At 54.8% G+C, this 57,671-nt stretch carries 48 protein-coding genes (1 of these 48 running past the window's edge); 20 read left to right on the top strand and 28 right to left on the bottom strand.

The window, feature by feature from the left end; all coding sequences use genetic code 11:
- The 15 genes from DDA898_RS06675 to DDA898_RS06605 form a co-directional block, all read right to left on the bottom strand.
- Positions 1 to 65: the 5' portion of an O-antigen ligase family protein gene (locus tag DDA898_RS06675; protein WP_038910629.1), read on the bottom strand. 1,162 nt of this gene lie to the left of the window's left edge; 65 of the gene's 1,227 nt are visible here — the first part of the coding sequence; it begins with the start codon at positions 63 to 65; its stop codon lies off the left edge, out of view.
- Between the two features lie 140 nt (positions 66 to 205).
- Complete coding sequence (locus tag DDA898_RS23080; RefSeq protein ID WP_152490671.1) at positions 206 to 1,762, bottom strand: hypothetical protein; 1,557 nt, start codon at positions 1,760 to 1,762, stop codon at positions 206 to 208.
- Between the two features lie 199 nt (positions 1,763 to 1,961).
- Positions 1,962 to 2,756 (bottom strand): glycosyltransferase family 2 protein, encoded by a 795-nt coding sequence (locus DDA898_RS06665; protein ID WP_050570214.1) that lies wholly within the window; start codon positions 2,754 to 2,756, stop codon positions 1,962 to 1,964.
- A 62-nt stretch (positions 2,757 to 2,818) separates the two neighbouring features.
- Complete coding sequence (locus DDA898_RS06660; protein WP_038910626.1) at positions 2,819 to 3,691, bottom strand: glycosyltransferase; 873 nt, start codon at positions 3,689 to 3,691, stop codon at positions 2,819 to 2,821.
- An 84-nt stretch (positions 3,692 to 3,775) separates the two neighbouring features.
- Complete coding sequence (locus DDA898_RS06655; protein ID WP_050570213.1) at positions 3,776 to 4,642, bottom strand: glycosyltransferase family 2 protein; 867 nt, start codon at positions 4,640 to 4,642, stop codon at positions 3,776 to 3,778.
- A gap of 7 nt (positions 4,643 to 4,649) precedes the next feature.
- Positions 4,650 to 6,086, bottom strand: coding sequence for an MOP flippase family protein (locus tag DDA898_RS06650; RefSeq protein WP_038900688.1), 1,437 nt, complete (start codon positions 6,084 to 6,086; stop codon positions 4,650 to 4,652).
- Positions 6,087 to 6,396: 310 nt separating this feature from the next.
- Entirely contained in the window at positions 6,397 to 7,257 is an 861-nt protein-coding gene (rfbD, locus tag DDA898_RS06645) for a dTDP-4-dehydrorhamnose reductase (protein ID WP_038910625.1), read from the bottom strand.
- Positions 7,254 to 7,790: a dTDP-4-dehydrorhamnose 3,5-epimerase gene (gene rfbC / locus DDA898_RS06640; RefSeq protein ID WP_038910624.1), complete on the bottom strand. Its 537-nt coding sequence runs from the start codon at positions 7,788 to 7,790 to the stop codon at positions 7,254 to 7,256. Before rfbC ends, rfbD begins: the two co-directional genes overlap by 4 nt.
- 1 nt (position 7,791) lies before the next feature.
- On the bottom strand, positions 7,792 to 8,661 hold the full coding sequence (rfbA, locus tag DDA898_RS06635; protein WP_038900685.1) for a glucose-1-phosphate thymidylyltransferase RfbA: 870 nt from the start codon (positions 8,659 to 8,661) through the stop codon (positions 7,792 to 7,794).
- Positions 8,662 to 8,686: 25 nt separating this feature from the next.
- Positions 8,687 to 9,751: a dTDP-glucose 4,6-dehydratase gene (gene rffG / locus DDA898_RS06630; RefSeq protein ID WP_038910623.1), complete on the bottom strand. Its 1,065-nt coding sequence runs from the start codon at positions 9,749 to 9,751 to the stop codon at positions 8,687 to 8,689.
- A 93-nt stretch (positions 9,752 to 9,844) separates the two neighbouring features.
- Positions 9,845 to 10,756 carry a glycosyltransferase family 2 protein gene (locus DDA898_RS06625; protein WP_038900684.1) on the bottom strand — a complete coding sequence of 304 codons (912 nt, stop codon included), beginning with the start codon at positions 10,754 to 10,756 and terminating at the stop codon, positions 9,845 to 9,847.
- A gap of 215 nt (positions 10,757 to 10,971) precedes the next feature.
- The gene (gene wbaP, locus DDA898_RS06620; RefSeq protein ID WP_038910622.1) at positions 10,972 to 12,387 is read right to left on the bottom strand and encodes an undecaprenyl-phosphate galactose phosphotransferase WbaP; all 1,416 of its coding nucleotides are present in this window, start codon (positions 12,385 to 12,387) and stop codon (positions 10,972 to 10,974) included.
- Between the two features lie 500 nt (positions 12,388 to 12,887).
- Complete coding sequence (wzc, locus tag DDA898_RS06615; protein ID WP_038910621.1) at positions 12,888 to 15,068, bottom strand: tyrosine-protein kinase Wzc; 2,181 nt, start codon at positions 15,066 to 15,068, stop codon at positions 12,888 to 12,890.
- Between the two features lie 16 nt (positions 15,069 to 15,084).
- A complete protein-coding gene (locus DDA898_RS06610) occupies positions 15,085 to 15,519 on the bottom strand; it encodes an arsenate reductase/protein-tyrosine-phosphatase family protein (RefSeq protein WP_038900681.1) in 435 nt (144 codons plus the stop codon).
- Positions 15,520 to 15,538: 19 nt separating this feature from the next.
- Entirely contained in the window at positions 15,539 to 16,675 is a 1,137-nt protein-coding gene (locus DDA898_RS06605) for a polysaccharide export protein (RefSeq protein WP_038900680.1), read from the bottom strand.
- A gap of 1,393 nt (positions 16,676 to 18,068) precedes the next feature.
- Between DDA898_RS06605 and DDA898_RS06600 the strand changes: the two genes are divergently transcribed.
- Positions 18,069 to 19,658, top strand: a complete 1,590-nt coding sequence (locus DDA898_RS06600; protein WP_013317065.1) for a TerC family protein — start codon at positions 18,069 to 18,071, stop codon at positions 19,656 to 19,658.
- Positions 19,659 to 19,742: 84 nt separating this feature from the next.
- Here the strand turns inward: DDA898_RS06600 and asmA are convergent, their stop codons facing one another.
- The 4 genes from asmA to apbC form a co-directional block, all read right to left on the bottom strand.
- The gene (asmA, locus tag DDA898_RS06595; RefSeq protein ID WP_038910620.1) at positions 19,743 to 21,557 is read right to left on the bottom strand and encodes an outer membrane assembly protein AsmA; all 1,815 of its coding nucleotides are present in this window, start codon (positions 21,555 to 21,557) and stop codon (positions 19,743 to 19,745) included.
- A 32-nt stretch (positions 21,558 to 21,589) separates the two neighbouring features.
- Positions 21,590 to 22,171, bottom strand: coding sequence for a dCTP deaminase (dcd, locus tag DDA898_RS06590; RefSeq protein WP_038900679.1), 582 nt, complete (start codon positions 22,169 to 22,171; stop codon positions 21,590 to 21,592).
- Positions 22,172 to 22,272: 101 nt separating this feature from the next.
- Positions 22,273 to 22,914 (bottom strand): uridine kinase, encoded by a 642-nt coding sequence (udk, locus tag DDA898_RS06585; protein WP_038910618.1) that lies wholly within the window; start codon positions 22,912 to 22,914, stop codon positions 22,273 to 22,275.
- A 284-nt stretch (positions 22,915 to 23,198) separates the two neighbouring features.
- The gene (gene apbC / locus DDA898_RS06580) at positions 23,199 to 24,308 is read right to left on the bottom strand and encodes an iron-sulfur cluster carrier protein ApbC (RefSeq protein WP_038910617.1); all 1,110 of its coding nucleotides are present in this window, start codon (positions 24,306 to 24,308) and stop codon (positions 23,199 to 23,201) included.
- 276 nt (positions 24,309 to 24,584) lie between these two features.
- Between apbC and metG the strand changes: the two genes are divergently transcribed.
- The 4 genes from metG (at position 24,585) to DDA898_RS06555 (ending at position 29,978) form a co-directional block, all read left to right on the top strand.
- The gene (metG, locus tag DDA898_RS06570; RefSeq protein ID WP_038910613.1) at positions 24,585 to 26,618 is read left to right on the top strand and encodes a methionine--tRNA ligase; all 2,034 of its coding nucleotides are present in this window, start codon (positions 24,585 to 24,587) and stop codon (positions 26,616 to 26,618) included.
- A 326-nt stretch (positions 26,619 to 26,944) separates the two neighbouring features.
- Positions 26,945 to 27,376, top strand: a complete 432-nt coding sequence (locus DDA898_RS06565; RefSeq protein ID WP_038910612.1) for a VirK family protein — start codon at positions 26,945 to 26,947, stop codon at positions 27,374 to 27,376.
- A 250-nt stretch (positions 27,377 to 27,626) separates the two neighbouring features.
- Positions 27,627 to 28,703, top strand: a complete 1,077-nt coding sequence (locus tag DDA898_RS06560) for a sugar ABC transporter substrate-binding protein (RefSeq protein WP_038910611.1) — start codon at positions 27,627 to 27,629, stop codon at positions 28,701 to 28,703.
- Positions 28,704 to 28,727: 24 nt separating this feature from the next.
- Positions 28,728 to 29,978, top strand: a complete 1,251-nt coding sequence (locus DDA898_RS06555; protein WP_038910610.1) for an LVIVD repeat-containing protein — start codon at positions 28,728 to 28,730, stop codon at positions 29,976 to 29,978.
- A gap of 68 nt (positions 29,979 to 30,046) precedes the next feature.
- Here the strand turns inward: DDA898_RS06555 and pgl are convergent, their stop codons facing one another.
- Positions 30,047 to 31,042, bottom strand: a complete 996-nt coding sequence (pgl, locus tag DDA898_RS06550; protein WP_038910609.1) for a 6-phosphogluconolactonase — start codon at positions 31,040 to 31,042, stop codon at positions 30,047 to 30,049.
- 197 nt (positions 31,043 to 31,239) lie between these two features.
- On the opposite strand from pgl, the gene DDA898_RS06545 reads away from it, so the two are divergent.
- Both DDA898_RS06545 and DDA898_RS06540 read left to right on the top strand, forming a co-directional pair.
- Positions 31,240 to 32,061 carry a pyridoxal phosphatase gene (locus DDA898_RS06545; RefSeq protein ID WP_038910608.1) on the top strand — a complete coding sequence of 274 codons (822 nt, stop codon included), beginning with the start codon at positions 31,240 to 31,242 and terminating at the stop codon, positions 32,059 to 32,061.
- Positions 32,062 to 32,474: 413 nt separating this feature from the next.
- A complete protein-coding gene (locus tag DDA898_RS06540) occupies positions 32,475 to 34,346 on the top strand; it encodes a S53 family peptidase (RefSeq protein ID WP_201765886.1) in 1,872 nt (623 codons plus the stop codon).
- Between the two features lie 40 nt (positions 34,347 to 34,386).
- Here the strand turns inward: DDA898_RS06540 and modC are convergent, their stop codons facing one another.
- The 4 genes from modC to DDA898_RS22115 form a co-directional block, all read right to left on the bottom strand.
- Positions 34,387 to 35,445, bottom strand: a complete 1,059-nt coding sequence (gene modC, locus DDA898_RS06535) for a molybdenum ABC transporter ATP-binding protein ModC (protein ID WP_038910607.1) — start codon at positions 35,443 to 35,445, stop codon at positions 34,387 to 34,389.
- Positions 35,445 to 36,134, bottom strand: a complete 690-nt coding sequence (gene modB, locus DDA898_RS06530) for a molybdate ABC transporter permease subunit (protein ID WP_038910606.1) — start codon at positions 36,132 to 36,134, stop codon at positions 35,445 to 35,447. The genes modC and modB overlap by 1 nt, the downstream gene beginning before the upstream one ends.
- Positions 36,121 to 36,906, bottom strand: coding sequence for a molybdate ABC transporter substrate-binding protein (gene modA / locus DDA898_RS06525; protein WP_038900669.1), 786 nt, complete (start codon positions 36,904 to 36,906; stop codon positions 36,121 to 36,123). The genes modB and modA overlap by 14 nt, the downstream gene beginning before the upstream one ends.
- A gap of 156 nt (positions 36,907 to 37,062) precedes the next feature.
- A complete protein-coding gene (locus tag DDA898_RS22115) occupies positions 37,063 to 37,212 on the bottom strand; it encodes an AcrZ family multidrug efflux pump-associated protein (RefSeq protein WP_013317050.1) in 150 nt (49 codons plus the stop codon).
- Between the two features lie 197 nt (positions 37,213 to 37,409).
- On the opposite strand from DDA898_RS22115, the gene modE reads away from it, so the two are divergent.
- The 12 genes from modE (at position 37,410) to gpmA (ending at position 52,225) form a co-directional block, all read left to right on the top strand.
- Positions 37,410 to 38,201 (top strand): molybdenum-dependent transcriptional regulator, encoded by a 792-nt coding sequence (modE, locus tag DDA898_RS06515; RefSeq protein WP_013317049.1) that lies wholly within the window; start codon positions 37,410 to 37,412, stop codon positions 38,199 to 38,201.
- Between the two features lie 87 nt (positions 38,202 to 38,288).
- A complete protein-coding gene (gene modF, locus DDA898_RS06510) occupies positions 38,289 to 39,758 on the top strand; it encodes a molybdate ABC transporter ATP-binding protein ModF (protein ID WP_038910605.1) in 1,470 nt (489 codons plus the stop codon).
- Positions 39,759 to 40,004: 246 nt separating this feature from the next.
- Complete coding sequence (gene galE, locus DDA898_RS06505; RefSeq protein ID WP_013317047.1) at positions 40,005 to 41,021, top strand: UDP-glucose 4-epimerase GalE; 1,017 nt, start codon at positions 40,005 to 40,007, stop codon at positions 41,019 to 41,021.
- Between the two features lie 76 nt (positions 41,022 to 41,097).
- Positions 41,098 to 42,150: a galactose-1-phosphate uridylyltransferase gene (gene galT / locus DDA898_RS06500; RefSeq protein ID WP_038910604.1), complete on the top strand. Its 1,053-nt coding sequence runs from the start codon at positions 41,098 to 41,100 to the stop codon at positions 42,148 to 42,150.
- The gene (galK, locus tag DDA898_RS06495; RefSeq protein WP_038900664.1) at positions 42,147 to 43,298 is read left to right on the top strand and encodes a galactokinase; all 1,152 of its coding nucleotides are present in this window, start codon (positions 42,147 to 42,149) and stop codon (positions 43,296 to 43,298) included. Before galT ends, galK begins: the two co-directional genes overlap by 4 nt.
- Complete coding sequence (gene galM, locus DDA898_RS06490) at positions 43,288 to 44,370, top strand: galactose-1-epimerase (RefSeq protein WP_038910603.1); 1,083 nt, start codon at positions 43,288 to 43,290, stop codon at positions 44,368 to 44,370. Before galK ends, galM begins: the two co-directional genes overlap by 11 nt.
- Positions 44,371 to 44,484: 114 nt before the next feature.
- Positions 44,485 to 44,928: a hypothetical protein gene (locus tag DDA898_RS06485; protein ID WP_033111706.1), complete on the top strand. Its 444-nt coding sequence runs from the start codon at positions 44,485 to 44,487 to the stop codon at positions 44,926 to 44,928.
- Between the two features lie 73 nt (positions 44,929 to 45,001).
- Positions 45,002 to 45,412: a copper-binding protein gene (locus DDA898_RS06480; RefSeq protein WP_038900662.1), complete on the top strand. Its 411-nt coding sequence runs from the start codon at positions 45,002 to 45,004 to the stop codon at positions 45,410 to 45,412.
- A 12-nt stretch (positions 45,413 to 45,424) separates the two neighbouring features.
- Positions 45,425 to 46,684, top strand: a complete 1,260-nt coding sequence (locus DDA898_RS06475) for a TolC family protein (protein WP_038910601.1) — start codon at positions 45,425 to 45,427, stop codon at positions 46,682 to 46,684.
- The gene (locus DDA898_RS06470) at positions 46,681 to 48,195 is read left to right on the top strand and encodes an efflux RND transporter periplasmic adaptor subunit (RefSeq protein WP_038910600.1); all 1,515 of its coding nucleotides are present in this window, start codon (positions 46,681 to 46,683) and stop codon (positions 48,193 to 48,195) included. Before DDA898_RS06475 ends, DDA898_RS06470 begins: the two co-directional genes overlap by 4 nt.
- Complete coding sequence (locus tag DDA898_RS06465; RefSeq protein ID WP_038910599.1) at positions 48,192 to 51,329, top strand: efflux RND transporter permease subunit; 3,138 nt, start codon at positions 48,192 to 48,194, stop codon at positions 51,327 to 51,329. Before DDA898_RS06470 ends, DDA898_RS06465 begins: the two co-directional genes overlap by 4 nt.
- A gap of 143 nt (positions 51,330 to 51,472) precedes the next feature.
- Entirely contained in the window at positions 51,473 to 52,225 is a 753-nt protein-coding gene (gene gpmA, locus DDA898_RS06460) for a 2,3-diphosphoglycerate-dependent phosphoglycerate mutase (protein WP_013317038.1), read from the top strand.
- A 74-nt stretch (positions 52,226 to 52,299) separates the two neighbouring features.
- On the opposite strand, the gene aroG is transcribed toward gpmA, so the two are convergent.
- Positions 52,300 to 53,352, bottom strand: coding sequence for a 3-deoxy-7-phosphoheptulonate synthase AroG (gene aroG / locus DDA898_RS06455; RefSeq protein ID WP_038900658.1), 1,053 nt, complete (start codon positions 53,350 to 53,352; stop codon positions 52,300 to 52,302).
- A 272-nt stretch (positions 53,353 to 53,624) separates the two neighbouring features.
- Here aroG and zitB point away from each other — a divergent pair, with 272 nt between their 5' ends.
- The gene (gene zitB / locus DDA898_RS06450) at positions 53,625 to 54,560 is read left to right on the top strand and encodes a CDF family zinc transporter ZitB (protein ID WP_013317035.1); all 936 of its coding nucleotides are present in this window, start codon (positions 53,625 to 53,627) and stop codon (positions 54,558 to 54,560) included.
- A gap of 46 nt (positions 54,561 to 54,606) precedes the next feature.
- On the opposite strand, the gene pnuC is transcribed toward zitB, so the two are convergent.
- The 3 genes from pnuC to DDA898_RS06435 all read right to left on the bottom strand — a co-directional run bounded on the left by pnuC (position 54,607) and on the right by DDA898_RS06435 (position 57,321).
- The gene (gene pnuC / locus DDA898_RS06445) at positions 54,607 to 55,332 is read right to left on the bottom strand and encodes a nicotinamide riboside transporter PnuC (protein ID WP_038910598.1); all 726 of its coding nucleotides are present in this window, start codon (positions 55,330 to 55,332) and stop codon (positions 54,607 to 54,609) included.
- 22 nt (positions 55,333 to 55,354) lie between these two features.
- Complete coding sequence (nadA, locus tag DDA898_RS06440) at positions 55,355 to 56,401, bottom strand: quinolinate synthase NadA (protein WP_038910597.1); 1,047 nt, start codon at positions 56,399 to 56,401, stop codon at positions 55,355 to 55,357.
- A gap of 203 nt (positions 56,402 to 56,604) precedes the next feature.
- On the bottom strand, positions 56,605 to 57,321 hold the full coding sequence (locus DDA898_RS06435) for a DUF554 domain-containing protein (RefSeq protein WP_038902574.1): 717 nt from the start codon (positions 57,319 to 57,321) through the stop codon (positions 56,605 to 56,607).
- Positions 57,322 to 57,671 lie beyond the last annotated feature (350 nt).

The raw sequence follows: 57,671 nt of genomic DNA, 5'->3' as shown, positions 1-57,671 counted from the left end.
ATTGAAAGGAAGAATTTTAATATTAATACCTGTGCATTACGCTGAGAGAGATCTGTCATTTTCATCTTGCCCTTTTATCTTCATTGCTTAGTGAATTTTCATAAAAGAAAAAACCCAAGGAGAAATCGAATCAATTAATAAATTTAGACCCACATTATTAGAAACCACAAAATAAAAAAGCAAAATTTATATAAACTATAAAGGTTCAGATTACAGTATAATTTTCACCATCAAATATCACACTAATTGTTTTTTTCCCTTTCCCAACCTCAGATCCATTAGTTATATTTACACCATATTGCAACTCAATAACCGAATCTGAACGCAGAATATAGGTAGAGTTTATTCTTCCACCAATGATCTTTTTTAATGTGGTAACATTTTTTAAATAGACAATTCCTGGCAAGGCATTGCGAAGGTCAACGATCCCCATTGAGCAGTCAACACCCCCGCCCCACATGTCACCTTTATCAACCTCAGATAATGAAATTGTATTTGTATCTATATAGATATTATCTTTAAAAGAAGACATCTCAGAAGTATCTATCCATTTACCGGATGAGTCTTTGCTAGAATTTGAAAGCAAAAGCGTATTGATTTTCCCTAATATTTTCAAAAATGGTTTTTTTCTTTTGTTAGCCCAAAAGTGACAATCAGAAATACGGAAAAAGCCTGAAATACCATCAGTTGATTTTATAATGATGCACGGAACATCGGTTTCTTTACCAGTTAAACAGAAACTGGCACCAACGATAGAAACATCCTGCACACTATCAAACTCTAAGAACGCGCCTTCTGAGATACCCTTTCTATAAAATAAACCACCAACGATATGGATACTTAAAGCTCTATCAATATCAATAAGGCTTCCATATCCATTCATATGGCACCCAACAATCTCTAACTGTGGAGGGTAATATTTAGCATTATTTTTAAAACGTATACCACACTTAACCCCGACCATATCACAATTAAAAAACTTAAACCCTTCAGCACCCGGAACTGTGTTTGATTCTATATGAAATGCAGTATTCATATCATTAAATTGTAGATCATTAATAACCCATGAAACCGACGCGCTGTTTTTTGTTTGAACATAAACTCCAATTTGCTCACTCATTCTTTCAGGTAAGTTTAGCCCATCAAATTGTGGACCAACCAAGACAACATCACGAACATCCGTTAGATGGAGGGCATATTTCCATTCGTTCTTTCCTTTTCTAAACCTTAATCTACCATTACATTCGAACGAACTACTCGCATATACTCCATCATGGTTTAATGAAGTAAATCGAATGCAAGAAGCATGATCAGATCTTGGCCCTGAGTATATAAACTCGCCATTACCAAATATACGAAAAGCCGCATTCTCAGAACCAACAATACTAAACATATCTTCATCTGAATGCATAGTCATAATTGCATTCGAAGACGTATATATGGATATTTTACAACCTATCCTTATTTCCACGCGCTTATTAAATGAATAATTCCCATTGGGAACTAATAGATTCCCTCCCCCACGTTTATTTATGAATAATAATGCCTGATAAAAAGCTGAACTTGCATCTTCCATTGTGCCGAATTGGAGTATATTTACTGTATCGTGCAATGTATTATTAGAGCGATAAAGAGATGCAATATCTATATGATCTACATGTTGAGTTTTAAGTTCATCGGCCTGGGATTCTAATACTGTTACCCCAGCTAAAGTCCCCCCTACCGCATATAATATTTTCTTTGCCAGCTCTCTTCTTTCCATTCTGATTCTCCTAAAAACATTTATAAAAAATAGGGCTAAGCTCCCAGAATAGAAAATGTCACTCTAGCAAAAACTCATTTTAAGAATTTATATGGTGTTTTTTTTTGAAAAAGTCAAACCATCATGAATAGCTTTAGTCATTACAGAAAAATACGATAACTTCCTTTGTGAAGCAATTAATATTATCTGATGTATAATATTAAAAATATTCTCTCTTACTCTTAGAAAAAAAAGGCACATGAGGCATATCAGAAAACAAAAAAGCATTTCTTATTCTATAGTATCTTCTAATAGGAGAATGAACGGGAATATTAAACACTAAAAACTTAACCATTTTATCGCCAATCGCATGCGACATTTTCGCTGACGTCGCCACATATACCTTATATCCTTTTGATATTGCTCTTAAACACCATTCAGTATCGACATAATCAATAAATAAATCCTCATTCATGAGTCCAACATCATCCAGTACTGATACAGGTAATAACGAGCCGGATGAAATTATCAGAGAAACTTCAAAAGGTTTACTAAAACCCTCTGGACTAATCTTTTTTCTAAAGCCCAACTTACTTACTTTAATAACTTTATAGAAAAAACCATATCTCGAATCTGTAAATACAGGACCGATTGCTGCTAGTTTCCCCTGTCCTACTTCACTGCAGACAAGATTATAGTCACACATAATTTCATTCACGAATGAATTATTTATCTTACTATCCTGATCAAAGAATAAGATCCCCTCCCCTCCCTTTTCTTTCACATATAATATTCCTATATTCTGTGCTTTCGCGATCCCTACATTATTATCAAGACGAAGAACTTTGCATAAATTCGATAATGTAGCGAATTCATCTTCATTTAAAGAACCATTGTCAACAACAATCGGAGTTACTTCTTGATTTTTCAGTTCAGTAATAAGATCGATAACATTATCAATCTTTGGATAGTACGTAACAATAACAGAAAAAATAGATGATTTATCAGTTAACATTTACCCTCCTAAAAAAACAGGAATCATATTAAATTCACTCTAACACAAAAAACGAAATTAAATTATAAGAAATATATTATATAACCTTCATCTTTGAATAAAGATAAACCATCCTTAATACTTTCAATGGATTCCCATCCAAAAAAAAACCATTGGACGAAATGTTTTAATTTTAAATTTCCGTTGATTGTTAATATTATCATATTTAATATCCTTCTTTCTTTATAACCATATATTTTTTTATTTCTTTGGGCCATGTCATTTAAGGCATCTACAAAAGAATAGCTCCTTGACACTCGACTTTCACTTTGCACATGGTCATGATGCATGATGTATTTTGATTCAGGAAAACGGATAAATGGTCCAAATGCATGAGATAACCTCAGCCATGTATCCCAATCTTGTAATCTTTTAACAGATACATCAAATCCACCTATCTCCCGCAGTTTTTCAGTTCTGGTAAAAACTTGATTAGATGCTTCATTAGCAAATAGCAAGTCAGAATAATGAAATTCTTTTTCTTTTTTTAACCTATAATTTAGTGTCATACTATCCTGATACTTATTTTCAAAGTTTGCGCAAATAAAAGAATATTTATCATCCCATTTATCTATAAAAAAAGAGAGCCGATCAGGGGTAAATTCATCATCATCATCAAGACCAGTAATAAATTCACCTGTGGCATTAAATATTCCAATATTTCTTGTTGCACAGGCACCTTTATTTTCATCATTTCTGAAATATTTAATCCGTGCATCTTCAAAAATCAAACTATCGACAAATTTTTCTGTTCCATCCGTAGATGCATCGTCACAAATGAGAATCTCAATGTTAGAATAATCTTGTTTTTGAACGGACATTACCGCTCTTTTCAGCTTATCCAATCGGTTGCAAGTAGTGATATATATACTGACTTTTGGATTATTCTCTATCATCGTATAGCCCTTACATCAACTTATATATTCATTCAGCTTATAAAAATAAAGCCCAACAAACTTCATCCACATCCATCATATACTTCAACACTTTGGATGCCGCCCTTTAACGTAATATCGAAATAGAATCCATGCATATTTAAATTCCATAAGAATGGAGTACTTCACGATCCTTTTGAACAACCAGAAACGCCCAATATATTCAGGATAATGCCTTGCAGTTATTGCAAAGTCATATAATCTCTCTACAACCCTAAATTGCGAAATATTTTCTTTCTGTATTCTCGACAGGGAGTGATAGATTAGAGAAACACACTTCGCCAATAATAAATAAGAGTCAGATTTGATTATTCCTCTCAATCTCAAAAAAAAAGAAGTATCTACCCCATACAAAGAAAAACGCTCATCAAATACATCAGGGTAATGTGATAGCATGGCAAAAACCAATTTCTTACTGATCGTTAGCCCTGAAGAAATGGACATAAGAGAAGATAAATCAACCCATCCGTCATGCTCTACTACGACACCATTTTGAGTTGGATAATAAAAATTCCCATCATCAACACTTAATATCCTGGGGATAATAATGTCAGCATCTGTTTTATAGATATTAAGAATAAAATCCTCATCCAGACGAGAGTCATCATCAAGAATAATAAAATAATCAGAATCTAGATTACTATTGATAAACTCATTATAAAGTTTACTTAAAGGAGCATTCTCAAGACGGGACTCAAGCATTACGTCTTTAAATGAAGAAGTTAAAACTTGAAATACCTCTCCTTCGGCCTTTATCTCCCGAGGACCATTATTCAAAATTTTTAGCGAGACAGCAGAAGAAGACTTACATTGCAATAGTGAATTTAGTGTTTTTGACTCATTTAGCTCTTTATTATATAAAACAACAAGAATTGATATTTTCTTATTATAATATATCTTCCTTTTATTCATACCCACCTCATTTCATTTTCAAATAAAATTTAAATAAACTTGAAATCTCCTTATTTATAACAAACACAGAGAAAATATATAGGATGCCCCCCAAAAAACTAATGATGATTAACTTTATAAAACTATCAACAACATAAAAATAAGGCACATTCAAAAGGATTAATTTAATAAAAGCAACCATCAACAACGTGGAAATAATCAGTTTGTATATTTTTTTGAAAAAATCAGAAAGTCTCCCCCCCATCATGTGCATAACACTCCACATCACAGGGATAAAATTAAGTACATTGGCGATAAAATAGAATTTGGCAAAATTCACGATGCCAAAATTAACCCCCACAACAAAAGCAGAAACCTGAAGAATCATCCCCAAAATGCCTAACTTCATAAGCACATCAGTTCTGCCCTTCGCCATGAAAACGGTTCCAGACGTACTTAATACCGCCTGTATAATTCCTGTCGGTGCAAGCCAGGTTAGAATTGAAGCCGTTAAATGCCATTTTTCCCCGAAAACAAGTTCGACAAATGGCACACTCAAAACAGCCAGGCCAGCCATTAAGGGTAAAGCGATTAATAAAATAAGCTGTAATGTCTTATAATAAGACTCCTTTAGCCTATGATTATCTTCTTGATACTCACTAAATATAGGGAACAGTGCTCGCGAGGCTACAAATGTCATATTCTGAACAGGAAATAACATAATCCTGTACGCCAAAGAATAGGCCCCTAATACTGCGGATGATAAATAGTGACCAATGATCATGCTGTCGGCATTACGGGAAAAATAGTTGATGAAATTAAACAGCGTTAAATTCCCACTAAAACCCAGCAAACTTTTTATTTCCTGCCAGTCAAATAATTTATTCGTTTTGGGTCGCCAGTTTGATTTCAACCACAACTGTATTGTCGACATCAACGCCATAATAATCGCCTGCATAACCAGGCTATATACGCCCCAGTTCATATAAGCGAGGATAATCGCTATCGTCACTGCTGTCGCTGATGAGGATATTTCGATAAACGCGATCTCCCTAAACCGCGACCGCTTTTCCAACAGCGCCAAATGAGCGGAGGAGGTGCTGGCCAGTGGAAAGCTGATTGACAACAGACATAAAACGAAAATTAGCCTGGACTCATGGAATAAATATGAAATAACTGGTGAAGAAATGATAATTATCACGGCAATAGCCATGCCCATTGCCACATTAAGCCAGAAAATGGCGTTGATTGTTTTTTCTTCGAGGTCTTGTCTCTGAATAATCGCTGCCGACGTTCCCAAATCTCTAACCAAAGCCGCAAAGTTCGTTACCACTATTGCCATAGCCATCAATCCATATTCTCCCGGAGGAATAAGTCTGGCCAAAACGACAATATTCAACAACTGAACTGCAACTTTAAATCCCTGGGAAAGTGCAACCCATTTAGTGTTAGATAATAGCCCCATAGCACCTCAACATTGAGATAAGTAGGGCCAACAGGCCCTATCTTTTATACCCTTCATACTTCAAGTTGCAGCTGTGTTGGCTGCCCCCATTCACCCCAGTCACTTACTGATGTAAGCTCCCAGGGATTAAATGAGAGACATCCTGTCTCTCACCGGAGGCCAGCCGTTGGCTGGTCAAATTAATTCGTTCCCAACGAATTTGTCACTCGTTTGCCGCGTTACAAGGCTCATGATGAGCCTTGCCCTAACGGGCCAACGCGTTGCGTTATTCAACACTAACGTGTTGTCCTGCAACTCGAATTATTTTAGGTTATAGTTTTATCAATATATCCGCGAGAGCACTTTGCCAGTCCGATGACTCAATACCTAGTGCCTTTATTTTCTTGCAATTTAAACTCGAATACGCAGGTCTTTTCGCTGGAGTAGGATATTGAACCGTTGTAATAGCATGCACCACAGGAGCCTTTTCCAGTTTTTTCAGCTCAACGGCTTTTGCAAAGATAGCTTCGGAAAACTCATTCCAGGCTACTTCTTTATCGCCACAGAAATGGTAGATGCCGCCTGCACCTGCGGCATTCTGCGTCAGCAAATCAATAATGGCTTGAGCAATATCACCGGCATAGGTCGGACAGCCACGCTGATCTGCTACAACACTCAGCATTTCACGCTCCTTCCCTAACCGCAGCATGGTTCTCACAAAATTATTACCATACTCACTAAATACCCACGCAGTACGAATGATAATAGACTCCGGCATCACGGCCATCACCGCACGTTCACCATCCAGTTTGGTCTGGCCGTATACGCCCAACGGATTGGTCGGATCGGTCTCGACATATGGAACGGTCGCCTTGCCGTCAAATACGTAGTCTGTCGAGACATGCACCAACCGGGCACCAACCAATTTAGCCGCCAGCGCCAGATTTTCCGGGCCAGCTTTATTCACCAGAACGGCCTGTTCCGGTTCGCTTTCTGCTTTGTCCACCGCCGTGTAGGCTGCCGCATTGACGATAACATCCGGCGGATACGCTGCTATCGCCGTTAGCACCTGTTCCCGATTAGTAATATCCAGTTCGTCCGAATCTGTCGTCCATACTTCCCAACCCTCAGGCAGCCGATCCTGAAAGCAGCGGCCCAACTGACCGTTAGCGCCGGTTAACAAGACTTTCATGCCCATAACTCCTTAAAGGCTTTGCCCTTCTTATCCTTTTCCGACAACAGCGGGGAGGCTATCGGCCAGTCGATAGCGATATCCGCATCGTTCCATAACAGGCAACCTTCGTGAGCCGGGTTGTAGTAATCGGTGCACTTGTATTCGAAATCCGCCAGTTCGGAGAGCACCACAAAGCCGTGCGCCAGACCGGGCGGGATCCAGAACTGGGTCTTGTTCTCTTCCGACAGCACAACGCCTTCCCAGAGGCCGTAGCTCGGGGAATCCGGGCGAATATCCACCACGACGTCAAACACCTCGCCGCGCACCACGCGCACCAGTTTCCCTTGCGGATTGAGCGTTTGAAAATGCAGCCCGCGCAACACCCCTTTAGCCGAGCGGGAATGGTTGTCCTGCACAAAGTCCAGGTCGATATCCAACATTTCCTGATAACGATTTTTCTCGAACGTTTCCAGAAAAAAGCCTCTGGCATCGCCGAAGACCTTGGGTTGGATGATTTTGACGCCCTGAATGGCGGTATCATGAACTTGCATATCACATCCCTGCCAGTAGCTGGACCAGATACTGGCCGTAGTGGGTTTTTCCAAGGTAGCGGGCTTCATCCGCCACCTGTTCACGGGTCAGCCAGCCTTTGCGGAAGGCGATTTCCTCCAGACAGGCGACCTTGAAGCCCTGACGCTTCTCAATGGTGCTGATGAACTGGGAAGCCTCCAGCAGGCTGTCGTGGGTGCCGGTGTCCAGCCAGGCAAAGCCGCGCCCCAGCACTTCCACATTCAGGTTGCCCTGCTGCAGATACATCTCATTGAGCGTGGTGATTTCCAGTTCGCCGCGCGCCGAGGGTTTAACCTGCTTGGCCATTTCCACCACGTGACGGTCGTAGAAATACAGCCCGGTCACCGCCCAGTTGGATTTCGGTTTACTGGGCTTTTCCTCCAGTGAAATCGCCTGATTGTTGTCGTCGAACTCCACCACGCCAAAACGCTCGGGGTCCATCACCTGATAACCGAAAACGGTGGCGCCTTCGGTGCGGGCGGCCACGTTCTCCAGCTTCTTACCGAAGCTCTGGCCGAAGAAGATGTTGTCGCCCAGCACCAGCGCGCACTGATCGCCGCTGATAAAGGTTTCGCCGATCAGAAACGCCTGCGCCAGACCGTCCGGCGAAGGCTGCTCGGCGTAAAAGAGATTCACGCCAAAGCGGCTACCGTTGCCCAACAGCCGACGATAGGCGGGCAGATCATCCGGGGTCGAGATAATCAGAATGTCCCGGATCCCGGCCAGCATCAGTACCGAAATCGGATAATAGATCATCGGTTTGTCGTAAATAGGCAACAGCTGCTTCGATACCCCGCGGGTAATCGGATAGAGTCGCGTTCCTGAACCGCCTGCCAGTACAATGCCTTTCATTGAACTTTCCTTAACAAAAATACGATTAAAGGGTTAAACCTAAGCGTTCACCGGTATAGGAGCCATCCTTAACGCTGCGCCACCAGGCCTCGTTCGCCAGATACCATTCCACCGTTTTGCGGATGCCGGATTCGAAGGTTTCCTGCGGTTTCCAGCCCAGTTCACGGTAGATTTTCGACGCGTCGATCGCATAACGCAGATCGTGCCCCGGACGATCGGTCACATGGGTGATCAGCTCGTCATAGTGGCGGATGCCTGCCGGCTTCTCCGGCCGCAGTTCATCCAGTAAGGCGCAGATGGTTTTCACCACCTCAATGTTTTTCCGTTCGTTATGCCCGCCAATGTTGTAGGTTTCCCCGACCTCGCCGGTGGTCACGACGGTGTAGAGCGCCCGGGCATGATCTTCGACGTATAGCCAGTCGCGGATCTGGTTGCCCTGGCCGTAAACCGGCAGCGGTTTGCCGTCCAGCGCGTTGAGAATCATCAGCGGAATCAACTTTTCCGGGAAATGATACGGGCCGTAGTTGTTGGAGCAGTTGGTCACCAGCGTCGGCAGACCGTAAGTCCGCAGCCAGGCACGCACCAGATGATCGCTGGCGGCCTTGGAGGCAGAGTACGGACTGCTCGGCGCGTAAGGCGTGGTTTCCGTAAACAGATCGTCGGTGCCGTGTAGGTCGCCGTACACTTCATCCGTCGAGATATGATGGAAGCGGAATGCCGCCCTGCTCGCCTCCGGCAGCGCCGACCAGTACTGCCGCGCCGCCTCCAGCAGGGTGTAAGTCCCGGTGATATTGGTTTCAATGAAAGCGGAGGGGCCGTCGATGGAACGATCGACATGGCTTTCCGCCGCCAGATGCATTACCGCATCCGGCTGAAAGGTCGCAAACACCCGATCCAGCCCAGCCCGGTCACAGATGTTGACTTTCTCAAACAAAAAGCGGGGGTCGGATGCCACCTCTTTCAACGACGCCAGATTACCGGCATAAGTCAGGCAATCCACCACCATTACCCGGTCCTGAGTATGCTGAATGATATGACGCACCACGGCCGAACCAATGAACCCAGCCCCACCCGTTACCAGAATATTCATGAATAGTGACCTTTCAAAAAAAAATTAAGATATGGATTTACTCATAACCGTCTTAAACATCCCCAAACGATAATGTTGACATCCAGCCGTCGCTTAGTCTCGCCAAAATCGCTTATGCATACTGCAAACCTGAATCACTGATTTAGGCAACTTGCCATACTTTTGACCAAGTTTATAACCCGTAATCTTCATAAAATTATTCAACAAGGCAACAGGAATATATCGGATACCATGTGTTAACAGGTAACGCAGTTCTGAAAAGATAAATTTTAGTCCTTCTCCGCCGGCTCCTCCTACCTTCTCCCTAATCCAGGGTTCATCCGCGTGAAAAACGCCGATATCAAAATAACGCCTGAACTCTTCCATTGGGCTGTAATTATGGGAATGCCTCACCGCTGCATCAGCCACATATGCCACTTTATAACCAGCCAGCACCGCTTTAGCGGTAAAATACATATCTTCGCAAAGGATGGTATCTGACGGAAAACCGCCTAATTTTTTAAACACTGAAACCCGGTAAGCCGAAAACGAATTGGACATAAACACAGTTTTAATACCAAGCCGTGGTGCGTCTTCCATACCGCACACATGACCACGATCCGGATAATTAAAGTAACGAGCATGACGGGCGATAGGGTTGGCATCGTGGTGTGGCAGTTGCCTGCCATACGCACAAGCGATGCTCGGGTCCTCAAAAGCGGCAACAATTTTTTCGATAAAACCAGACTCAGGGATAGCATCCTGAGTTAGGAATACGGCGATATCATAATTATCGATATGCTTCTCCAACGCCAGATTGCGGGTGCCGCCATGATTGAAATCGTTGCTATCAATAATCTCCACCTCAAACCCGGCACGCTTCGCTACCTCAACTGTATCATCCTTACTGCTGGAATCGATGACTTGTACATACAGATTATCACCGCCATATTTTTTGATATTCTCTACCGATGCCTTCCAGATAGCATTTCCATTGTAGGTTGGTATTGACAAAAAATGTCGCATACATATTTCCGTTTGATTAACTGCACTTGATATCAGCGGCAAGAAAACATTTATTATTCTGCCGTTATATTTTCAGTAAAAGTAGCAACAAAGCTAAAAAAGCCTTGTATGATTTCGCTGCGAATAAATTTATTTATTTTTATTTAGAATAGCAGGCCGATATAGCACACTAATTATTAAAATACTATTTTTACAACTCTCTCATTCATCCTTAATTAATACGCGCCATCTTTTTTCAGCACAACACCAACAGTTTTAAACAGGATGGCGACATCATTCCACATGGACCAGTTCTTCACGTACCAGGCATCCAGATAAACACGGGTCGCATAATCTACATCGCTGCGACCACTTACCTGCCACAGACCAGTCATACCCGGCTTGCTCAGCAAATAGTAATCCACCTCGTCAGAATAACGTTCCAGTTCCGCGGCAATAATTGGACGTGGCCCCACCAGGCTCATCTCACCTTTCAGTACGTTAAACAGTTGAGGTAATTCATCAAGACTGGTTTTACGCAGAAAATGACCGATTCGGGTAATGCGTGGGTCGTTTTTCAGTTTAAAGGTGGCATCCCATTCAGCGCGAGCTTCTGGATCGCTTGCCAACAGTTCAGCGAGTACCTCTTTGGAATTGATGACCATAGAGCGGAATTTCAGGCACCGAAAGGGTCTCCCGCCTTTACCAATACGCTCATGACCATAGAGTGCCGGACCTCCATCCTGTCTCACCTTGTAGCGGATATAGGCTAATAAAGGCGAGAGCAGAATAATAATGACGAGGGAGCCGAAGATATCAAACGCACGCTTCAATACACGAGAAGACCATTCAACCTGATTCTGATGCACGCGGAAGATCATCATTTCATGGCTGAAGATAAACGACATGTCGGTACTGTACAGCGGCATGCCCCGCAGAGTGGGGATTACTGAAACATAGCGGTAGCCGTTGATCATAAACTCCCGTAACCAGGCATTACGAATATCACTCTGAGGCGATTCCACGGCGACAATAAACCGCGTTTCTTTGTTCACCTGGCGTTGCAACCATGTAACGTCATATAACATCACTGGTATGCCTTCAATGGTGTCTCCTTGTTTATCTTCCACGTCACTGGAAATAAACCCGATGACGCGTAACCCAAGGTTACGTTCGTTCTTAATCGCCTTAAAGGCTTCCCGTGCATTTTGGCCGCTACCAACAATAATGGCATCAAGCTGCCAGAAACCCAGTTTGTTCAGTACCCGTTTTGCGACTGCCCTCGTTACCGGAACCAGAATCAGCACAAACACCCAGGTTAACAACAAGTATCGTGGGAAATACCACCCGGCAAACGCTACCACCACTATTTCAATCATCGCAAAGATGATCAACGTGCGCAGAGTTTCCTTAAGTTCTATCAGGAAGGTCTTACGATAAGAGTAATGCTGCAATCGTACACAGAACCAACCCACACAGCAAAATGCCAACAGCCAGTGTAATGCTATCCACCCCTCAGCCTGGTTATCTGGAATGCGCAGATCTGCGCGGCTCAATACACCTATAGCTAAATAGAGAGACAGTATAAAGCTCGCCAGATCAGATAGCACCAGCAATACACTGCTCCAGAAGTTTCTCGCGAAGAAAATCATTTCTCCCCCTATCAATCATTGATAACACAGCTATAAACCTGCCAAATAGAATAAGTATTTTTTCATGCCCAAAGCATAAGAAAATACCGCTCTATTAGATAGATATGATGTTGACTCAGAACAAATAATTTAATGCACTTAATGTTTGAATCTCGCTTATGGCAAGGTACTGCATCGTCTACTCTCAGTATTGCGGCAAAAATCGTCCGATCGCCAGAAATAAATACATTTAACGAATTGAGAGATATAAATTAGAACTAACTGTAATTTAAAAAATATCTTACTAAAAACTTATTTAGTTTGCTCCAGGCAATAATACTAAGACCCCACCTCAATAAGTGTAATTGGTACAACCGGTTTAGACTCGGCCAGTGCGGAGAAACCACCCCATCGGCGTTATTCGTCGGGAAACACGTTCAGGCCGAAAAAAATTAATCAGCAATCCCATTCTTTAACTTTTTTCTCCGGATACCCCCGAACTCGAATAATGAGTACTCAGGTCATACGCTCTTCTTTTTATCTGAATCATAAGAATATTGGTATGAATCATAACCATAGCTGTAGTAGCTCAGGGCACGGCGAATTACCGCATTCAGAATCACTCCCTTGATCGGCGTGCCATTTTGCTCAAAGCGTCGGATACTGATTTCCACCTCTTTCGGCGTGTTCGTTTCAAATCTCGCCACCAGCAGCGATGTTCCCGCCTGTCGGCCGATAATCGCCGCGTCGGTTACCGCCAGAATCGGCGGCGTATCCAGCAACACGATATCAAAACTCTGAGCAGCCCATTCCACAAACGCGACAAAGTTCTTGTGCATCAACAACTCCGAAGGGTTGGGGGGGATTTGCCCACGAGGAATAAAGAACATATTGGTCACAGCAGTGCTGCGCGTTGCTTTTTCAGCCTCAATTTGTCCGGAAAGAATATCCGACAACCCGTTATCTGCTGTAACACCCAACATATGATGGGCATAACCTTTGCGCATATCGCAGTCAACAATCAGCACCCGTTGCCCGGCCTGGGCTACCACCGCGCCCAGGTTGGCACTGATAAAGGACTTGCCGATCCCCGGACTGGCACCGGAAATCATCAGCACATTGTTTTTCGCTTCCATCATCGCAAAGTGCAGACTGGTACGCAGGCTGCGGATCGCCTCGATCGCCAGATCGGCCGGGTTGCCCACCGCCAGCAGGGAATCGGAGCGGGTATTGCGTTTACGGTTCTTGCCGGCAAACTCCCGGTCTTTCTTCTGCTGCCATTCCGACAGCGGTACGCTGGCGTACACGTTAATCCCCAGTTCTTCCAGCTGTTCCGGGCTTTCGATACCGCGATGCAACAGGGACTTCAGCAGCACGAATCCAACCGCAACCACACCGCCCAGGAGCACAGCCAGCAGGATCACCAGTATTTTCTTCGGCTTCACTGGTTTTATCTGTACCTCGGCCAGGTCAATGATGCGTACATTACCGACGGTACTGGCCTTGTTAATACTTAATTCCTGCTGTTTATTCATCAACTGGACATACACTTCCTGTCCAACACTCACATCCCGCGTCAACCGCAAAATTTCCTGCTGGGTTTTGGGCATGCCGCTTACGCGCTTGTTCAGGTTGTTACGCTCCTTTTCCAGCGTAACCCGCTTTTCCAGCAATGCCCGGTAAGCAGGGTGCTCGCGGGTATACAGCTTGGAGATCTCGGCTTCACGAAAAGTCAGTTGATTGAGCTGGGACTCCACATCCACCATGGTGTCCAGCACAGATTTTGCCTCCATAGAGAGATCTACTGAATCATTTTGCTGACGAAATTTATTGAGTTTATCCTCAGACTCTTCCAGAGACGCCCGCACGACCGGCAGTTGTCGTTGCAAAAATTCCAGACTTTTTCCTGCCTCTTCAGACTTGCGGTTCACGTTCTGTTCCAGATAGTTCTGGCTGATACTATTGAGGATTTTATTGATCAGAACTGGGTCTTCCCCAGTCAGGGTCAAAACCAATATCCCGGTGTCTTTGCCTTTATCCGCCACGGTTAAACTATCGAGCACATTGTCAATCGCGCTCCGCTCACCCTTTTTCGTCACAGTGAATACCGTGCCCGGCACAGCGTCGACATCGCTCACCAATAGTTCAACGCCATTATGGCTCGCCAGTTGCCCCACCTTACCGTCAAACGCTCCTTCATCTTTGATATCGAGACGGTAAGCGCCGTTTCCCAATATTTCCAGCTTCATTGGTTCATCCAACTGCGACGCTGGCACCGACAGGCGAGGTATCAAGATTCGACCAGGTTTCTTACCAACCAACCGTGCTACCCCTTTGCCAACCACGGGAAAAAACTTCTCCTTGACTTCAATATCTAATGCCAACTCATCTACAGTTTTACCAATCACCATACGCGATTGGATCAGTTCGATCTCTGCGGAGGAGTCCGGCTTGGCATCCGGCAATACACTGGATATATCTTTAAGCAGATTGTCACTGGAATTCTGTTCCACTTGCACCAGCGCATCTGACTGGTAAATCGGCGTCGCCAGCAGCGTATAAAGAATACCCAGCATAGTGAAAATAGTAATAATGCTAATAATCAACCAGCGGTTATCCAGTACGGTTCCCAGTAAACGCCCCAGGTCAACTTCATCCGCCTTGTCCACCTCAGATTTTTTCACGGCAATTCTCTCTGACATCGTAATCCCTGACTGGTTAACGGCTCAGCGCCTGCGCCCACTTATGGGCAGATTGTTCAAGTTGGGTATACACAAACTCAAAGGCTTCCCGGCTCTTGCGGTACGGGTCGGTAATCTCCTGCTGGTTAAGCCAGTGCCCGAACAGCAGCGTTTTCCCGCGCACTTCCGGTGAGAAACGGCACACGGCATCGATGTGCGCCTTTTCCATCACCAGAATCAGGTCGTAATGCCGGCACAGCGATCCGGTCAACTGGCGCGCGACATGCCCGTCCAGCGACAGACCATGTTCGGCGGCCACCAGGCAGGCCGTTTCATCGGCAGGTTTTCCGTCCATCGCCCGCCAGCCGGCGGATGTCACCTTTTTCCCCGGCAATGCCTGCTGTAACAGGCGTTCGCCGGTCGGTGAGCGACAGATATTGCCCTCGCAAATAACAAGAATACTGTTGAACATCGACACGTCCCCCCTACGGCTACGGCCAGGTACGAACGCGCAGGCTGCCTTCGCTCAGGTCGTTAAACCCGCTGATGGTCGGCACCAGTTGCGAAATCAGGCGGTTCCAGCGCGCTACCGGCGCCGAGGTGACATACACCACGTCATACGGTTGTAGCGGGAATTCGGAGCCCATCACCAACGCGGTGGCGTCTTTGGTGTTGAGCTGATAAATGTTGGCCAGCTTCGGCCCTTGCGTACCGCGCAGCGGACGGATAACAAACACGCCGGTGGCGTCGGCCACCATCTGGTTCATCCCTTGCGCGTTGCCCAGCGCCTCGGTCAGCGTCATGCCGCTGCGGTCCATTTTGAGGGTGGACTGTTTGTTCACTTCCCCCATCACGAACACTTTCAGGTCATCGTTACGCGGCACGAACAGGATGTCGCCGGGGTACAACAGGCGGTTCTGGGACAAATCGCCGTTCTGCATCAGCGCCTGCAGGGAAATTCGTTCATCTTTCCCGTTATGCGTCAGCACCAGATTGCGCCAGTCGGCAAACTCGCTCAGCCCGCCGGCATTGTTGATCGCATCCAGAATGGTCAGCGGCACGTTGGAGATAGGTTGCTGACCCGAACGCACCACTTCCCCGGTCACATAGGCTTTTTGCGAGCGGAACGCGGCAATGCTCACTTCCACCTGTGGCGATTCGATGTACTGCGCCAGACGGCGCATGATTTCCTCGCGAACCTCGGTCAGGGTTTTATCTACAACGCGCAACTTGCCGATGTAGGGGTAAAAAATAGTGCCGTCCGAGTGAACCCAGTTACCGGTGTCAGCAGCGGTGCGGTAAGTCCCCGCCGGCGTGGTCAATTCCGGGTGATCCCAGACGGTAACCATCAAGACGTCGCCGATGCCGATACGGTATTCGTAACGTTTCAGTTCCGCATCCAGCGAAGGGTTACTCTGGGCAATCGCCGGTCGCAGGCGCATTTTCTCTATCAGCAACGGGGTGACAGGGTAAATATTGACCAGCTTATTGATGTTGAAATCATCATCCGGTTGTTCTACGACCTCTTTTCCACTGGTAGAAAGGTGCGTACCTGGCACCAGCGTACAGCCAGCCAGGAATGTCGCCGACAACATCAGCGGTATAACTTTCAGTGTTGGTTTTAACATCCTTTATGCCATCGCTTTTTAGTAAAGTGAGAAACAAAGAGCGGTACAGCCCGATCGATAACGCATGGGACGATCCGATAGCGTTCCGCAATGCATTGATCCCTAATGATTTTCTTGAAAAGGTTTTCACCCCGCCCCAAAAATCTAAAGACTTATAACCAAAATCACCTTCACCATCGTTTAAATATTCAAACTGACAATAAGTAAAGCGTCGTTTCAGGTGATAAGCCTCCGACAGGAACGCGATTTGCCGCTTGCCGTCCGGATGGAGACAAGACCAGGCCGTCGCGAGCCATAGGCATGCGTTTTGATTTGGAAAAGGGGAATGGCGTCAGCGCAGGCCGGTTGATGGCGACCCGTTTCGTCAGGCTGCGCGGTTATATTGCCGTTGCTGTGAGCAAAATCGTTGCTGCGGATAAAAAAAGGCGACGCGGGCGCAGGCGAAGCGCCGGTCAGGGGGAATGCCGCGGGTCGTGCCAGCGGTCTGAACGTCAGTGTCGGGTTTAACATCCTTTGCATCGCCTTTCAGTCAAGTGAGTAGCAGATAGCCCACACGTCAGGAATTCACGGTGGATCCGTTGACATCGTTTCCGTCTTCGCCCATCGGCAAACAACAGGCGGAAGGCCTGAATGCCGGTGGCTGAACGGTTTCAACGTCCTGGAGGGCTGGGTCTGAAACGCCGCTTGCGGCTGTCGGGTGAATCGCATCAGGTACGCTACCGCCCTTGGCTCGTAGCTACCAACTCGCTGTCCCGTTTTCGTTTCAGACTCGCCCAGCTATTGCTGTGACTCGTCATAACTGACTCGTAAAAATGGCTTGCAAAAACATTAATGACACTAAAGTTTCGAATTAAATATTTTTAAAGATGTGTCAATATCGCCACACCGGAGAGTAGTAAAAAATATTTGCTTATAACAAGACAAATATCTTCCTGGTGTTTTTTTTCGGAAAAATACTAACATTCCATGCAGTTTCTCTTATGAGCAAAGATATTTTTATCATTAATAAACAAACAGTTATATATATCAGAGACATCTTAATAAATATTTCATTTTCATATAATAATTTTGTTAACGCATTAATGAGCTTATTAAATAGCCAGAGGATGGGCTAATTTCCCGCGCGACACGCTGATTTGGCATATAATGCATCGCCTTAATGAAATAGGTCACTTTTTAACCCATTCGATGGTTTTTGGATTTCTCAAAACGTACTGTAATGTTTTCCATCTTGCTGAAAATCTTGTGATCTCACTCACACAGAAAAGGCGGGTGCCGGCACCCCGCAATTTGATATCAGTCAATCACGATCGGTCGCGTTATGGTTGAGCGACGCAACGCCTGATACGCTATGCGCATACCAACCTGATAAAGAAAAAGGTGAATTCAGCCTATGGAATGGATCGCTGATCCAACAATTTGGGCCGGTCTGGCCACGCTGGTGGTGCTGGAACTGGTATTGGGTATCGACAACCTGGTCTTTATCGCCATTCTGGCGGAGAAGCTACCGGAAAAATCTCGGGATCGGGCGCGGGTCGTCGGGTTATTGCTGGCCTTGCTGATGCGATTTGTACTGCTGTCGTCCATCTCCTGGCTGGTCTCGTTGACCCACCCGTTGTTTACCGTTTACGGACACCCGTTCAGCGCGCGTGACCTGATTATGCTGGTAGGCGGCCTGTTCCTGCTGTTCAAAGCCACAATGGAGCTGAATGAACGGCTGGAAGGCAAAGACCAGGCGCAGCAAACCCAACGCAAGGGCGCGCGTTTCTGGCCGGTGGTCGCACAGATTGTGGTGCTGGACGCCGTGTTCTCGCTGGATTCGGTGATTACCGCGGTCGGTATGACCGAGCACCTGCCGGTGATGATGGCGGCGGTCACCATCGCCATCGGCCTGATGCTGCTGGCCAGCAAGCCCCTGACGCGTTTCGTCAACGCCCACCCGACCATTGTGATCCTGTGCCTGAGCTTCCTGCTGATGATCGGCTTCAGTCTGGTGGCGGATGCTTTCGGCTACCCGGTTCCAAAAGGTTACCTCTACGCTGCCATTGGTTTCTCAGTCATGATCGAGATGCTCAACCAACTGGCGCAGTTCAACCGTCGACGTTTTCTCTCTTCGTCGACCCCGTTACGCCAGCGTACGGCGGAAGCGGTATTGCGCTTGCTGCGCGGCGAGCACGAAGAAGCGGAGCTGGACAAACAGGCCGCCGACCGGGTGGCGGATAACGCCGGCGGCATCGGCCAGCCGGTATTCAACCAGCAGGAGCAGCGCATGATCGAGCGTGTGCTCGGCATGTCGCAGCGTTCAGTCAGCAGCATCATGACCATCCGCCACGATATCGAACACGTGGACGTCAACATCGACCCGGCGGACTTCCACGAACTGATGGAAAAAAATCAGCACACCCGGCTGGTGATGTTCGACAGCCACGTTTCCAGCGAACCGCTGGGCGTGGTGCACCTGATCGATCTGCTGCGTCAGCAGTTGCACGGGCAAGCGCTGAATCTGCGCGCGCTGATCCGCCAGCCGCTGGTGTTCCCGGAACAATTGTCGCTGCTGTCCGCGCTGGAACAGTTCCGTGAGGCACACACGCACTTTGCCTTTGTGGCCGATGAATTCGGCTCGGTCGAAGGGATTGTCACGCTGAGCGATGTCATGGAAACCATCGCCGGCAATCTGCCGCTGGAAGGGGAAGAGCTGGACGCCCGCCATGACATTCAGGAAAACGAAGACGGCACCCTGACCGCCAACGGCTATCTGCCGGTCGAGGATTTACTGATGTATATCCCGCTGCAGCTAAATGAAAAGCGCGAATATCATACGCTGGCCGGCTTGCTGATGGAGTATGCGCAGAAAATTCCGCAGGAGGGCGATGAGGTGCGCATCGACAATACCCTGTTCCGGGTGCTGACCGTGGAAAGCCACCGCATCGTGAAGGTCCTGATTATCCCGGAACCCGATCCACAGCCGGATTATGAGGTGTGAGCCACAGCGCATCAACCCGCACGCGGGCACAACAAAGGCGGCCTCGGCCGCCTTTGTTGTTTCACTGAAAACACCTGATGTCCGTCACATGCCCGTCGCCGGGGTTTTGGAGGCCGGCTGATTTTTCTCGGCCCAGTCATTCAGGCGTTTTTTCATCTCGTCCTGTAGCCGCTTACGCAGCAACTGATCGACCTGCAACTGGTAGTTCAGGTTGCCGAACTCGCCGTACAGACGGAACGGAATAGCGGTATCCTGCAACAGTTGCGTCAGTTGGCTATCCCCTTTCCACCCTTGCGTTACGCGCACATCCATATTGATGTCGCAACGCTGGGCGGGCAAGTCGAACTGACCGACGCCGCTCACCGTCAACACCTCGGACTGCCCGGACAATGACTGCAAATCCAGTTTGCCGGCGTTGAGCGTGGCGTCGCCGCTCATCTGCCGAATGTCGGTGTAGCGGGCGTAGTCGTCCGGCGTCTGGATGCCGCTGTTGCTGCGCGCCGCCGCCTGCTGGATCAACTGCTGAACGTTCAGCCCCGACAGCCGCAACTGGTCGAACTGCACCGACGCCGTTCCGCGCCATTGTGACAGCAGCGCTTGCCGCGACAGGTCGTCGCCGCTCAGCCGCCCTTGCAGGCTGAGTTTGCCCTGCAAGCCGTCAGGCAGGCCGAACAGCGGCAGCAACGTCGACAGCTCCATCGATTTCAGGGTGGGCTGAATGGTGATAGCCGGCGACGCTCCCACATCCATCGAACCCGGCAATGAGAAGCGCCCTTCCCCCACCTGACCGCTGAAGTCGGTGACCCTGACCTTGCCGCGCTGATTGCCGCCTTTCAGGGTAAACTGGTTGACCGTCATACCGTGGTAAACCAACGTATTGGCGGCCACCGACACGCTGGCAATGGAGTTGCGCAACCCCTGATAAGGCTCCGGCGGTTGATCATGCGAAAACACCGGTTTGGCGATTACCGTTTTGTCGCCGCCGTCGCTGGACGAGGCGGCGTGCGTCAGCCCCAGCAACGCATCCAGATCCAGTTTTTCCGATTGCAGATCCAGCACATACTCCGGCGTGACGCCGAAGGTGGTGGATAGCGAACCATTCAGTTGGCTGCTATTGGCGCTCAGGGCAAACTGGCTGATAGTCAGTTTCTCCGGCTGACGCTGATAACTGCCGCGAAGCGTCCCTTTACCGCTGATGCCCTCCGTCGGCAGCCCCGCGCCCTGCAACTGATAACTGACGCTCCCGACATCGGCGCCGATCTGCTGCGGGTAGTTCTGCATATCCAGTATGGCGTTAAGCGAGAACGACAAATCACGCTGGTCGCGGTTGAAACGGCTGGAGAGCGACACCCGCACCTGTCGGGCGCTGTCGCTTTCCATCGTCAGGTTGATGTCGCGGACATTCAGAACCGGCGCGTTTCCGCGCTGAAACACCAGCAGGCTGTCGGCCACTTCAACCCGATTGATATCAAAACGCCACGGGGTTTCCGGCTCCGGCGATGACGTCCCACCCGGCGCAATCGGCACCGGACCGGCCACCCGCGCTTCACTGTCGGACGTCAGGCGAATCACCGCGCCTTTGAGCATCACCTGTTTGACTTCCAGTTGATGCGACAACAGCGGCCAGAGCTTCACGTCCAGCCGCATATTCTCAGCGCTGATCACCGGTGTGGCCGCGCCCGGCGCGCTCACCGACAGATTGCCGGACAAAATGCTCAGTTGCGGCCAGACATGCCAGCGCAAATCGCCATCCAGATTCAACCGGTAGCCGGTGCGCGTCTCAACCTGCCGCACCATATAGGCCCGGAAATCGTTCGGGTTAATCAACACCACCAGCGCCGTCATGCCTGCCGCCAGCACTACCAGCAGAATCACCAGCGTGGTAAACAGTCTTCTCATGCCATCCTCATTCGCTGTCGTTCCCGGCCCAGCTAGTCTTTGTCAATCCGGCTTGCCACCGCGCCCTGCTGGTCCTTGTATTTCGCGTCTTCGCGTCGGTTATACGGACGCGCGGCGGGACCGGAGAGCGGTTCGAAACTCAGCGCGCCGATGATCATACCGGGACGCAGCGCCAGCGGCAGTTTGCCCGAGTTGTAAAACTCCAGCACGATGCACCCCTGCCATCCCGGATCGATGCGGTGAGCGGTCACATGCACCATCAGCCCCAGACGCGCCAGCGAAGAACGACCGTCCAGCCAGCCCACCAGATTATCCGGCAGCGTCACCGACTCCAGCGTCACCGCCAGCGCCAGTTCGCCCGGATGAAGGAAAAACGCATCGCCTTCCGCCAGATTGATTTCATCGCTCATCACCCGATCCAGCGCGGCGCTGACCTCGTCCTTCGGCCCGCTCAGATCAATGAACGGCGCGGTGTGACCGCTAAACACCCGGAACTGATTCCCCAGCCGCACGTCCACCGTGGCGCCGTTAATCCGTTCGATCGGGGGGCGCGGCGTTATCGACAGCCGGCCGTCGTCCAGCCAGGTTTCAATGTCACGGTCGCACAGTCTCATCATCTTCTCCAGTCAGACTCTCGCAGGTGATCAAACTGCCACAGCAGCGCCGGAAATACCATGCCGGTTCCACCTACTTCAGGGTTTTCTCAACGTACAGCCTACTCAAAGAACTGGCTGATCTTCGCCTTCAGAATATCAATGGCGATGCGGTTTTTGCCGCCGCGCGGCACGATGATGTCCGCATATTGTTTGGATGGTTCAATAAATTGCAGGAACATCGGACGCACCGTTTTCTTATACTGCTCCATCACGGAATCCATTGAACGGCCGCGTTCATTGACATCACGGCGCATACGGCGCATCAGGCAGATATCCAGCGGGGTATCGACAAAAATGGAGAAATTCATTTCTTCACGCAGCCGGGCATCGGTCAACAGCAGAATGCCTTCCAGAATAATCACTTTCTTCGGCGCCAGATGCACCGTTTCCTGTAAGCGGGTGTGCTGCACATAGCTGTACTGCGGCAATTCAATCGACTGGCCGGCCTTGAGCGTCTGCAGGTGTTGCAGCAGCAGGCTGTGATCCATCGCGCTGGGGTGGTCGTAGTTGGTTTTGACCCGTTCTTCCATGGTCAAGTGGGATTGATCCTTGTAGTAGCTGTCTTCCGGGATGACGCCAATGTGTTCATCACCCACCTGATCGCGCAATTCGCGGTACAGGGTGCTGGCAATAAGACTTTTTCCGGATGCGGACGCGCCGGCAATCCCGATGATGACACAGTGGCGAGACTTATCAGTCATGGCAATAAAGACCTGATTAACAAAAAAATAAGGAGGGGGACATACCAGACTGTTCGGACGCGGCTTGCGCCGGGTTGCGCCGAAGGGTAGCCATCAGCAGCATGCATGATTCATTGCGGGACACAGCCTGGGGTGTCTGGACGCGGCAATTATAGGGAGTTAGCACGATTCGCGCCAGTATTACGCGGGCTGATTACGAGTGCACACCGCATCTGACCGCCACATGCCGCCAGATGCCGAAGACAACGGATACCGCGCCGAATCACGGTATCCGCCAGAGGATATCACACCGCGCGGAACGCGATCTCCGTCGGGATCACCTCGCCCTGCCAGTACAGCTGGGCCGCCACCTGCCCCGCCAGTTCGCGGTATAGCTGGGTGAATTCGCTGTCCGGCTGGCTAATCACGGTCGGTTCGCCGCGATCCAGGTCTTCACGTAGCGAAATGTGCAGCGGCAACTGGCCCAGCAAGGCGCAGTGGTATTTTTCCGCCAGTTTCTGCGCGCCGCCGGTGCCGAAAATCGGCTCCAGATGCCCGCAGTTACTGCAAATGTGCACGCTCATGTTCTCCACGATGCCCAGCACCGGCACCTTCACCTTCTCGAACATTACGATGCCCTTCATCGCATCCACCAGCGCGATATCCTGCGGGGTGGTCACCACCACCGCGCCGGTGACCGGCACGTTCTGCGCCAGCGTGAGCTGGATGTCGCCGGTGCCCGGCGGCATGTCCAGCACCAGATAATCCAGATCCGGCCACAGCGTGTCCTGCAACAGTTGCAGCAGCGCTTTGCTGGCCATCGGCCCGCGCCACACCATGGCGTTATCGTCGGTAACCAGATAGCCGATAGAATTGGTGGCAAGACCGTGCGCCATGATCGGCGCCATGTGCTGCCCGTCCGGCGAGGTCGGCCGCTCGTTGGCCGCGCCCAACATGGTGGGGATGGACGGCCCGTAGATATCCGCGTCCAGAATACCGACGCTGGCCCCTTCGGCCGCCAGCGCCAGCGCCATGTTCACCGCGGTGCTGGACTTCCCGACGCCGCCCTTGCCGGAACTGACGGCGATAATGTTCTTCACGCCCTTGACGCCGGCCTGATTATTGACGCGGCGCAGCGTGGCGACGTTATGGGTCAACCGCCATTCCACTTCGCGAGCGCCGCACAGGCGCAGCAATTCCTCGCTGACGCTGTCTTTCAGATCCGTCAGGCCGCTCAGCCAGACAAACGGCATGGTCAGTTCAATATGCAACACATCGTCCAGCAACGCGCAATGGTGCAGCGCATTAAGCGTGGTCAGGTTATTTTTCAGCGTCGGGTGCGTAAAGGAGGACAGCACGCCGTTCACCATGGCGCGCAACATCTCGGGGTTTTGCGCAGGGAGTTTATCGTTCATCCCGGCTCCTTGAGTTGAATTAAGGTCGTTATAATCGCGGCCCTAGCATAGCAGAACGCCCGCGCGTGGGTGTATCGCCAATGTCCCGGTACTGAAAAAACGGCGGAACCGCCTCCCGTCCGACGCCACTCAAACTTTGCCTTCCCGCCATTAACGCCGGAAGCGCGGGTTTTGTTGGAGCCCGCTTCGCCCCAAGGTTTACGCATCAAGGCGCGATGGGGTAACATCAGGGCTCCTTCTTAATTCATTCACCAACCAACAAGCAAGTTCCCCACTATGACTCAAGTCGCAAACAAAATTTTGGTAACGTGCGCGCTGCCTTATGCTAACGGTCCGATCCACCTTGGCCACATGCTCGAACACATTCAGGCGGATATCTGGGTCCGTTACCAGCGAATGCGCGGCAATCAGGTCCACTTTATTTGCGCGGACGACGCCCACGGCACGCCGATCATGCTCAAAGCGCAGCAGATGGGCGTGGCGCCGGAGCAGATGATTGCGACGGTGAGTCAGGAACACCAGCAGGATTTCGCCGGGTTCAACATCAGCTACGACAACTATCACTCCACGCACAGCGAGGAGAACCGCGAGTTGTCCGGGTTGATTTATCGTCGGCTGAAGGAAAACGGTTTTATCAAGAACCGCACCATTTCCCAGTTGTTCGACCCGGAAAAAAGCATGTTCCTGCCGGATCGCTTTGTGAAAGGCACCTGCCCGAAATGCAAGGCGCCGGACCAGTATGGCGACAACTGCGAAGTATGCGGCGCCACCTACAGCCCGACCGAATTGATCGAGCCGAAATCCGCGGTGTCCGGCGCCACGCCGGTGATGCGCGAATCCGAGCACTTCTTCTTCGACCTGCCGGCGTTCAGCGACATGCTGCAAAGCTGGACCCGTTCCGGCGCGTTGCAGGAGCAGGTCGCCAACAAGATGCAGGAGTGGTTCGACGCCGGGCTGCAACAGTGGGATATCACCCGCGACGCGCCCTATTTCGGCTTCGAAGTGCCGGACGCGCCGGGCAAATATTTCTACGTCTGGCTGGACGCGCCGATCGGCTACATGGGGTCGTTCAAAAACTTGTGCGACAAACGCAACGACCTCAATTTCGACGAATTCTGGCGTAAAGACTCCAGCGCCGAGCTGTACCATTTCATCGGCAAGGATATCGTCTACTTCCACAGCCTGTTCTGGCCGGCGATGCTGGAAGGCAGCGGTTTCCGCAAGCCGACCAACCTGTTCGTGCACGGCTATGTGACCGTTAACGGCGCCAAGATGTCCAAATCGCGCGGTACCTTCATCAAGGCCGACACCTATCTGAAGCATCTGGACGCCGACTGCCTGCGTTACTACTACGCCGCCAAGCTCTCGTCGCGCATTGATGACATTGACCTCAATCTGGAAGACTTCGTGCAGCGCGTGAACGCCGACATCGTCAACAAAGTGGTCAACCTGGCTTCGCGCAACGCCGGCTTCATCAACAAGCGTTTTGACGGCCAGCTGGCCGGCCAACTGGCGGATCTGGCGCTGTATCAGACCTTTATCGACGCGGCGCAGACCATCGCCGACGCTTACGGCAGCCGTGAATCCGGTAAGGCCATCCGCGAAATTATGGCGCTGGCGGATATCGCTAACCGCTATGTCGACGAACAGGCACCGTGGGTCGTCGCCAAACAGGAAGGCCGCGACGCCGACCTGCAGGCGATTTGCTCGATGGGCATCAACCTGTTCCGCGTGCTGATGACCTACCTGAAACCGGTACTGCCGTCGCTGACTGAACGCGCTGAAGCCTTCCTGCAAACCGAACTGCGCTGGGATAACCTGACGCAGCCGCTGACAAACCATCGGGTCGGCGCGTTCAAGGCGCTGTTCAACCGCATCGACATCGCGCAGGTACAGGGCATGGTCGAGGCCTCCAAAGAGGAAGCCGCGGCGGCAGCCGCCAAACCGGTATCCGGTCCGCTGGCCGACGACCCGATTCAGGACACCATCGACTTCGCCGATTTCGATAAAGTGGACATGCGCGTCGCGTTGATCCAGAAGGCCGAACTGGTGGACGGTTCGGACAAGCTGTTGCGTCTGACGCTGGATCTGGGCGGCCAGACACGCCAGGTGTTCTCCGGCATCCGCGCCGCCTACCCGGATCCGTCCGCGCTGGAAGGTCGTCTGACGGTGATGGTCGCCAATCTGGCGCCGCGTAAAATGCGCTTTGGCGTGTCCGAAGGCATGGTGATGGCCGCTGGTCCCGGCGGGAAAGACATTTTCCTGCTGAGTCCCGACAGCGGCGCCCAACCAGGGATGCAAATCAAGTAAGTCCATTCGCGTCAGGCCGGCTCATCCGGCCTGACACCCTCTTCGTCTGACACCCTCTTCGTCTGACACCCTCTTCGCCTGACGCCCCCGTCGCCCCACGTCGCTCTGCCGCATATCTCACTCCGTTTACACCTCCGACCATGCCGTTATTCGGACAAACAGCATAGCGCTTTCGCCACAGCCGTGATAAACAGTGCCTGGTCGTGATTATCACGCCACGCACTCAGCTGCATGCGTGTTGGCCTGCACCTTCGCGCCATGTGTGCTTCGTGCCGTACGTGATAGTCACGACGCCCGACCCATCATCGATCATGGAGGAATATCGAATGTCCCGTATTACCCCTGTGCTGCTGAGCGCAGCCCTGCTTGTCACCGCGACGCCGGCCGTGGCGTCCAAGTCGCTGAAAAGCGCCGATGACGTAATCACCGCACTGAATAAGGGCCAAAGTGTCAATGTCACCATCGATTTGTCCGCCTGTACGCCGCAGGAAGGTACCCCGGCCAGCAAAACCCGCGGCGGCCTGCACATCAACGCGTATCGTCTGATTGACACCGGTACGCTGTCGTTCAGCGACGAGCACTTCACCGTCGCCAACGACAACACGCCGATTCAGCAGTTCATGCGTTATCAGGTTCTGCCGGACAACACGGTGCGATTCACCACCTTTATGTTTAACCTGCCCAGCCTGCAACAGCGTGGCAACACGCTGAGCTACCTGTGCAAACTGGACCAGGATATCCGCTTCTTCAGGCAATAAGCCCAACCAGATGCGTCCGGCCGGCTGGTCGGACGCGTTTCTTTTCCCCAGCGTCTCCCCAGCTTCCCGCCAGTTTGCTCGCCGTATCTCATTGAACGAAAAGTTATAAGCTAAACCCAAAAGACATAACCCGCCCCCTTTGCACGCCGCAATGTTACCCGTTATGATTCCTCATCACTAAAATAGACATCCAGACATAAAGATATCCATAAAGCTGGCAAACCTGATTTCACAACACCGAGGATTGATCATGAAGAAATTCCCTGTCGCACTGCTGGCCCTAAGCCTGACGGCGTCGTTCTCCACGCTGGCTGCGGAGACGCCGGCCACCGCTGCGCCGGTTCCGGCAGCCATCGCCAACCATCAGGGACCGGTGCGCATCGCCGTGATCCGCAATCTCGGTTCGGACGACAACACCACCCAGTTCGTTTCCGGCGTGTTGGAAGAAGGCAAGAAGCTGGGATTCAAGGTCAGCACCTTCCTGAGCAACGGCGACGACGCCAAATTTCAGGACTTCGTCAATCAGGCCATCAGCCAGAAATATGACGGCATCATTCTGTCGCAGGGCCGCGCGCCCTATTCCACCGAACTGATTCAGCGCATTGTCGACAGCGGCATCAAGGTGGCGGTGTTTGACACCGCGGTGGATCGCACTATTCCGGGCGTCACCGTCACCCAGCAGGACGATGCCTCGCTGACCAAGGAATCGCTGGGCCAGTTGGTGAAGGATTTCAACGGCAAAGCCAACATCATCAAACTGTGGGTGGCCGGTTTCCCGCCGATGGAGCGCCGTCAGGCGGCTTACCAACAGATCCTGAAAGACAATCCGGGCATTAAAGAACTGGAATCCATCGGCGCGGTGTCTTCCGATGTGCAGGGCGATACCGCCAATAAAGTGGGCGCGATTCTGGCGAAATACCCGAAAGGCAAGATTGACGCTATCTGGGGTGCCTGGGACGCCTTCAGTCAGGGCGCGTACAAAGCGCTGAAAGAAAACGGCCGCACCGAAATCAAACTCTACAGCATCGACATCTCCAATCAGGACCTGCAACTGATGCGCGAAGCCAGTAGCCCGTGGAAAGTCAGCGTGGCGGTGGACCCGAAACTGATTGGCAAGGTCAACCTGCGTCTGGTTGCCAACAAGATCGCCGGCGAGCCGACGCCGGCAACCTACGAGTTCCGCGCCGCCAGTATTCCGCAGGCGCTGCTGGTGAGCCAACCGGGTCCGGTCAACGTGGCGGGACTGGCGAAAATCATCCCGGGCTGGGGCCAGACCAGTGACTTTACTGCGCCGTGGTTTGCTACACTGGAAGCCAAAAGCAAATAAAGGTCTGTCATAACGGAGGCTTATATGGCATCAACGCCCCTGCCCATGCCGGAATACAGCCGCAACATGCGGCTGATTGGACACAGCGATCAGGGCGGGCGTCCTGATGGCGTACAGGTCATGGTTCACCGTGGTTACGCCTATATCGGACACATGGTGTCCCAGGGCGTTTCCATCGTTGACGTGCGAGACCCAAAAAAACCTAAACCGGCCGGTTTCATCGCCGCGCCGCCGGGCACCTGGAATATCCATCTGCAAACCCACGATGACCTGCTGCTGGTGGTCAACGCGCGCGATCTGTTCGCCGACGCCCGCTTCGCAGAAGAAAAGGTCTACTACACCCGTTCGGTGGCGGAGACGGTCAGCACCGGCCAGCAGGATAAAGGCTGGAGCGCCGGACTACGGATCTTCGATATTTCCACCCCGGACCAGCCGCGGGAAATCAGCTTTTTACCGCTCGACGGCATCGGCATCCACCGTATCTGGTACGTGGGCGGCCGCTGGGCGTACGTCTCCGCGCTGCTGGATGGCTACAGCGACTACATTTTCCTGACCATCGACCTGGCCGACCCGCGCAAACCGCAAGTCGCCGGGCGTTACTGGCTGCCGGGCATGCACACCGCCGGCGGTGAAACGCCGAACTGGCCGGAAGGCAAACGCTATGCGCTGCATCACGCCATCGTCAGCGGCGATACCGCCTACGGCAGCTGGCGCGACGGCGGCCTGACGTTACTGGACGTCAGCGATCGCACCCAGCCTCGGCTCATCAGCCATCGCAACTGGAGCCCGCCGTTCGGCGGCGGCACCCATACCGCGTTGCCGTTGCCGGACCGTGACCTGCTGATCGTGCTGGATGAAGCGGTGCTGGATAATCAGGAAGACGGCGAAAAACTGATTTGGGTGTTCGATATCCGCGAGCCGTCCAACCCGGTAAGCATCGCCACCTTCCCGCAGCCCAACGAAACCGATTATGTGAAGAAAGGGGCGCACTTCGGCCCGCACAATTTGCATGAAAACCGACCGGGCAGCTTCATCAGCTCGACGTTGATTTTCGCCACTTACCAAAATGCCGGCGTGCGCGCTTACGACATCAGCAACCCATATCGGCCGAAAGAAACCGGCGCGCTGGTGCCCGCCGCGCCCGATCGCATGATCGATAAACGCCCCGGCCGCCCTCAGGTGATCCAGTCCTGCGACGTGTTTGTCGATGCGCAAGGGATTATCTACAGCACCGACTACAACGCCGGGTTGTCAATTATCGAGTACCGCGGCTAACCCGCCGGGAGAATACGCGCTGCGGTAGCGCAGCGCGTGACTTCTCGGTTATCTGCCTGTCTCCGTTATCAATCCAGCGCCAGCACCGACACCCACATCGGTCCCTGACCGACCGGATAGCGAGCCAGCGGCGTCAGGCCGCCGTTATCCGGCTGGATACGATAGACCTCGATATGATGGGATTTCTGACCGGCGGCGATCAGGAACTGGCCGCGGTGGTCGATATTGAAGCCGCGCGGCTGGGTTTCCGTCGGCTGGTGACCAGCCAGCGTCAGCGTGCCGTCCTGCGCCGACACCTGGAAAATACTCAGCAGGCTGGCGGTACGGTCGGTGGTGTACAGGTGGCGGCCATCCGGCGTGATGTGGATATCCGCCGCCCAGCAGGTGCCGGTGAAATCGGCCGGCATGGCATTCAGCGTCTGGATTCGACGGCCTTCGCCCTGAGCGTCCAGTTCGAACACATCCACCGAACTGTTCAGTTCGTTGATGCAGTAAGCAAAACGGTGATTCGGATGGTACGCCATGTGACGCGGACCGGCGCCGGCAGCCGCACGCTGCTCGGCAGGCTGATGAGCGGCCAGGCGGCCATCGCTGCCGACATCGTACAGCCGGATACGGTCTTCTTTCAGGCATGGCGCCCACAGTACGCGGTTAGCCGGGTCGATATTGGTGGAGTGGCAGCCTTCCAGCCCGTCCAGTTGCTGGATCGGCGCCTGCGCCACGCCGTCATCGCCAATCGGGCTGACGCTGACGCAGGCGTTGCTGTAAGACGCGCTAAACAGGAAACGCCCGGTCTGATCGGTAGACAGGTGCGTCGGGCTGCCCGGCAGCGGCGCTACGCCGGCTTCGTTCAGTTTCCCCTGAGCGTCAATACCATAGCTGATCACGCGGAACTCAGGGCGTACGCCGACATACAGGTGGCGCTGATCCGGCGCGATGACCATCGGCTGTACCTGCCCCGGCACGTCCACCACCTGTAACAGACTCAGTTCCCCGCTGGAAGAGAGTTGCCAGACATGGATCTGCTGGCTTTCCGGGCTGGCGATATAAACCACTTGCTGCATTCGATTCTCCTTGTTGGCCTTAATGAGGCGGCAGGCGCGCGCCTCGTTACGCTCAGGCTATGCTCTCGTTTATCGGTGCCGACGCTCACATTGGCGACTTTCGCATGAGAGCCGGCACGGAAAAAGGGCCTGTTGATCCGGGCGGCTGACAGTGTACCATCGGGAAGAAGTGAACCCGATAACCCGATGAGAATACCATGACCTATCGCATCATTGCCCTCGATCTGGACGGCACGCTGTTAACGCAAAAGAAAACCATTCTGCCGGAATCGTTACAAGCGCTGGCGCAGGCCAGACAGGCGGGCATCAAGGTCATCATCGTGACCGGTCGCCACCATTCGGCGATCCATCCGTTCTATCAGGCGCTGGCGCTGGACACTCCGGCGATCTGCTGCAACGGCACCTATCTGTACGACTACCAGACCGGGCAAACCACCGAAGCCAACCCGCTCACACCGGCGCAAGCCAAAAGCGTGTTGCAACGGTTGCAGCAGTTTGCCATCCACGGCCTGATGTACGCGGACGACGCCATGTTCTACCAGCACATTACCGGCCACATTACCCGCACTCAGGTCTGGGCGGAAAATCTGCCCGAATCGCAGCGCCCGGTATTTCGCCAGGTGGACGACCTGCTGGCCGCCACCGAGCACGCCCGTTCGATCTGGAAATTCGCCACCCATCACACCGATACCGCCGCGCTGAACGACTTCGCCCAACTGGTTGAACAGGAACTGGGTCTGGCCTGCGAATGGTCGTGGATGGATCAGGTGGATATCGCCCAGACCGGCAACAGCAAGGGCCGCCTGCTGCAACGTTGGGTAGAATCGCAAGGGTACAGCATGAACGAGGTGGTGGCGTTCGGCGACAATTTCAATGACATCAGCATGTTGTCAACCGTCGGGCTGGGCGTGGCGATGGGCAACAGCGCCGACGACGTGAAAGCGCACGCCGATTTGGTGATTGGTCATAACGAGCAACCCGGCATCGCCGAGGTGATTCGCAGCCGGGTGCTGGCCTGAACCACCCTACATCCCGTCGATGCGGGTCGTATCTATCCACAACAGCGAGCCAGGAACATCCGGCTTGCTGTTGTGTGATAGCTTGTTACTGTGTGGTAGCTTTCTGTCATAACAACTCGCCGCTATGATTTTAGTCTGTCAGGCAAAGCCTTCGGAATCGTCTGTTATTTCCATGGCCGACAGAGCCTAACTACATTAATTCTATAAAAAATAATCAGTTAATCGATAACCCATCTTATGTTTCCTCGCCCCGATGAATGTCATTAAAAATTAATTTCGGTATTTTATTATTTCATTAAATTGTATCTGCACACCCTCCGCTAATCCGGTGCGGCGCAGGATCACGTCCATGAGCTCACGTCAACGCCGTCGTTTTGGTTACGTGCTCAGCATTACGATGACAAGGAGAGGACGTGGTAAAACAGACCGTGTTCGCAGCCCTGCTGATTGCAGCAATGCTTCATTCCACCCATGCTCAACAACCACAGTGGCCTTCCTCCGTTACGGACACCCTGTCATTTGATGTCTTGCTGCCACCGCAGAATAACGATCAACTTGACGCCCTGCTTAAACAACAGCATGACCCGCAATCGCCGCTTTACCACCACTGGCTGAGTCCGAATGAATTCGACCGTCGCTTCGGCCCGTCAGTTCAGGCCGTAGCACGCGTGACCGAAATGCTAAAGCGCCAGAACATGCAGGTTAATCAACAGGGAAACGACCTGCACATCATAGCCAGAGTCGCTGATGCGGCCAGAGTTTTCGGTGTACCCATACACATATCCCGCGCAGGCGTGAAAAGGCTCAGCATGCCGGAGAACTGGGAACCGTCGCTGCCAGACGAATTACGTCAGGTGGGTGCCATTATCATCGGCTTGAACCCCGACCGCTGGCCGAAGCGCCTGAATATCGTCATCGATCCTTCGTCTTCAAAGGCGCATTCCGCGCAACATATCTATTGGTATAACGACCTAAAGCAGGCCTACGGCTATCCGTCTTATCAGACCATGATTAGCCGAAATGGTACGACACGCAGACTGGATGGCAGCGGTACGACGATCGCCATACTGGCTGCCAGCGATGTCCTGGATACCGATATTGATGCCTACTTTTCACTGCAGAATTTTTCCGCTCATGCGGGAACAGCGCACAATCCCCGAGTGTATACGCGCCGGTTTGTATACGGCGCGCAACCAGGCGTTAGCCGGGAAGAAATAAAAGACAAATCAGCGTTCGAAGCGGCGGCAGATGTAGAAATGGCGCTGGGTGGCGCACCCGGCGCTCGATTGATCCTGTATGTGATGCCCAATATGGATGACGACACGATTCTGGCAAGTTATCAGCAAATTGTCAGGGATAACCTGGCTGATATCGTCAGTTCCTCTTTTGGCGACTGCGAATTGTTTTATGTCCCGTCCTACAACAACGGTAGTGACCGGTACATGAAAATACTTCAGCAATACGATGCCGTCTTCCGTCAGGGTAACGCTCAGGGAATCACCTTCGTCGCCGCATCCGGCGATAACGCCGGCCGGGCCTGCCCGGATAAAAACAACGCCACCCAAGGCCGCAAAGGCAGGTTTATCCCCAGCGTAGAATGGCCAGCCATCAGCCCCTGGGTCACCGGGGTTGGCGGAACCAACCTGACAACCACTCACGCCGCCGGCCCGCGGGATGAAACGTACCTGCAAGAAAACAGCTATGCGGACCCCATCAGACGCGCCGATTATTTTGGCAATGGCGCAACGCTGTCGGGAGGGTATTTTGGCGCCGGCGGCGGGCTTAGCACCCTTTATCCACGACCGGATTACCAACGCGCGTTGCTGGGCGGCGGCACGCAGGCGATGCGCGCCGTACCGGATATCGGCATGCATGCCGGCGGGTGTCCACCTGCGGCGATAAAGCCATGTAACGGCGGAAACGACTCACTCAATGGGCATGGCAATACCGACCGTAGCGCTATATACGTCTACAGCATCGGCAATCTGGGGGTTTTGCACGGCACCAGCCTCGCCGCGCCCGAGTTCGCCAGCGCAGTGGCGCTACGGGTGGAATTGCAAGGTCGACAGGGTAATATCAACCACTACATTTACCGTCTCGCAGCAACCGATCCCCAGGCTTTTCATCATGATATTCCTGGATATAACGGTGTGGTCACTCATTATGCCCCGTTACACGGGGTTTATAATTACATGACGGGAACCGGCACACCGGTGGTTGCCGTATTTGCAGGCGTACCTTCCGTCGCCCGAGCCGGTATGCCACAAACACCCGGCAACCCCTGATGCTACGCCACAATCAAACCACACATCTGCACGACGAAACCTAAGCCGTAATCGAAACGCTCTTAACCTGAGCATACAGACGCTGCCCGGAAGTCAGCGCCAGTTCGTCCCGCGCCCAGGGAGTGATACGCGCCCACAGGATCTGCCCGCCGATATCCAGTTTGACTTCAACCTGCTCGCCTACCTCAAGGCATTCCACCACGCTGGCCGACAGCACATTGCGAATGCTGCTCGCCGCCGGGCGCTGCGTTACCAGCGACACATCCGCCGCATTGATGCGGATGCGCAACGTCGAGGCAAGCGGCGCGTCAACGCGCCCGACCCACAGAGGCTGTTCGCCCAGCGACAGCGCGGTCATGGCGTAGTGGGGATGGTGCTCCATCACCGTCACCTTCAGGATGCTGCTCTGTTCTTCTCGCGGCAGCCAGGCCCGCAGCGCGTTGCTGGCCCACACCTCTTCCAGCGAACCCTGGGCCTTGACCTGCCCTTTGTCCAGCACCAGCACCTTGTCCGCCAGTCGCAGTACCTCTTCCAGGCTGTGGCTGACATACAAAATCGGCGTGTTGACCTCGCGGGCCAGCCGCTCCAGATAGGGCAGCAGTTCGCGCTTGCGCGGCACATCCAGCGACGCCAGCGGTTCGTCCATCAGCAGCAATTCCGGCGCGGTCAGCAGCGCGCGGCCAATCGCCACCCGCTGTTTTTCGCCGCCGGACAAGGTGAGCGGATAACGCTTGAGCAAATGCCCGATGCCGAGCAACTGCACGATATCGTCGAACTGCGTCTGCATCTGCGCCGCCATGCCGTAACGCAGATTCCCCAACACCCGGTAGTGCGGGAAGAGCCGCGCATCCTGAAAAACGTAGCCGATGCGGCGTTTTTCCGGCGGCAGAAACACTCCCCGCTCGCGGTCGGACAGCACCCGGTCGTTGAGCTGAATCCGTCCTTTATCCGGCCGGGTCAGGCCCACGATGGCGTTGATCAGCGAGGTTTTGCCGGCGCCGGATACCCCAAACACCGCGGTAATCCCGCTGGCGGGAAGCTGGGTGGCGATGTTGAGCGTCAGGTCGCCCAGTTGCTGAGTAAAATCCAGTTGCAGCATTATCCCCCCAGCCGCTTGCGGCTCCAGCGCGTGAGCCATTCCGACAACAACAATGACACCAGCGACAGCGCGATGGCGATGATGCACAACCGGGCGGCCTGCATTTCCGCGCCCGGCGTTTCAATCAGCGTATACATGGCATTCGGAATGGTGCGGGTTTCCCCCGGAATGTTGGAAACAAAGGTGATGGTGGCGCCGAACTCCCCCAGCGAGCGGGCAAACGCCAGCACGGTGCCGACAATGATGCCGGGCAGCGTCAGCGGCAGCGTGATGGTGAAAAACACCCGCCAGCGACCGGCGCCAAGCGTGCGCGCCGCCAGCTCCAGCCGGGTATCCACCGCCTCCAGCGCCAGCCGGATAGCGCGCACCATCAGCGGGAACGCCACCACCGCCGAGGCCAGCGCCGCGCCATGCCAGCTGAAACTGAAGCTGAAACCGAACCAGTTATAGAGCCAACTGCCGACCACGCCTTTGCGCCCCATGATGATCAGCAACAGATAGCCGATCACCACCGGCGGCAGCACCAGCGGCAGGTGGATCACGCTGTCCAGCAGCGATTTGCCGACAAAACGGCAACGCGCCAGCACCCAGGCGGCCAGAATGCCCACCGGCAAACTACAACTGACCGCCACCAGCGATACCTTAAGGCTCAGCGATACCGCCTGCCATTCGTAATCACTGAGCAGCATTAACCGGCGTGAATCCGTATTGTTTAAACACTACCGCCGCCTGAGGCGTTTTCAGGTAATCAAAGAAGGCTTTAACCGCCGGGGTGTTGTGCCCTTTGACGATAGCCATCGGGTATTCCACCGGTTTGTGGGTATTGTCCGGGAAAATGCCGACCACTTTCACTTTGGTGCTGGCGACCGCGTCCGACCCGTAAACAATCCCCAGCGGCGCTTCTTCACGTTCTACCAGCACCATGGCGGCACGCACGTCATTGGCGCGAGCCATCAGCGGCGACAGCGTGTCCCAGGCATTCAGTTTTTGCAGCGCCTCTTTGGCGTAGATACCGGCCGGCACGTGATCCGGGTCGCCTACCGACAGACGTCCGCCTTTCAGCAGGCCTTTCCAGTCGGTTTTATCGTCGATCTTGAACCCTTTGGTCTCGGCAGACTTGGGCGCAATCACCACCAGTTGATTCCCCAGCAGGGTGTAACGGGTGTCGTTTTCGGTCAGTTGCTTACCCTGGGCATAATCCATCCACTGCTGATCCGCCGAGATAAACAGGTCGGCAGGCGCCCCTTGTTCAATCTGACGCGCCAGCGTCGACGACGAGGCGTAAGACGCCACGATGGAAACCTGTTTTTCTTTTTGGTATTGCGCGGCGATATCCTGCAACGCATTGGTCAGCGAGGCAGCGGCAAACACGGTTACCTTGTCCTGCGCCAGCGCCGTATTCGCGCTCATACCCAGCGTTAACGCGGCGGCGGTCAGCCAGTAAGTCCATTGCTGTTTCATTTTGTCTCCCGAGGTTTTCGTTGTGTAGTTAGTAACATAACGATAAATACCGAATTCTGGCCGCCTTGTCATTGTTCTTTCTTAAGCAAAAAAAGTCTTAAGCAAAAAAAATCCGGCAAATGCCGGATTCATCAGAAAGGGAAATCAGGGAAGGGATTATTTGCGCGCGACTGAAGACTCGCGATGACCGATGGCGGAAAACAGGTTGAAGACTTCGCCCAGTCCATAAATGGCTCCCAGAATCAGCGCCATCATTACCGGCACCATGCACACCGCAAACAGCAGGCTTTTCAGCAATTCCAACATATCGACCTCGTCTTTCACCGTAGCTGGCCGTTGCGCCGCCAGTCTCTCATTGATTCAGGGTAAACTATGCTAACCCCCATAACTGTCGATGAGTTTACCTGAATCGCCGGAATTAGAGCGGCCATTCGTGCGGTTTGCCTGTTTCGCGCAAAACGATGACAATACAAACGATTAGCGACCCAGATACGGATGTGATCATGCAAGCAGAAATTCTCCTTACCCTGAAACTCCAGCAGCGGCTATTCGCCGACCCGCGTCGCATCGCGCTGCTCAAGCAAGTGCAGCAGACCGGCTCCATCAGTCAGGGAGCCCGGCTGGCCGACATCAGCTACAAAAGCGCCTGGGACGCGATTAACGAGATGAATCAGTTGGCGGAGCAAACCATCGTTGAACGCACCACCGGCGGCAAAGGCGGCGGCGGCGCAGTGCTGACACGTTATGGCGAACGGTTGCTGCAATTGTATGACCTGTTGGGACAAATTCAGCAAAAAGCCTTCGATGTACTTCAAGACGATAACCTGCCGCTAGATAGCCTGCTGGCGGCGATCGCCCGTTTTTCGCTGCAAACCAGCGCCCGCAACCAGTTTTTCGGCACCGTACTGGCGCGCGACCAGCAGCAGGTGCAGCAGCATCTATCTATCCTGCTGGCGGATGGTCATACCCGCATTCAGGCCGCGCTGACCCAGCAGAGCGCCGATCGGCTGCAACTGAGCAGCGGTAAAGAGGTGCTGGCGCTAATTAAAGCGCCTTGGGTCGCCGTTACCCCGCAAACCGCAGCGGCACCCGCTCACGACAATGTCCTGCCCGGCCGCATCAGTCATCTGCAGCCCGGCACGGCGCAAAGCGAAGTACTGGTGACGCTGGAAGGCGGCGAAGTGGTGTGCGCCACCCTGCCCAATGATGACGTAACACAACAGGGGCTACAGCCGGAGATGGCGGTTTACGCCAGCTTTAACGCCGACCGGGTGATTATCGCCACGCTGTGTTAACGCGCACACGGCACAACGCACCTTGACAAGCCGGCCGCTTCCCTTTACCCGTAGACGTTGTTCTGTCATTTTGCAAAGGGAATCATCATGTCATTGCTGCACATCCATCAGGCACAGTTCCGGTTAAGCGATACCCGGATGATGCGTCTGGATGAACTCACGATGCACCAGGAGCAGTGCTGGGCGTTCGTCGGCGCCAACGGCAGCGGAAAATCGGCGCTGGCGCGCGCGCTCTCCGGCGAGTTGCCGCTGTTGTCAGGGCAACGCCAATGCGACTTCCAGCGCGTGGCGCGCCTCTCCTTCGAACAACTGCAACAGTTGGTGTCGCTGGAGTGGCAGCGCAACAACACCGATATGCTGAGCGCCGACGAGGACGATACCGGGCGCACCACCGCCGAAGTGATTCAGGACAGCGTGCACGACGCCGAAAGCTGCCGTCAGTTGGCGACGCAATTCGGCATCCTCCCTCTGCTGGACCGGCGCTTCAAATACCTCTCTACCGGCGAAACCCGCAAGACCATGCTGTGTCAGGCGCTGATGGCGCAGCCGGACCTGCTGATTCTCGACGAACCGTTCGACGGGCTGGACGTCGCCTCGCGCGCGCAGTTGACCGACCTGCTGGCGTCGCTGGCGGCGCAGGGGCAAACACTGGTGCTGATTCTCAACCGCTTTGAAGATATTCCGGTGTTTGTCGGCCAGGTCGGCGTGTTGGCGGATTGTACCCTGACCCGGCAAGGCGCACGCGAGGCGATTTTATCCGATGCACTGGTGTCGCAACTGGCGCACAGCGAAACCCTGGCCGATACCGCGCTACCGGAAGCGGAAGACCCGACCCAGCGCCCGACCTTGCCGCCGGATCAGCCCCGCATTCGTCTGCTGCACGGCGTGGTGAGCTACAACGATCGCCGCATTCTGGACGATTTGAGCTGGGAAGTGCTGCCGGGCCAGCACTGGCAAATCGTCGGGCCGAACGGCGCCGGCAAGTCCACCCTGCTTAGCCTGATCACCGGCGACCACCCGCAGGGCTACAGCAACGACCTGACGCTGTTTGGCCGTCGTCGCGGCAGCGGCGAAACCATCTGGGACATCAAGCGCCACATCGGCTACGTCAGCAGCAGCCTGCATCTGGAGTACCGCGTCAGCACCAGCCTGCGCAACGTGATCCTCTCCGGCTTCTTCGACTCCATCGGCATTTATCAGGCGGTATCCGACCGCCAGCGTTTTCTGGTCGCCCAGTGGCTGGCGTTGCTCGGTCTGCCGGACAGCTTGGCCGACGCCCCGTTCCAGTCATTGTCCTGGGGCCAGCAACGGCTGGCGCTGATTGTCCGCGCGCTGGTGAAACATCCGGCGTTACTCATCCTCGATGAGCCGTTGCAGGGATTAGACCCGCTCAACCGTCAGCTTATCCGCCGCTGGCTGGATATTCTGATCGGTCAGGGACAAACCCAACTGCTGTTCGTCTCCCACCATGCGGAAGACGCGCCGGACTGCATCACCCACCGCCTGACTTTCGTACCGGACGGCGACGGCTACCGCTACCTGATAGAAAACCGCTGATCGCTCACAACACGGTTTCGCTTGCGGCGAAACCGTCATTTCGCCCACTTTGTGATAACGTTACCACAAAAAAATACAGAGTATTTTCCCTAGTACCGCATCATACTATATTGATATCCTATAACCTCACCCAGACACATCGATCGAGCTGTATCGCCTTAATTATCGCTATTTAAGGCGTTGATCACCTTTTTCCCGCTACGGTCGTGCTATTTTCCCAACCAGTTTTCTGCAACAGAGGTCATTATGAAAGTATTGGTTACAGGTGGTATCGGTTACATTGGCAGTCATACCTGTGTACAACTGATCGCCGCCGGTCATCAGCCGGTTATTCTCGACAACCTATGCAACAGCAAATCCAGCGTGACAAAGGCCATTGCCCACGTCAGCGGACAGACGCCGGTGTTTTATCAGGGCGATATCCGCGATAGCGGCCTGTTGCAGACTATTTTTGCCGAACATGATATTGGCGCGGTGATCCACTTCGCCGGCCTTAAAGCAGTAGGCGAATCGGTACGCGAACCCATCAGCTACTACGACAACAACGTGTACGGCACACTGACGCTGGTGGAAGCCATGAAACACGCGGGCGTCAAGACGCTGATTTTCAGCTCTTCCGCTACCGTGTATGGCGACCAGCCGCAGATCCCGTATCAGGAAAGTTTCCCCACCGGCACCCCCGCCAGCCCTTACGGCCGCAGCAAACTGATGGTAGAGCAGATCCTGCAGGATTTGCAGCGCGCGGAACCGGACTGGAGCGTGGTGCTGCTGCGCTACTTCAACCCGGTGGGTGCGCATCCGTCGGGCGAAATGGGAGAAGACCCGCAGGGCGTGCCCAATAACCTGATGCCTTACATCGCCCAGGTGGCGGTGGGTCGCCGCGACTCGCTGGCGATTTTCGGCAACGATTATCCGACCGTCGACGGCACCGGCGTACGGGACTATATCCACGTAGTGGATTTGGCCGATGGTCATATCGCCGCCATGAATACCCTGCACGGCAAACCCGGCGTACACATCTATAACCTCGGCGCCGGCGTCGGTTACAGCGTACTTCAGGTAGTAGAAGCCTTCAGCCGCGCCTGCGGCAAGCCGCTGCCGTACCATTTCGCGCCCCGTCGCGACGGCGACCTGCCCGCTTACTGGGCCGACGCGGAAAAAGCCGCCCGCGACTTCAACTGGCGCGTCAGCCGGACGCTGGACGAGATGGCCGCCGATACCTGGCGCTGGCAGTCACGCCATCCGAATGGCTTTTCGGACTGACTGAACCAAATAACCGTTTTTCAGGACGCATCGCTTTTCGATGACGCCGTTTCCCGATGACAGAGTAAGGTATCCCATGGCGTATTTTGACCTCGTTGAACATCCGCACCGTCGCTACAACCCGCTGACCGGTCAGTGGGTACTGGTATCGCCGCACCGCGCCAAACGCCCGTGGCTGGGGCAACAGGAAAGCGTATCGTCCGACCCGTTGCCGTCGCACGATCCCAGCTGTTTCCTCTGCCCCGGCAACACGCGGGCGACCGGGGATACCAACCCCGACTATCAGGACACGTTTGTTTTCACCAACGATTTCGCCGCGCTGATGGCCGATACCCCGGCGGCGCCGGAAAACAGCGACCCGCTGATGCGCTGCCAAAGCGCGCGCGGTACCAGCCGGGTGATCTGCTTTTCGCCGGATCACAGCAAAACCCTGCCGGAGCTGTCGCTCGGCGCGCTGGAACAGGTGGTCGCCACCTGGCAACGGCAGAGCGCCGAACTGGGGCAAACCTACCCGTGGGTGCAGGTGTTTGAAAACAAGGGGGCGGCGATGGGCTGCTCCAACCCGCATCCTCACGGTCAGATCTGGGCCAACGATTTTCTGCCCAACGAGGCGGAACGGGAAGACCGGCAGCAACGCGACTATTTCCAGCAGTACGGCTCGCCGTTGCTGGTGGATTACCTGCAACGCGAATTGCAGGACGGCGCGCGCCATGTGGTGGAAACCGAGCACTGGCTGGCGGTGGTGCCCTATTGGGCGGCCTGGCCGTTTGAAACGTTGCTGCTGCCCAAAGCCCACACCCTGCGCCTGCCGGACATCACCACGGAGCAGCGTCAGGATCTGGCGCTGGCGTTGAAGAAACTCACCAGCCGTTACGACAATCTGTTTCAGACCTCATTCCCGTACTCGATGGGCTGGCACGGCGCGCCGTTTACCGACGGCGACCACCAACACTGGCAGTTGCACGCCCACTTCTATCCGCCGCTGCTGCGTTCCGCCACGGTGCGCAAATTCATGGTGGGCTACGAAATGCTGGCGGAAACCCAGCGCGATTTGACCGCCGAACAAGCCGCAGAGCGGCTGCGGGCGGTCAGCGATATTCATTACCGTGATTCAGGAGTTCAGGCATGACCTTATCAGCACGCACCCAGGCGGTTTTCCAGCAGCAGTTCGGTTACCCGGCAGCCCTTACCGTACAAGCGCCGGGCCGGGTCAACCTGATAGGGGAACACACCGACTACAATGATGGCTTTGTGCTGCCGTGCGCCATCAACTATTCGACCACCATCAGCGCCGCGCCGCGCGATGACCGGCAAATCCGCGTCATCGCGGTGGACTACGACAACCAGCAGGATCAGTTTTCGCTGGACGCGCCGATCGAACATCATCCGCAATGGCAATGGGCGAATTATGTACGCGGCGTCATCAAGCATCTGAAAACCCGCAGCGATGCCTTCGGCGGCGCGGATCTGGTGATCAGCGGCGACGTACCGCAGGGCGCGGGACTGAGTTCATCAGCGTCGCTGGAAGTGGCGGTCGGCAAGGCGATTCAGGCGCTGTACCAGCTACCGCTGGACAATGTGGCGCTGGCGCTCAACGGCCAGGAAGCGGAAAACCAGTTCGTCGGCTGCAACTGCGGCATCATGGATCAGATGATTTCGGCTCAGGGCAAGCGCGGCCATGCGTTGCTGATCGACTGCCGTTCGCTGGAAACTCGCGCGGTGTCGATGCCGGACAACGTGGCGGTGATGATTATCAACTCCAACGTCAAGCGCGGCCTGGTGGACAGCGAATACAACACCCGCCGCCAGCAGTGCGAAGCGGCGGCGCGCCATTTTCAGGTCAAGGCGCTGCGTGATGTCAGCGAAGCCGACTTCGCCGCCCACGTCGCCGGGCTGGATGAGGTGGTGGCCCGTCGCGCCCGCCACATCATCACCGAAAACGCCCGCACGCTGGCGGCGGCCGATGCGCTGACGCGCGGCGATCTGCGCCAGATGGGCGAACTGATGGCCGCTTCTCACGTCTCAATGCGGGATGACTTCGAGATTACCGTACCGCCGATTGATACGCTGGTGGAGATCGTCAAGGCGGTGATCGGCGCCGAAGGCGGCGTGCGCATGACCGGCGGCGGATTTGGTGGCTGTATCGTGGCGCTGATCCCACAACAGCACGTGACGGCGGTGCAAAATGCCGTGATGCGGGAGTATCCGGCGAAAACCGGATTACAGCCCACCTGTTACGTCTGTCAGGCCTCGCCAGGAGCCGGTTATGTCGAATGACCCTGTTGAACCGCGCGCGCCGCAAACGGCGCTCGCTCCGGATGGTCAGCCGTTTCAGCTGACCGTACTGCAAAATCGTCACGGTACGCGGGTAACGTTGATGGATTGGGGAGCCACCTGGCTCTCCTGTCAGTTGCCGCTGCCCGGCGGCACAACCCGTGAAGTACTGCTGGGCTGCGCGCCTGAACAGTACCCGCATCAGGCTGCTTATCTGGGCGCGTCGGTGGGGCGCTACGCTAACCGCATCGCCAACGCCACCCTGCGTCAGGGCGATACGGTCACCCGCCTGCACGCCAATCAGGGCGCGCACCAATTGCATGGCGGACCGGACGGTTTTCATGCCCGGCGCTGGCAAATTCTCAAGCAGAGTGACGATCAGGTCATCTACCAGTTGCATTCGCCGGACGGCGATCAGGGCTTTCCCGGCGCGCTGACCGCACAGGTCAGTTATCAACTGATCGACCAGAACGCGCTGGACATTGAATATCAGGCCGAGGTAGACCAACCCTGCCCGGTGTGCCTGACCAACCATGCCTATTTCAACCTCGACAGCGAACCGAGCGACGTGCGGCATCACCAGTTGCAACTGATGGCGGATTACTACCTGCCGGTAAATCAGGATGGTATTCCCGGCGATACATTGCGGGATGTGGCGGACAGCAGCTTCGACTTTCGCCAGCCCAAGACCCTGATGCAGGATTTTCTGGCCGATGCGGACCAGCAGGCCGTTCGCGGTTACGACCACGCCTTCTTGCTGCACCGCACCGGCGGCTCCACTGAAAGTCCGGCCGCCAGCCTGTGGTCGGCAGACGGCAAGGTCCAGATGCAGGTTTATACCAGCGCGCCGGCGTTGCAACTTTACAGCGGCAACTTTCTGGCCGGTACGCCGTCACGCGACGGCACGCCTTATGCCAACCACGCCGGGCTGGCGCTGGAAAGCGAATTTCTGCCGGACAGCCCCAATCATTCGGACTGGCCGCAACCCGACTGCTGGCTGAAGCCCGGCAAGCGCTATCGCTCGCTCACCCGGTATGCGTTTAGTGTCAATCAGGCTAAAAACCCGACGGATTGATGCCACCAGAGAGCCAGCACTGCTGGCTCTTTACAAATCTGTGCAAATTCCTGCTTGTCCGGCGCGGATTGCGCCTCTTACACTGGCTGCACTTTTTATAAGGACATTCGCCTCATGACCGCTTCGCGCCATCATCCACTCAGCCTGCGACATCTGCGCTATAAAAGCGGATGGGGCTGGATGTTGGCGCTATGCTGGCTACTGCTGAATGCCCAACTGGCGGTGGCCGGCCACCGCTGCGATCTTGCCGTAACCGTCGCGCCGGTGAGTATTCAGCATGATGCTCATCGCATGCAGCCGGACGCCGTCATGCCCGATATGCCGGCCGCTCAGGGCATTCAGACTACCGCTGACGTCAGCCCGCTGTGCGAGAAACATTGTCAGCCCGACACCGCCAGTCAGGATTTACCGTCGTTATCGCTACTGGCGCTGCCTGCCAGCAGCGAACTGCTGCCTGTTCAGCCGCCGGAACCCGTCGCCACCGGCAGCAACCGCTGGTTTACACCGCCGGTCGCCGGCCCGCCCGCCGAAATTCGTTTTTGCCGATTCAGAGAATAGCCTCCGCGATAAACAACCGTCGTGCGCTTTTGCGCAATAACTTGTTATTTATCGTATTTATGGAGCTATTATCATGCGTACACTTTCCGTGGCCGTCGCCACCCTGCTGTATTCCACATTATTTTCCGCCCCACTGCTGGCTGACCAGCACCAGACTCACACCATGACCAGCGACATGAGCGGCATGAACGGCATGTCCCATTCCATGAGCGGCGAGATGAACCATAACGGCATGTCGTCCTCTCCCTCCGAGTCGTCAACGGTCTACCACTCCAGCGGCATCATCAAACAGTGGAACGCTAGCGGCGTCACGCTGGCGCATGCGGCGATTCCCGCCTTGCGCTGGCCGGCGATGACCATGACCTTCCGCCTGCCTGCAAACGATAACCGGGCGCCGCTGCCGCTGGGCAGCACGGCCAGTTTCAGCTTCGTGCAAAGCGCGGACGGCTACACCCTGACTGACATCACACCGCAGCAAAACTGACCGGAGACTACCATGCTCACACGCACGCTCCGCGCTCCGCGCGCGTGGCTGGCGATGTTGTTGTGGCTGCCTGCCGCGTCATTCGCGGCGGCACTGGATCTGGATGGCGCGCTACAGGCGGCGGAACAGTATTCCGCCGACCTGTCAGCCAACCAGCACCGGATGAACGCGCTGCAAAACATGGCCGATTCCGCCACACAACTGCCGGACCCACAGCTGAAATACGGCATCGAAAACGTACCGCTCGGCGGTAATAACAACCAGCGCCTGACGCGCGAAGGCATGACCATGCAACGCGTCGGTATCATGCAGACTTACGTCAGCGCCACCAAGCGCGAACGCAAGGCGCAAACCATTCTGGCGGAAGCCGACACCGTGCGCGGCAACAGCGAAACCCTGCGCGCCCAACTGCAACGCGATACCGCGCAGGCCTGGCTGGAACTGGCGCTTTCCCGCCAGATATTGCAGGAAGTCAACGCGCTGGTGCAGGAAAGCCAACGACAGATTAGCGTTCAGAAAGCCGGCGTAACGGCCGGCGGCGAATCGACCAGGGTGCTGGATGCCCGGCTGACGCTCTCCGCCATGCAAGATCGGCTGGCGGACGCCACCCGTGATGCATCCATCGCGCAAACGCGGCTGACCCGGCTGACCGGCGTCGCCGATGTCACCACGCAAGGGCCGCTGCCTCGTTTCGAAGGCCTGCCCGCAGACCCGGCGGTGCTGTACGCCGCCATCGCCGATCATCCGGAAATCGCCCAGGCCGAGCAGGAAACCCGGCTGGCGCAGGCCAGGGCGGCGCAATCCGCGGTCGCGGCGATCCCGGATATCGGCGTCGAAGTCTATTACGGCCGCCGCGGCAACAACTTCGACGATATGGCCGGCGTCGAGATCAGCATGGATTTGCCGCTGTTCCAGTCCCGGCGGCAGGATAAAGATCACGCCGCCGACGTGGCCCGCAGTATGGAAGCCCGCGACCGGGTCGCACTCGCCCAACGGGAACACCGGGCGCAACTCGACACCCTGCTGGCGCAGTATCAGGCGGCGCAGTCGCGCTGGCATCGTCAAAACGACGAGGTGTTGCCACTGCAGCAACAGCGCATCCGGCTGCTGCAAAGCCAGTACCTGAGCGGCGGCAGCGATTTGGCCGGCGTGCTGGAAGCCCGTCGCGCGCTGCTGGACAGCCGCATCGCCGCACAGAACGCCGCCCGTGATATGGCGGCGCTGTGGGCCGCCCTCCGCTACCTGACGCCACAAGGAACCGCCGCAAAATGAACCGAACTTTTACTGTCAGCCTGATTGCCGTGGCATTGGCGGCGGCCGCAGCCGGTTACTCAACTGGCTACTACAGCGGCAATCGCGCCACCGGCACGACAATGCCTGGCGCCGCCGCAACGCCCGACGCCAACGGCGGGCGCAAGGTACTCTATTGGTATGATCCGATGGTGCCGGATAAACGCTTCGATCAGCCCGGTAAATCGCCGTTTATGGATATGCCGTTGACGCCGCGCTACGCCGATGAAGTGCAGGATAACGGCGGCGTGACGGTCAGCCCGCGCCAGCAGCAAAATCTTGGCGTGCGCACCGCCCGGGCCGAACGCCGCGAACTGCGGCCGCAGGCCACCGGTTACGGTACCGTGGCGCTCAATGAGCGCACCTTGCGCACGCTGGTGGCGCCCAGCGGCGGCGTGGTCGAACAACTTAACGTCAGCGCGGTGCAACAGCCGGTGCAGAAAGGCCAAACGCTGGCGGTGCTGTGGAACCCGAGTTGGGCGGCCGCCCAGCAGGAGTATCTGGCGGTACGCCAGTTAGGGGACCCGGAGTTGAGCCAGGCCGCGCGACAAAAGCTGGCGCTGATGTTCATGCCGGAAAGCGTCATTCGTCAGGTGGAACGCAGCGGCAAACCGCAACCCCGGTTGACCATCACCGCGCCGGAGAACGGCTACATCAATCGGTTGGATGTCCGCACCGGCGCCCAGTTAACCCCGGCACAACCGCTGTTTGAGCTGGCCAGCCTCGACCCGGTGTGGGTTGAGGTGGAATATCCGGCAGCGCAGGCGGCGGCGTTACATCTCGGCGATGAGATGCTCGCCATCAGTGATAGCTGGCCGGACGACACCTTCCACGGACGCATCGCCGAACTGCTGCCGCAACTCGACAGCGCCACCCGCACGCTGAAAGCCCGCGTAATACTGGACAACCGCCAGCAGCGCCTCAAGCCCGGTATGTACCTGACCGTGCGGCTTGCCGCCGGCGCCGCTCGTCAGGCGCTGATGATTCCGCAACAGGCACTGCTGGTCAGCAGCCGGCAGAATCGGGTATTACTGAACGACGGTAAGGGCTATTTCACGCCGCGCCCGGTTGAGGTGGGCGTCATTCAGGACGGCTGGGCGGAAATCCGCTCGGGTCTTAACGACGGCGACAACGTGGTGATCTCCGGCCAGTTCCTGATCGACTCCGAGGCCAGCCTGCGCAGCGCGCTGACCGCCTTTAGCGACACCGCGCAGGACAAGACCCCGCCACCCGCGGCCACGCCCACCAGCGGTTACCAGACCAAGGGGGTGATCAAAGCCATCAACGGCAAACAGGTCACCCTCGCCCACGATGCGGTGCCGGCGCTGGACTGGCCGCCGATGACCATGGATTTCACCTTCGACGGCGCTGCGCTGCCGGCGAATCTCCAGCCCGGCATGACGGTGACATTTCGTTTCCGGCTGGATGATAACGGTGCGCGGCTGCTGGATATCCAGCCTGTCGTCGCCGCGGCTCACGGAGGCCACCTATGATTGCTGCGGTGATTCGATGGTCAATCAAAAACCGTTTTCTGGTACTGATCGCCACGCTGTTGATGGCCGGTTGGGGGGTAATTTCGCTGCAAAAAACACCGTTGGATGCGCTGCCGGATCTCTCCGACGTCCAGGTGATCATCCGCGTCAGCTATCCCGGCAAGGCGCCACAGGTGGTGGAAAATCAGGTTACCTATCCGCTGACCACCACCATGCTGTCGGTGCCCGGCGCCAGGACCGTGCGCGGCTTTTCCATGTTTGGCGACGCCTACGTCTACGTCTTGTTTGAGGATGGTACCGACCCGTACTGGGCGCGCTCTCGCGTACTGGAATACCTGAGTCAGGTACAATCCACCCTGCCCACTGAGGCGAAAGCCTCACTGGGGCCGGACGCCACCGGGGTCGGTTGGATCTATGAATACGCACTGGTCGATCGCAGCGGCCGGCACAATCTGGCGGATTTGCGCGCCATTCAGGACTGGCTGCTGAAATATGAGCTGAAAACCGTGCCCAATGTGGCGGAAGTCGCCAGTATCGGCGGCATGGTGCGGCAGTATCAGGTGGTACTGAATCCGGAACGGCTGCGCGCCCTCAACGTCACGCACCAGCAGGTGATCGACGCGCTGCGGGCGGCCAATCAGGAAAGCGGCGGCTCGGTTATCGAGCTGGGTGAAGCCGAGTACATGGTGCGCACCTCCGGATATCTGCTGAAAGCGGAAGACTTTCTCAACGTAGCGGTAGGCCGGCGCGACGGTATTCCGGTGCTGTTGCAGGATGTCGCCACCTTACGACAAGGCCCGGAAATGCGCCGCGGCATTGCCGAGCTTAACGGTGAAGGCGAAGTGGCGGGCGGCGTTATTGTGATGCGCTCCGGTAAAAACGCGCTGGAGACGTTGCGGGCGGTGCATGCCCGCCTGCAGCAGATCCGCCAAAGCCTGCCCGCCGGGGTGGAGATCGTCACCACTTACGATCGCGCGCCGCTGATCGAGCGCGCTATCACCACCCTCAGCCACAAATTGCTGGAAGAGTTCGTGGTGGTGGCGCTGGTATGCTCGTTGTTCCTGTTTCACTTCCGCTCCTCACTGGTGGCAATCATCAGCCTGCCGCTGGGGATTCTGGGCGCGTTTATCATCATGCGTTATCAGGGCATCAACGCCAACATTATGTCGTTGGGCGGGATCGCCATCGCTATCGGCGCCATGGTGGACGCCGCTATTGTGATGATCGAGAACATGCACAAAGTGATCGAACAGTGGCGACATCAACACCCGGACCGTGAGCCGGATAACGCTACCTGGTGGCAGCTTGCCACCCAGGCGGCGACGGAAGTAGGACCGGCGCTATTCTGTAGCCTGCTGATCATCACGCTGTCGTTTATTCCGGTGTTCTCGCTGGAAGCGCAGGAAGGCCGCATGTTCTCGCCGCTGGCGTTCACCAAAACCTACGCGATGGCGGTGTCCGCCGGTCTGGGGATCACGCTGGTGCCGGTACTGATGGGCTATTTCGTGCGTGGCCGCATTCCCGACGAACAGGCCAACCCCCTAAACCGCTGGCTGATCGCCCTGTATCAACCGGTATTACGGCAGGTGCTGCGGTTTCCCAAAACCACGCTGGCGGTTTCACTGGCGTTGCTGGTGTTGACGTTGTTCCCGCTCGCCCGTCTCGGCAGCGAATTCATGCCGCCGCTGGACGAAGGCGACCTGCTGTATATGCCGTCCACCCTGCCCGGCATTTCGCCGCGCGAGGCCGCCCGACTGTTGCAACAGACCGACCGGCTGATCAAAACCGTGCCGGAAGTGGATAGCGTGTTCGGCAAGGCAGGCCGCGCCGACAGCGCCACCGACCCGGCGCCGCTGACCATGCTGGAAACCACCATCCGTTTGAAACCACGGGAACAGTGGCGGCCGGGCATGACCATGGACAAACTGATCGCCGAGCTGGACCAGACCGTCAGCCTTCCCGGCATCGCCAATGTGTGGGTGCCGCCGATCCGCAACCGGCTCGACATGCTGGCGACCGGCATCAAAAGCCCGGTCGGCATCAAGGTGAACGGCGACAATCTGCATGATATCGAACAAATAGCGGCGCAAATCGAGCAGGTGGTGAAGCGCGTGCCCGGCGTGACGTCGGCGCTGGCGGAACGGCTGGCGGGCGGGCGCTATATCGATATCGATATCGACCGGCGGCGAGCCGCCCGCTATGGCGTGTCGGTGCAGGAGTTGCAGTCGATGGTCGCTACCCTGATCGGCGGGGAAAATATCGGCGAAACGCTGGAAGGCCGCCAGCGCTACCCGATCAACGTGCGTTACCCGCGCGAAATTCGGGACTCGGTAGACGCGGTGAAAAATCTGCCGGTGGTGACGCAGAGCGGCGCACGCCTGACGCTGTCCGATCTGGCCGATGTGCGCGTCAGCGAAGGACCGCCGATGTTGAAAAGCGAAAACGGCCGTCTGTCCGACTGGATTTATGTCGACCTGCGCGGGCGCGACCTGAAATCCGCCGTGGAGGAGATGCAACGCCAGGTGGCGCAGCAGGTCACGTTGCCGCAGGGCATCTCGGTCAGTTGGTCCGGCCAGTTCGAGTATCTGGAGCGCGCCACGGAAACCATGAAGCTGGTGGTGCCCTTCACCCTGCTGATTATTTTCATCTTGCTGTACATGACTTTCGGTCAGATCAAAGACGCGCTGCTGATTATGGGTACACTACCGTTTGCGCTGATCGGCGGCGTCTGGCTGTTGTATCTGCTCGGCTATAATTTATCTGTCGCCGGTGCGGTGGGATTCATCGCGCTGGCCGGGGTGGCGGCGGAGTTTGGCGTGATCATGCTGCTGTACCTGAATCACGCGGTGGAAAAACACCGCCAGCCGGGGCAACCGCTGACCGACGATCAATTGACGGCCGCCATCCGCGAAGGCGCGGTGTTGCGCGTGCGCCCGAAAATGATGACCGTCGCCACTATTATGGCCGGGCTGTTGCCGATCATGTGGGGCGGCGGCACCGGTTCGGAAATCATGCAACGTATCGCCGCGCCGATGGTCGGCGGCATGGTCAGCGCGCCGCTGCTGTCGATGCTGGTGATTCCAGCGCTGTTTTTGTTGCTCCACCGCAATAAGGTGGAGAAACAGACAAGCTGAAACGATAAAGCCGCCTGTTTTGTCGCCATAATGACGGCATATAAATCAGGCGGCCCGACGACTAGCGATTGCCGATAACCGCTCTCCGGCCCTATAATGAGAGCAGTTATCATAGAAATCTTAGTATATGAAGGAGTTAAGCTATGGCTGTAACTAAGCTGGTACTGGTGCGACATGGTGAGAGCCAGTGGAACAACGAAAACCGCTTCACCGGCTGGATGGACGTTGATCTGTCCGAAAAAGGCGTCAACGAAGCCAAACAGGCTGGTAAACTGCTGAAAGAAGAAGGTTTCAGCTTTGATTTTGCCTACACCTCTGTGCTGAAACGTGCCATTCACACCCTGTGGAACGTGCTGGACGAGCTGGATCAAGCCTGGCTGCCGGTGGAAAAATGCTGGAAACTGAACGAGCGTCACTACGGCGCGTTGCAGGGCCTGAACAAAGCGGAAACCGCTGAAAAATACGGTGACGAGCAGGTGAAACTGTGGCGTCGCGGCTTCGCGGTCACCCCGCCGGAACTGACCCGTGACGACGAGCGTTTCCCGGGCCACGATCCGCGCTACGCGTCGCTGAGCGACAAAGAGCTGCCGCTGACCGAAAGTCTGGCGCTGACCATCGAACGTGTGGTGCCGTACTGGAACGAAAGCATTCTGCCGCGCCTGAAAAAAGGTGAGCGCGTGATCATCGCCGCTCACGGTAACTCGCTGCGTGCGCTGGTGAAATACCTGGATAACATGGGCGAAGAAGAAATTCTGGAGCTGAATATCCCGACGGCGGTACCGCTGGTCTACGAATTCGACGAAAACTTCAAACCTATCAAACGCTACTATCTGGGTAACGCCGACGAGATCGCTGCCAAGGCAGCGGCGGTAGCCAACCAGGGTAAAGCGAAGTAATTCGGTTGATGTATCTGGTATAAAAAGAAAAAACCCGGTTCAAACCGGGTTTTTTTATGAGTGCGACAAGGGCTTCAGCCGCGACGCTGACGCACCGCCGCCGCCAGCTGGCGCAGCAGGCTGTCGGTATCATCCCAGCCGATGCAGGCGTCGGTGACGCTCTTACCGTATACCAGCGGTTCGCCGCTCTCCAGATTCTGGTTGCCTTCCACCAGATGGCTTTCCACCATAACGCCCATGATCGACCGCTCGCCGCCGCTGATTTGACGGCATACGTCTTCGCATACATCCATCTGCTTTTTGAACTGCTTGCAGCTGTTGGCGTGACTGAAGTCGATCATCACCTGCGTCGGCAGACCGGCTTTTTCCAGACCGACTTTCACCGCCTGCACATGTTCCGCGCTGTAGTTCGGCTCTTTGCCGCCGCGCAGAATGATATGGCAGTCATGGTTGCCGCTGGTGTTGACGATCGCCGAATGGCCCCACTTGGTCACCGACAGGAAGCAGTGCGGCGCACGAGCGGCATTGATGGCGTCAATCGCTACCTTGATGGTGCCGTCGGTACCGTTCTTGAAACCAACCGGGCAGGACAGGCCGGACGCCAGTTCGCGATGCACCTGAGATTCGGTGGTGCGTGCGCCGATCGCGCCCCAGCTCATCAAATCCGCCACGTATTGCGGCGAGATCATATCCAGGAACTCACCCGCCGCCGGCAAACCGGTGTCGTTGATTTCCAGCAACAGCTGACGCGCAATGCGCAGGCCGTCGTTAATCTGGAAGCTGTTATCCATGTGCGGATCGTTGATCAGCCCTTTCCAACCTACGGTGGTACGCGGCTTTTCAAAATAGACGCGCATTACCACTTCCAAATCGTCACGCAGTTCGTCACGCAGTTTCAGCAAGCGTGCTGCGTACTCTTTGGCCGCTTTGGGATCATGGATGGAACACGGCCCAATCACCACCAGCAGGCGGTCGTCATTGCCTTTCAGGATCTTGTGAATGGCGCTGCGGGCATTAAATACGGTCTGTGCTGCGTGCTCAGTGGCCGGAAATTTTTCCAGCAGCGCAACGGGGGGAAGTAACTCTTTAATTTCTTTAATTCTCAAATCGTCATTCTGGTAATTCATAATGGGTCCATGTCTCCGCAGCAACAGACGATCATCCCCTGTCTGCCCGGAGTAAAAAACGAAAAAATAAAAACGTCGTCGTTCATATTGCAGGCTGGCTATTATAAGTCAAGCGGCTAAAAAATGGCGCAATAATACCCACGTGTTTTTACTACTGTAGTCATCGGCTCTGGGAGCGGTTCGGTCATGTCGACCACAGGCGTCAGCCAGTGATCCTTCGACCGGACAGGACGGCGTTACGCCTAATTAATCAACCTGATACAGGATATGCCATGGCTCATTCACACCCGGCCAACCAGGCCGAACACGACAGCATCAAGCGCCTGAAACTGGCCTTCGTCATTACCGCCACCTTTATGCTCGCCGAAGCGGTCGGCGGGGTATTGTCCGGATCGCTGGCGTTGCTGGCGGATGCCGGTCACATGCTGACCGACGCGGTTGCCTTGCTGGTGGCGCTGCTGGCCGTCCGCTTCGCCCAGCGTAAACCGACCGTCCGACACACCTTCGGCTATGTGCGCCTGACCACCCTGGCCGCGTTCGTCAACGCCATAGCCCTGCTGGCGATTACCGGGTTTATCGTTTGGGAAGCAGCGCAACGTTTTTATACCCCGCAGCCAATCGCCAGCACGCCGATGTTGCTGATTGCCGTCGGCGGCCTGATTGCCAATCTGGTGGCGCTGTGGCTATTGCATCGCGGCAGCGGCGAAAAGAATATCAACGTGCGGGCGGCGGCGCTGCATGTCATGGGCGACCTGCTGGGTTCAGTGGGCGCTATCGGCGCCGCGCTAATTATCATGTTTACCGGCTGGACCCCGATTGACCCGATCCTGTCGGTATTAGTCTCGATACTGGTGCTGCGCAGCGCCTGGCGGCTGATGAAAGAGAGTGTGCATGAATTGCTGGAGGGTACGCCTACCCGCATCAATGTCGACCAACTGAAAAGAAAACTGACCGCGGATATCCCGGAAATACGCAATGTGCACCATGTCCACTTATGGCAGGTAGGTGAAAAGCCGCTGATGACACTGCATGCCCAGGTCATTCCGCCACACGACCACGATGCGTTGTTGCAGCGTATCCAGCACTATCTGTTGGATCATTATCAAATTGCCCATACCACGATCCAGATTGAGTATCAGCCGTGCGATGACGACCACTGCGATATTCAGTATCAGGCCGGCGACCAGCCACATAGCCATTCGCATTGACCACGCAGGTTCGCGCCGCCTGTCGGGACAACGCGAACCGACGTTCTTATAGCGCTCGCGCCAGCGGCCGCGAGTGATTATCCCGGGCGCCTTTAATCCACAGCCAGGAACCGTTAAAGGCGATCAGCGTCAGCACCACGTACTGCAACGACATGGCATAGACGCCCTGATAAGCGAAAATCACCACGCTGATAATGTCGATCACCACCCACAGCAGCCAGTTTTCCACATATTTGCGGGTCATTAGCAGCATGGCCGCCACCGACAATACCGTCATGGCCGAATCCCAGAATGGAAAAGCGTCCGGCTGTAATGTCGGCATCGTCACATCCAAACCGACAGCCTGCATCAGCGTCACCGTAATCCGGCTCAGCAAGGCAAAAAACGGGTCGATATAGCGCGACATCAACACAATGGCTATCACGCACCCGGCGCCCCACCACAGCGCTTGCCGACGCGAGAGCCAGCGGACCCGTAACTCAGCCTCCTGCTCGTCGGTGATGCGACTCCAGGCGTACCAGCCATACACATTGGCAGCAATAAAGAAAATCTGTAGCAGCAGGCTGGCATACAGCTGTATCTGGAAGAATATCAGTGCAAACAGCGATACATTGATCAGGCCAAACAGGTAATTTGCGGTTCTTTCCAGACTGGCCAGCCAAATGCACACCAACCCTGATAGCGTCCCCAACGCCTCGACCCAGGAAAGGTCATAACCGTTGTCCCCTAACGGGATGTGAACCAGAATATTGCTGGTACTAAAAAAATCCATTTCTACTCCTGAATGACAGTAACTATGAACTGAGTTTAGCAGCGAAATCCAGCATCCGATTGAGCGGCACCAGCGCACGCTCACGAACATCGGCATCCACCTCGATGGCATGATGGAGCGTATCCGGCTGCTCCAGCGCCGAGGCAATCGCCTGTAGCCCGTTCATCGCCATCCACGGACAATGCGCGCAGCTGCGGCAGGTCGCCCCTTCCCCTGCGGTAGGCGCCTCCAGCAACACTTTATCCGGGCAGGCTTGCTGCATCTTGTAGAAGATACCGCGATCGGTCGCCACAATGAGCTCACGGTGCGGTAGCTGCTGCGCTGCCTGAATCAACTGGCTGGTCGAGCCCACGGCATCCGCCATCGCCACGATGCTTTGAGGCGACTCCGGATGAACCAGCACCGCCGCCTGCGGATACAGCGCTTTCATGCGTTTCAGCGCCTGGGTCTTGAATTCGTCATGCACAATGCAAGCCCCCTGCCAGCACAGCACGTCGGCGCCGGTCTGTTTTTGCACGTAGTGCCCAAGATGACGGTCCGGCGCCCAGATAATCTTTTCCCCCAGACTGTCCAGATGTTCGATCAGCTCCACGGCAATGCTGGACGTCACCACCCAGTCCGCCCGGGCTTTAACCGCCGCCGACGTGTTGGCATATACCACTACGGTGCGATCAGGATGGCTATCGCAAAAGGCGCTGAACGCTTCAACCGGGCAGCCCAAATCCAGCGAGCATTCCGCTTGCAGCGTCGGCATCAGCACGGTCTTCTCTGGGTTGAGTATCTTGGCCGTTTCTCCCATAAACCTGACGCCGGCAACGAGCAACGTACCGGCGGAATGGGTGCGGCCGAAACGCGCCATTTCCAGCGAATCCGCCACACAGCCGCCGGTCTCTTCGGCAAGCGACTGAATCTCCGGGTCGGTGTAATAGTGCGCCACCAGCACCGCATTGCGCTCTTTCAGCAGGCTTTTAATACGGTGACGGAGCTGTTGCTTTTCCCCTTCGGATAGCCGCCTGGGCTTTGCGGGAAAAGGGTAATCGATAACAGGTGGTTCGGGAAACAGGCTCATCATGGGTTCCGTGCGGTTGCAGGCGTCCAGGCAATATCATTACCGGATCATTTGTTTTACATACTAAACAAAATATCGCAAAGTCGTCATGAAATCTGCTATTTCTTTAGTTAGAAATTTCAGAAATGCCAAATGTGTTTAATTTATTAAAAATACGATACCACTGAATGCAAGGCGGCCTGAACAAACCGCCCGCGAGATGATCAGGGAAACAGGCGATGCCAGTAAAGGGAGAAAGGGATAATCAGCACTAACGCCGGCAGAAAGTTAACCACGGCGAAGGTTTTGATCTGGGCGATACGCAACCCGACAGCCATCATCACAATGCCGCCGCACGCTGCAAAATCCCCCATGGTGATGTCATTCATGAACGGCATGATGAGCCTGGCGGAGAAAAACAGCAGCGTCTGCACCAGAAACTGCGGAACGGCAATCGACATCACCGCGACGCCCAGCGTGATGGCGAAAATCAGCGCCGTAAAAATGTCGAGCGCCGACTTGATGATTAGCAGTTGATAATCGCCGGTCAGCCCTTCGGTCATCGCGCCGACCACACCGGTGCCGCTGGCGCAGAACAACACAATCAGCGCGGTAAAGTTCTGGGTATACACATCCTGTGGTAACTTGTGTTCCGGCGGCGGCACAACCCGGCTCAGCAAGCGCTCAATCAGTATCGCCCCTTTCTGCACGCCGGCTTCAAGACGCAGCAACTCGCCGATCCCCACCCCCAGAATAATCGCCAGCGCAACCGCAGGAAGCTGGTGAACTTTCACCACCAGTGTCATCCCCATGGCGATCGACACCATAGCGAACGCGGGCGGTAAACCATCACGCATACGCTGAGGAATAAAGCGGTGCAGCGCCACGCCCAATGCGCCGCCAATCAGAATGGCGGCGCCATTGATAACCGGACCAATCATCATCAATATATCTCTTAAGGCTCACCCTTCGACCTGCCAGATTGCGAAGGGAATCACCATCAGTCAAAAAAGAAGCCCTTACTATACGCCAAATGCGGCGGTGTGATTAAACCGGGTTAAAGCAAAAAGAGATATAACAAAACCTACATGAGGAAATGATGCGCTGTTGTCTCGCTTCGCTCGGCTCGAACCTGAACGCAGCTTCTCACCTGCACGACAGCGTAATGTCTGGAATAACAGGGAGCGAAATTAAAGGAGAGTGATTTATTTAGCGGTGGTGGGTCGTGCAGGATGACTCGGCCTGCGGCCTCGCCCTTCGGGCCAGCGCTGTGCGCTGTTGTCTCGCTTCG

It is taken from the genome of Dickeya dadantii NCPPB 898 (genome assembly GCF_000406145.1).
Lineage (GTDB): Bacteria > Pseudomonadota > Gammaproteobacteria > Enterobacterales > Enterobacteriaceae > Dickeya > Dickeya dadantii.
Note: the sequence above shows the minus strand (reverse complement) of the source record. Positions and strands in the feature narration are given on the sequence as shown.

What these genes read in the sequence shown, in the direction of transcription:
- DDA898_RS23080 (WP_152490671.1), bottom strand. Translation starts at nt 1,762, where the DNA reads ATGGAAAGAAGAGAGCTGGCAAAGAAAATATTATATGCGGTAGGGGGG.
- DDA898_RS06665 (WP_050570214.1), bottom strand. Translation starts at nt 2,756, where the DNA reads ATGTTAACTGATAAATCATCTATTTTTTCTGTTATTGTTACGTACTAT.
- DDA898_RS06660 (WP_038910626.1), bottom strand. Translation starts at nt 3,691, where the DNA reads ATGATAGAGAATAATCCAAAAGTCAGTATATATATCACTACTTGCAAC.
- DDA898_RS06655 (WP_050570213.1), bottom strand. Translation starts at nt 4,642, where the DNA reads ATGAATAAAAGGAAGATATATTATAATAAGAAAATATCAATTCTTGTT.
- DDA898_RS06650 (WP_038900688.1), bottom strand. Translation starts at nt 6,086, where the DNA reads ATGGGGCTATTATCTAACACTAAATGGGTTGCACTTTCCCAGGGATTT.
- rfbD (WP_038910625.1), bottom strand. Translation starts at nt 7,257, where the DNA reads ATGAAAGTCTTGTTAACCGGCGCTAACGGTCAGTTGGGCCGCTGCTTT.
- rfbC (WP_038910624.1), bottom strand. Translation starts at nt 7,790, where the DNA reads ATGCAAGTTCATGATACCGCCATTCAGGGCGTCAAAATCATCCAACCC.
- rfbA (WP_038900685.1), bottom strand. Translation starts at nt 8,661, where the DNA reads ATGAAAGGCATTGTACTGGCAGGCGGTTCAGGAACGCGACTCTATCCG.
- rffG (WP_038910623.1), bottom strand. Translation starts at nt 9,751, where the DNA reads ATGAATATTCTGGTAACGGGTGGGGCTGGGTTCATTGGTTCGGCCGTG.
- DDA898_RS06625 (WP_038900684.1), bottom strand. Translation starts at nt 10,756, where the DNA reads ATGCGACATTTTTTGTCAATACCAACCTACAATGGAAATGCTATCTGG.
- wbaP (WP_038910622.1), bottom strand. Translation starts at nt 12,387, where the DNA reads ATGATTTTCTTCGCGAGAAACTTCTGGAGCAGTGTATTGCTGGTGCTA.
- wzc (WP_038910621.1), bottom strand. Translation starts at nt 15,068, where the DNA reads ATGTCAGAGAGAATTGCCGTGAAAAAATCTGAGGTGGACAAGGCGGAT.
- DDA898_RS06610 (WP_038900681.1), bottom strand. Translation starts at nt 15,519, where the DNA reads ATGTTCAACAGTATTCTTGTTATTTGCGAGGGCAATATCTGTCGCTCA.
- DDA898_RS06605 (WP_038900680.1), bottom strand. Translation starts at nt 16,675, where the DNA reads ATGTTAAAACCAACACTGAAAGTTATACCGCTGATGTTGTCGGCGACA.
- DDA898_RS06600 (WP_013317065.1), top strand. Translation starts at nt 18,069, where the DNA reads ATGGAATGGATCGCTGATCCAACAATTTGGGCCGGTCTGGCCACGCTG.
- asmA (WP_038910620.1), bottom strand. Translation starts at nt 21,557, where the DNA reads ATGAGAAGACTGTTTACCACGCTGGTGATTCTGCTGGTAGTGCTGGCG.
- dcd (WP_038900679.1), bottom strand. Translation starts at nt 22,171, where the DNA reads ATGAGACTGTGCGACCGTGACATTGAAACCTGGCTGGACGACGGCCGG.
- udk (WP_038910618.1), bottom strand. Translation starts at nt 22,914, where the DNA reads ATGACTGATAAGTCTCGCCACTGTGTCATCATCGGGATTGCCGGCGCG.
- apbC (WP_038910617.1), bottom strand. Translation starts at nt 24,308, where the DNA reads ATGAACGATAAACTCCCTGCGCAAAACCCCGAGATGTTGCGCGCCATG.
- metG (WP_038910613.1), top strand. Translation starts at nt 24,585, where the DNA reads ATGACTCAAGTCGCAAACAAAATTTTGGTAACGTGCGCGCTGCCTTAT.
- DDA898_RS06565 (WP_038910612.1), top strand. Translation starts at nt 26,945, where the DNA reads ATGTCCCGTATTACCCCTGTGCTGCTGAGCGCAGCCCTGCTTGTCACC.
- DDA898_RS06560 (WP_038910611.1), top strand. Translation starts at nt 27,627, where the DNA reads ATGAAGAAATTCCCTGTCGCACTGCTGGCCCTAAGCCTGACGGCGTCG.
- DDA898_RS06555 (WP_038910610.1), top strand. Translation starts at nt 28,728, where the DNA reads ATGGCATCAACGCCCCTGCCCATGCCGGAATACAGCCGCAACATGCGG.
- pgl (WP_038910609.1), bottom strand. Translation starts at nt 31,042, where the DNA reads ATGCAGCAAGTGGTTTATATCGCCAGCCCGGAAAGCCAGCAGATCCAT.
- DDA898_RS06545 (WP_038910608.1), top strand. Translation starts at nt 31,240, where the DNA reads ATGACCTATCGCATCATTGCCCTCGATCTGGACGGCACGCTGTTAACG.
- modC (WP_038910607.1), bottom strand. Translation starts at nt 35,445, where the DNA reads ATGCTGCAACTGGATTTTACTCAGCAACTGGGCGACCTGACGCTCAAC.
- modB (WP_038910606.1), bottom strand. Translation starts at nt 36,134, where the DNA reads ATGCTGCTCAGTGATTACGAATGGCAGGCGGTATCGCTGAGCCTTAAG.
- modA (WP_038900669.1), bottom strand. Translation starts at nt 36,906, where the DNA reads ATGAAACAGCAATGGACTTACTGGCTGACCGCCGCCGCGTTAACGCTG.
- DDA898_RS22115 (WP_013317050.1), bottom strand. Translation starts at nt 37,212, where the DNA reads ATGTTGGAATTGCTGAAAAGCCTGCTGTTTGCGGTGTGCATGGTGCCG.
- modE (WP_013317049.1), top strand. Translation starts at nt 37,410, where the DNA reads ATGCAAGCAGAAATTCTCCTTACCCTGAAACTCCAGCAGCGGCTATTC.
- modF (WP_038910605.1), top strand. Translation starts at nt 38,289, where the DNA reads ATGTCATTGCTGCACATCCATCAGGCACAGTTCCGGTTAAGCGATACC.
- galE (WP_013317047.1), top strand. Translation starts at nt 40,005, where the DNA reads ATGAAAGTATTGGTTACAGGTGGTATCGGTTACATTGGCAGTCATACC.
- galT (WP_038910604.1), top strand. Translation starts at nt 41,098, where the DNA reads ATGGCGTATTTTGACCTCGTTGAACATCCGCACCGTCGCTACAACCCG.
- galK (WP_038900664.1), top strand. Translation starts at nt 42,147, where the DNA reads ATGACCTTATCAGCACGCACCCAGGCGGTTTTCCAGCAGCAGTTCGGT.
- galM (WP_038910603.1), top strand. Translation starts at nt 43,288, where the DNA reads ATGTCGAATGACCCTGTTGAACCGCGCGCGCCGCAAACGGCGCTCGCT.
- DDA898_RS06485 (WP_033111706.1), top strand. Translation starts at nt 44,485, where the DNA reads ATGACCGCTTCGCGCCATCATCCACTCAGCCTGCGACATCTGCGCTAT.
- DDA898_RS06480 (WP_038900662.1), top strand. Translation starts at nt 45,002, where the DNA reads ATGCGTACACTTTCCGTGGCCGTCGCCACCCTGCTGTATTCCACATTA.
- DDA898_RS06475 (WP_038910601.1), top strand. Translation starts at nt 45,425, where the DNA reads ATGCTCACACGCACGCTCCGCGCTCCGCGCGCGTGGCTGGCGATGTTG.
- DDA898_RS06470 (WP_038910600.1), top strand. Translation starts at nt 46,681, where the DNA reads ATGAACCGAACTTTTACTGTCAGCCTGATTGCCGTGGCATTGGCGGCG.
- DDA898_RS06465 (WP_038910599.1), top strand. Translation starts at nt 48,192, where the DNA reads ATGATTGCTGCGGTGATTCGATGGTCAATCAAAAACCGTTTTCTGGTA.
- gpmA (WP_013317038.1), top strand. Translation starts at nt 51,473, where the DNA reads ATGGCTGTAACTAAGCTGGTACTGGTGCGACATGGTGAGAGCCAGTGG.
- aroG (WP_038900658.1), bottom strand. Translation starts at nt 53,352, where the DNA reads ATGAATTACCAGAATGACGATTTGAGAATTAAAGAAATTAAAGAGTTA.
- zitB (WP_013317035.1), top strand. Translation starts at nt 53,625, where the DNA reads ATGGCTCATTCACACCCGGCCAACCAGGCCGAACACGACAGCATCAAG.
- pnuC (WP_038910598.1), bottom strand. Translation starts at nt 55,332, where the DNA reads ATGGATTTTTTTAGTACCAGCAATATTCTGGTTCACATCCCGTTAGGG.
- nadA (WP_038910597.1), bottom strand. Translation starts at nt 56,401, where the DNA reads ATGAGCCTGTTTCCCGAACCACCTGTTATCGATTACCCTTTTCCCGCA.
- DDA898_RS06435 (WP_038902574.1), bottom strand. Translation starts at nt 57,321, where the DNA reads ATGATTGGTCCGGTTATCAATGGCGCCGCCATTCTGATTGGCGGCGCA.